The organism is Pantoea eucrina, from assembly GCF_001691555.1.
GTDB lineage: Bacteria > Pseudomonadota > Gammaproteobacteria > Enterobacterales > Enterobacteriaceae > Pantoea > Pantoea borealis.
This window is the reverse complement of record NZ_MAYN01000007.1, coordinates 57,672-113,876: the sequence shown is the minus strand read 5'-3', so window position 1 is coordinate 113,876 and position 56,205 is coordinate 57,672. Positions and strand designations below refer to the sequence as shown.

The window sequence follows — 56,205 nt, the reverse complement described above, 5'->3', positions numbered from 1 at the left end:
GCTGTCGATAAAGTGAATGCGATCGTCAGACAGGCCGTTTAAGCGCAGATTCTGCCTGGCTGCCTGCTGACTCAGCCAGGAGTCGCTGACGTGCCAGATTTCCCGGTCCTGCAGGCCACAGGTTAACGCCCCAAAGCTGTCGTTGAACACCAGCACCGGACCTTCCGGCAGCGTCTGCTGCAGCAGATATTCATCGGCGGCATCCCACGCCTGTAAAGGGCTCTCTTCACGCATCGGCGGAAAGCGCTCCAGCGTAAGGGTGCTATGGGTCAGTTCAAGTTGGCTCATGGAATCTCCGGCGTGGTACACTTTGCGCAATTTTCGCCCTGAAAAGGGGGGCGCAGTATACTGTCTTTCGTCAGGAATCCCAATGTCATTAATTTATCTGCAGGGTTACCCTGAAAATATCCTCGAACAGGTGCAAACGCTGATCGATCATCAGCGATTAGGCGCGTTCCTGCAGCAGCGCTATCCTGAAACGCATGACGTGGTCAGCGATCGCGCGCTGTATGACTACACGCAGGCGATAAAAAATCGCTATATGCGCAGCGCACCGCCGGTAAGCAAAATCCTCTGGGATAATAAAATCAAAGTGATGAAGCATGCGCTGGGGCTGCACACGGCGATTTCGCGCGTACAGGGCGGCAACCTGAAAGCCAAAGCGGAGATCCGTATCTCCACCTTTTTCCGTCTCGCCCCTGAGCCTTTCCTGCGCATGATTGTGGTGCACGAACTCGCCCACCTCAAAGAGAAAGAGCACAGCAAAGCGTTCTATCAGCTCTGCTGCCATATGGAGCCTGACTATCATCAGCTGGAGTTTGACGCGCGCCTGTGGATGACCGATCAGGCGATGCGCGGCAACGCGGCTTAAAGAAACTCCTGCGCTTTCTGGATCAGACTGGTTTTTGTCAGGGCGCCCATAAAACGACGCTCCTGCGGATTGTTCAGCACCGGCAGCCGCTCAAGCGTCACGCGTGAAAACGCCTCCCACCCTTCGCGCATGCTCTGCCCCTGAAAAATGCAGGGGAAGTTGTTATCCATGACGGTGCTGACCGGCGAATCCAGGGTGATCTCCTGCGCCAGTACCTTGCGCGAGATATCGTGAATAGAGACCACGCCCAGGAACTGCTCTGCCTGATTCAGTACGTAAACATAGCGTTCACGCTTCAGCGAGCTGACCGCCAGCGCCTGTCCGACCGACTCTTCGGGCTGCAGCGCTGCGCCAGGAATAATCAGCTGATCGACACGCATATGGTCAAAATCGTACCAGGCTTCAGAACGGCTCAGGTGGTGACTGACTACCGGATAAGTGCTGGCGGACTGCAGGCGATAGACCACCATCGAAGCCAGCACGGAAGCGATCATCAGCGGAAACAGCAGGCTGCTGTTAAGCGTCATCTCCAGCACCATCAGCATGGCCATCAGCGGAGCCTGACTCACCGCGGCCAGCACGGCGGCCATGCCTATTGCTGCATAAAGCAGCGTATCTCCCGTCGGCAGCTGCAGCGCCGCCGCACTCTGCGCCAGAATCACCCCGAGCAGTGCGCCGATCAGCAGCGAAGGGGTGAACAGTCCGCCTACGGCGTTTGAGCCTACGGAAAGCGTTGTGGCCAGCGTTTTGAGTAAAAGCAGCAGCAGTAATCCGGTGATGACGTAATGGCCCTCAATGATCTTTACGATCACTTCATACCCGTTACCGAGAATATCCGTAGAGATCAGCGCCAGTAACCCTACGGCTACCCCGCCCGCACCAAGCCGCAGCGGTAGCGATCGCACGCGGCTGAACAGTCGCCGGCTGCGACCAATCAGCGCGATCAACAGCCAGCCGGCAACGCCCGCCACCAGACCAATCAGTACCGTCACCAGCAGACTGGTCACATCCATCTGAAACAGCGTATCGGCAAGCGGATAAAGCGCATTGCGAAAACCCAGCGCCCACATGGTCATCACCGCGACCGCAGAGGACACAATCAGCGGGATCAGTCGCTGCAGGGCTGAAATACCAAAAGCAATTTCCGCAACAAAGATCGCCGAGGCAAGCGGTGCGTGGTACACCGAGGAGAGGCCTGCCGCCGCCGCCATCGCGACAATATCGCTGTTGCGCAGGTTAAGCGATGCCGGCAGCCAGCGCCCCAGCAGACTGCCGCTGAGCGCTGAGAGCTGTACCATCGGTCCCTCTTTACCGATTGAGGCACCGCTGCCAATACTGGCGATTGAAGAGAGTGCACGAAACAGAGAAGTACGCGTCGGCACGGCGTCCAGCCTGGCATTAATCACTTCCAGATAGTCCGTTTTTACCGTCTCCTGCTGCTCAATGGCGACGGCATAGCGCAGAAACCAGCCCGCCAGCACGCCGCCCGCCCCCACCAGCAGCGGCCAGAAGATCCACGGCCAGACGTGCATCGCCACGGTGATCTCATGGTCACTGTTAAACAGCAGCTGGTTAATCATGTCGATGATGCCGCGAAACGCCAGCGTCACCAGCGAGGCCATCAGCCCCACAGGAATGGCAATCAGCAGCGTGGTCCAGTTTAGTGCATGTTTGCTTCCGCTCACCCGGCTCTCCCGTTCGCAGGCTTTCAGACTTAAGGGCTCACTATATTGGAATGCGGATCGCAGGATCAAATGCTGCCGGATAGTTTCCTGCCGCAGCATGCTACCCTGCGGCTTTCTTTTATCAGGAGAGCAGGCCTGTGATTCGCTTTGCCATTGTTGGCACCAACTGGATTACCCGTCAGTTTATTGACGCCGCACATGCGAGCGGCAGATTCACGCTCAGCGCAGTGTACTCCCGCAGCCAGCAGCAGGCAGAGGCCTTTGCCGCTGATTACGCCTGCCCGCTGACATTTACCTCGTCTGAAGCGATGGCGGCGTGCCGCGATATCGACGCGGTTTATATTGCGAGCCCGAATGCACTGCATTGCGAACAGGCGCTGCTGTTCATGTCTCACGGCAAGCATGTGATCTGCGAGAAACCGCTGGCCTCCACGCTGCGTGAAGCCGACGCGATGATCGCCTGTGCACAGCAGCATCAGGTTGTGCTGTTTGAAGCATTCAAAACCGCCAGCCTGCCTAACTTTCATCAGCTGCAGCGCGCTCTGCCGCAGCTGGGCACGCTGCGCAAGGCGCTGTTCAGCTACTGTCAGTACTCTTCCCGTTATCCGCGCTATCTTGCGGGCGAAAACCCGAATACGTTTGACCCGCGCTGGTCCAATGGCTCAATTATGGATATTGGCTATTACTGCCTGGCCGCTGCCGTCACGCTATGGGGTGCCCCCTGCCGCGTAACGGCTGAAGCCACGCTGCTGCCCAGCGGCACAGATGCGCACGGGACGGTGATCCTCCACTATGGCGATTTTGATGTCACCCTGCTGCATTCCAAAGTCAGCAACTCCGCTATTCCGAGTGAAATTCAGGGGGAAGCGGGTTCGCTGCTTATTGAGAAGCTGGCGGAGTGTCAGCAGTTGCGGCTACTGCCACGCAGCGGTACCGGGCAGGATCTGACGCAGCCGCAGCACAGCAATACGATGCGCTATGAAGCCGAAGTGTTTGCCAGCCTGGTAGAAACGCAGCAGATCGCTCACCCTGCCCTCGCGATCTCCCGGCTGACAGCAGAACTGCTGACCACCATCCGCCAGCAAACCGGCGTGGTGTTTCCTGCCGATCGCCATGAAGTGTAAATATTGCTAAATATGTCTGGTCGTGCATTGCATCGTCCTGCGGCTGCGCTATTTTTTCCTAAGCAAAGGGGAGTAACTTGTCAGCTGATTGATCGTCATTACGATGTGTAGCGCATCCGGTCGTCAGGCAACCCGGAAGTGATTCTGTGTTGTAAGTGAGACCTTGCCGGAAGGCGAGGTGCGCTTGCAGCGTAATGAAAGCGGCTTACGTCTTCTGACGGAGCCGTTTTTTTTAACTTTCGCACAGGACACCATTATGCAATCGATAGGCACACCGTTACTCTGGGGCAGTTTTACCGTTGTTGTGCTGATTATGCTGGCGATCGATCTGCTGCTGCAGGGCCGGCGCGGCGCACAAACCATGTCGTTCAGACAGGCGGCTATCTGGTCACTGATCTGGGTGTCCGTTTCACTGCTGTTTGCTGCCGCTTTCTGGTGGTATCTCGATACGCACGCCGGCCGCGAGGTCGCCACTACGCAGACGCTCGCTTTTCTGACCGGGTACGTACTGGAAAAAGCGCTGGCGGTGGATAACGTCTTTGTCTGGCTGATGCTGTTCAGCTACTTTGCTATACCGCCCCAGCTGCAGCGGCGCGTACTGATCTACGGCGTACTGGGCGCTATTGTCTTGCGTACCATCATGATTTTCGCCGGCAGCTGGCTGGTCATGCAGTTCAGCTGGATCCTCTATATTTTTGGTGCCTTTCTGCTGTTCACCGGCATTAAGATGGCGCTTGCACGTGAGGATGACACGGCTGTAGGTGATAAACCGGTGGTACGCTGGCTGCGTCAGCATCTGCGCATGACCGATTCGCTGGAGGGTGAGAAGTTTTTTATTCGCCGTAACGGGGTACTGTTTGCCACCCCGCTGCTGCTGGTTCTGATCATGGTCGAGCTTAGCGATGTGATTTTTGCTGTTGACAGTATTCCGGCTATTTTTGCGGTGACCACCGATCCCTTTATTGTGCTGACCTCTAACCTGTTTGCCATCCTGGGCCTGCGCGCCATGTATTTCCTGCTGTCAAACGTGGCGGAGCGCTTCTCTATGCTGAAATATGGTCTGGCCGTGGTACTGGTGTTTATCGGTATTAAGATGCTGATCGTCGAGTTTTATCACATTCCGGTCGCTGTCTCACTCAGCGTGGTGGGCGTTATTCTCGGGGGAACGCTGCTGATTAATGCCTGGGTTAACCGTCGAAATGACCGCCGGCGGATCTCACCATAATCTTCTGCAGGGGCGTAAATCGCCCCTGCTTTATTTTGCCGCAGTGTAACTTTCCCTTTTTTATCCCTGTCACACTTCTTCTGTTTAGCAGATTAAAAAATCGATCCCGCACGCAAAGCCGGAATTATCGCTTTTCTCACCAGCACTTTTCCTTATACTCCGCCCGGCAAACCCTCTGGCGCGGAATAAACGCGCACCACACTCATGACCGATAGTAAAAGATCACGATATGCAAAATAACCTTTCCAGAGTGGCAGGCGTGCTGTTTAAAGGCAGCCTGGTCAAACAAATCATGATAGGCCTGGTGGCCGGCGTGGCGCTGGCGTGGCTGTCCCGCGATGCCGCGTTAGCCGCCGGCCTGCTGGGTGAACTCTTTGTCCGGGCACTGAAAGCCGTCGCGCCGCTGCTGGTTCTGGTGCTGGTTATCGCGTCCATTGCGAACCATCAGCAGGGACAGAAAACCAATATCCGTCCCATCATTATGCTTTATCTGCTCAGCACCCTGTTTGCCGCGATGGTCGCGGTGATTTTCAGCCACCTTTTTCCGCAGACGCTGTCACTCGTGGCCGGCGATACCACCATTACGCCACCTTCCGGTATCACTGAGGTGCTGCATGGCCTTCTGATGAGCATGGTGGCTAATCCGTTTGATGCGCTGATGAACGCGAACTACATCGGCATACTGGTCTGGGCGCTGGGTCTTGGCCTGGCGTTCCGTCACGCCAGTCCGGGTACCAAAGATTTCTTAAATGACGCTTCACACGCGGCAACCTGGGTTGTGCGCTGTGTGATCCGCTGCGCACCACTGGGTATCTTCGGCCTTGTTGCCTCTATTCTGGCCTCAACCGGCTTTGGCGCACTATGGGAATATGGCAGCCTACTGGTCCTGCTGATTGGCTGCATGCTGTTTATGGCGCTGATCGTAAATCCGCTGCTGGTGTATCAGAAAATCCGGCGTAATCCCTATCCACTGGTGTTTACCTGCATCCGCGAAAGCGGCGTGACGGCTTTCTTTACCCGCAGTTCAGCCGCCAATATCCCGGTTAACATGGCGCTGGCAAAACGGCTTAACCTTGATGAAGACACTTACTCCGTGTCCATTCCGCTGGGTGCAACTATCAGTATGGCGGGGGCGTCCATTACCATTACCGTTCTGACTCTGGCTGCAGTACATACGCTCGGTATCGATGTCGATGTCCCGACAGCCATTCTGCTGAGCCTGGTCGCCACGCTGTGCGCCTGCGGCGCCTCCGGCGTAGCGGGTGGGTCGCTGCTGTTGATCCCCGTGGCCTGTAATATGTTCGGCATCCCTAACGACCTGGCAATGCAGGTTGTGGCGGTTGGATTTATTATCGGCGTCCTGCAGGACTCAGCGGAAACGGCCCTTAACTCTTCAACCGATATTCTGTTTACTGCGGCTGTCTGCCAGGCAGAAGCGGAACGTCAGCCTGGCACCGCGACCTGACTCTCCTCTGCGGCGCACGATGTGCGCCGCACGCTTTCCGCCCTCGTGTTGCCTTCACTCACTTCTGCCGCACCCAACAAACTGCCGCCGTAAACTGGCAATGTTGCCATATCTGGAAAATACTAAGCGGTGGCGGTGCAGCGGTGACATACATAACGCGGCCTCTGCCTGTAATTGCAACTTGTTTGCCGGAAACCGGTTAATCAGGCCGAACAACGTAAAAATGACCCTATCTGCCTGTTCTGAACCAGCAGGCGAGGTCAGATAATCTGCAATAGTGTCAGCTCGTGTAAAGCTCCTTTTACTCCTGGCTGCAAAGGGTAAAACTCCACTACAACGGATATATTGCACTGTCTGAATTGGGAAGTATTTGTTACAGTTATCGCCCTTTTTTTACCTTTTGCGACAAGGCCATCCAAAAGTCGCTGATTTAACACTTATAGCCGCATGGATACGGACCTCTGCTCAGGTGGCATACCCAAAATGTATAACTCACCTCTGCCTGCGCTTTAGCCCCTGATGGGCTCGTTTAACAATGATGTTCGGGAAAGATTGATGGATATTTTGAAAGCACTGCTGCATGCCCTGTGGCAGCAGGATTATGAGATGCTCTCTGACCCCACTCTGGTGTGGGCAATCTATGGCCTGCTGTTCATGATTCTGTTCCTTGAAAATGGCTTGCTCCCTGCCGCCTTCCTGCCCGGTGATAGTCTGCTGATCCTTGTCGGCGTGCTGATTGCCAAAGGCACAATGACTTTCCCCCTGACGCTGCTGGTTCTGACCACAGGTGCCAGCCTCGGCTGCTGGGTAAGTTATATCCAGGGACGATGGCTGGGAAACACCCCAACCGTACAAAAATGGCTGTCACACCTGCCGGCACAATATCATCAGCGCGCCCACAGCCTGTTCCATCGTCACGGTCTCTCTGCCCTGCTGATTGGGCGCTTTATCGCGTTTGTGCGAACGCTGCTGCCCACGATTGCCGGATTATCTGGCCTGAGTAATGCGCGCTTTCAGTTCTTTAACTGGATGAGTGGCTTCCTGTGGGTGCTGATTCTAACCGTCCTCGGCTTTGCACTGGGCAAAACGCCGCTGTTTCGCCGTTACGAAGATGAGCTGATGTTTTTTCTGATGATGCTGCCGCTGGCGCTGCTGGTCATTGGCCTGATCGGCTCGCTGGTGGTGCTGTGGCGTAAGCGTCAGGCAGGACAAAACGGGAAAGCGCAGTAATGAAAACAGGACGTCTCTTTACCCGACCACTGCTGCCGTGGCTGTGCGGCGGCATACTGCTGCTGCTCGCGGCAGGTGCGGCTCCGCTACTCTGGCAGCATGAAACCGTGGTACAAATTCGCGTGGCCCATAGCGGGACCAACCTGCCGGATGGCTTTTATCTTTATCAGCAGCTATCCGCCCAGGGCGTGCGCATTAAAAGTATCACGCCAGCAGGAGATGCGCTGGTAATCCACTTTGAAGATGAAGAACAGAGCCTGGCAGCGCAGAAAGTATTACGCCGTTTATTACCACAAGGCTTTGTTGTGGCTGCAGATCCGCAGGCCTCACAGCAGCCGCACGATACCAATCCTCCGACCTACAGTTAATCCGATCGTCTGACCTGCCGTCAGACGATACTTTTTCTCTGCTATCTCTCCGTCTTTTTTGAATTTTTGCCCTGGCTGACTATGCTTAACGGTAGCACAAGCCGACGTAACGCCGGGATACGCTCCTGTCTGGCAGGCGACGGTTCATCAACAAGGGAAGGTGCGAACGTGATGAAACAACTTCTTCTGGGCGCCATGCTTGTCTCCTGCTCTGGCTCTCTGCTGGCGGCAGAGTCTCTGTGTCAGCAAAAAGAGCGCGATATCCGGCATGAGATTGCCATGGCAAAAGCGCACGATAATCAGCGCCGGGTCAACGGCCTGGAGCGTGCGCTGACAGAAGTTCGCGCCAGCTGCAGCGACCGGCAGCTGAAGTCAGCGCACTCAGAGCGTCTGAAGTCGCAGCAGAACAAGGTAGCCGAGCGCGAACAGGAACTGCAGAAAGCGCGTGCCGACAGGGACGACAAAGACAAAATTGAAAAACGTGAACGCAAGCTGGATGAGGCAAGGCAGGAGCTGAAAAAGCTTGCTGCAGAGCCTTACTAATCGGACGTAAATAATTAAAGTAATGGAGAACTCTCATGGCTAAAGACACCACATCTGAACATCTGCGCGCTGAGCTGAAAAATCTGGCCGACACCCTGGAAGAAGTATTAAGCAGCTCAACAGACAAATCACGCAGTGAACTGGATCGCCTGCGTCATAAAGCGCGCGGCGCACTGGAAAGCTCACGTGAGCGTCTGGGCGACTCCGGTGAGCGTATCGCCAAAACCACGCGCGAAGCCGCAGAGAAAGCGGAAGACTATGTGCGTGAAAATCCGTGGCACGGCGTTGGCGTTGGCGCAGCCGTGGGCGTGCTGATTGGCATTCTGATTTCGCGTCGTTGATATGAACGATTCTCAGCAAAGCCACGGCCCGGGCAAAGGGGTCTTTAACATCGGTCAGCGCGTGGTGACTACGCTGGTCAGTATGGTCGAGACGCGTGTCCGGCTGGCCGTTGTTGAGCTGGAAGAAGAGAAAGCCAATCTGATCCAGATGCTGATCATGATTGGCCTGACCATGCTGTTTACGGCATTTGGGCTGATGAGCCTGATGGTTCTGATCATCTGGGCGGTCGACGCGCAATACCGGCTGATGGCAATCGGAGTGACCACAGGCGTACTGTTTGTGCTTGCGCTGATTTTTGGCTTGTGGACGCTGCGCAAATCGCGTCAGTCGACGCTGCTGCGCCATACCCGTAAAGAGCTTGATTCCGATCGTAAATTACTGGAGGAGGACCGCTCATGAGCAGTCGCCATGAACGCGAAGCCCGCATTCATGAACTCCTTAATACGGTTCAGCAGCAGCGTCTCGATTTGAGCGCAGCGGGACGTGACTGGCTGGAAAATACAGCCCGTTACGATCGCGGCTGGCTGACGCTGGTGAGCTGTCGTCGCTATCTGGCAATAGGCAGCAGCGCGCTAGCTATCTGGTCAGTGCGCAGCCCTAACCGGCTGCTGCGCATCGCTAAACGCGGCTTCGGCCTGTGGAGCACCTGGCGTATGATCAAGTCATCCATGCCAGGGCGCTAACCGCTCTATAAAAAACCGGACCAGCAGGTCCGGTTTTTTTTCGTCAGAATTCCTGAACAACTTCGACAGTTTATCTTGCTTACAACCCTTTCGCACCGCGATTATTATCTCTCTCCATCAGCCCGGTGAACGTTTATCTGCGTTGCAGCGGGAAATTAACGGACAGGTTTTCAGCCTGCCACAAAATTACGCTGGAGTAGATGATGAAAAAATTCGAAGATGCAGGACTGTTAGCCGCGCGTGTACTGATGACTATTCTGTTTATTACGGCCGGCTGGGGCAAAATTACCGCTTATGCCGGCACCGAGCAGTATATGCAGGCAATGGGCGTGCCGGGCTTTATGCTGCCGCTGGTGATCCTGCTGGAACTGGGCGGCGGCCTGGCCATTCTGTTTGGTTTCCTGACGCGCTTTACCGCACTGTTTACCGCAGGCTTTACGCTGCTGACCGCGTTTCTGTTTCACAGCAACTTTGCAGAAGGCGTGAACCAGCTGATGTTTATGAAAAACCTCAGCATTGCCGGTGGTTTCCTGGTTCTGGGTCTGGTGGGACCGGGTGCCTGGAGTATTGACCGCCTGATCCGCCAGCGCATGGCACCGGCCGCCGCCCGTTAAGCGCGCAGGTCGCTTACAGCAGATATACTGAATACAGGGGCAGAGGATCATCCTCGCCCCTTTTTTCTATGGAGGGCATATGGGACAGCTGATTGAGGGTGTCTGGCACGACACCTGGTACGATACAACATCAACCGGAGGCCGTTTCAAACGGTCAGAATCAGCGTGGCGTAACTGGATCACGCCCGATGGCAGCGCCGGCCCTGACGGTAAGCCTGGCTTTGCGGCAGAGCGCGATCGCTACCACCTGTACGTTTCACTTGCCTGCCCGTGGGCGCATCGCACGCTGCTGATGCGTAAGCTTAAAGGGCTGGAAGAGATGATATCGGTTTCAGTGGTTCATCCGCTGATGCTGGAAAATGGCTGGACGTTTGATGACAGCTTCCCGGATGCCACCGGCGACACGCTGTATCAGCATGAGTTTCTCTACCAGCTCTATCTTCATGCCGACCCGCACTACAGCGGTCGTGTTACCGTGCCGGTGCTGTGGGATAAGCAGCAGCATACCATTGTCAGCAATGAGTCAGCCGACATTATCCGCATGCTTAACAGCGCATTTGATGCACAGGGCGCGCGGGCCGGCGACTACTATCCTGCCGATCTGCGCGATAAGATCGACGAACTCAACGGCTGGATCTACGATACGGTCAATAATGGCGTCTATAAGAGCGGTTTTGCTACCTCTCAGGCCGCTTACGATGAAGCCGTTACCGCTCTGTTTCATTCGCTGGCGCGGCTGGAGCAGATTCTGGGACAGCATCGCTATCTGACCGGCGATCGCCTGACTGAAGCCGATCTGCGCCTGTGGACAACGCTGGTGCGCTTTGATCCGGTTTACGTCACGCACTTCAAGTGCGACAGACACCGTATAAGTGACTATCGCAATCTGAATGGCTTTCTGCGCGATATTTACCAGATGCCCGGTATTGCAGAGACGGTGAACCTGCCGCAGATCCGTCATCACTATTACTGCAGCCATAAAACCATTAACCCAAACGGCGTGATTTCACTCGGTCCGGCATTTGACTGGGATGAACCGCATGGCCGCGGTTAATCGCGTGCAAAACGGGCGCCATTAATGGCGCCCCTGTAATTAACCGTAGGGGACGCATTCATGCGTCCCTGGCCGCAGAGAGCAACGCAGATACCTGCACTCGCGGCTCAGAAAACAAAAAGCCCCGCCGAAGCGGGGCTTTTCATTTGAAAGGTCGAAACTGACCGATAAGCCGGGTTCTGTCGTGGACAGTCATTCATCTAGGCCAGCAATCGCTCACTGGCTCAAGCAGCCTACCCGGGTTCAGTACGGGCCGTACCATGTGAACCCCTATTTGGCCTTGCTCCGGGTGGAGTTTACCGTGCCACGGACTGTTGCCAGCCGCGCGGTGCGCTCTTACCGCACCCTTTCACCCTTACCTGATCCCGTTTCCGGGCCATCGGCGGTTTGCTCTCTGTTGCACTGGTCGTAGGCTTGCGCCCCCCAGGCGTTACCTGGCACCCTGCCCTGTGGAGCCCGGACTTTCCTCCCCTCTGCCTGTCTCCCCCGAAAGGGACGACGACAAAGCGGCGACTGTCTGGTCAGCTTCGGCGCAGGATAATAGGCGATCTGGACGCATTTGTCACTCCTCTTGCTGCGCCAGCGCATATTTATACAGCGCATTTTTTTTCACGCCGTGAATTTCAGCGGTCAGCGCGGCAGCTTTCTTCAGCGGCAGCTCTGCCTGCAGCAGCGCCAGCGTCCGTAGCGCCTCAGCTGGCAGCGCCTCCTCGTCAGCCTTATGCCCCTCGACAATCAGCACCATCTCGCCCTTGCGCCGGTTCTCATCTTCCCGCACCCAGGCGAGCAGCTCTCCCACCGGCGCGCCATACAGTGACTCCCAGGTTTTGGTCAGCTCGCGCGCCAGCACCACATAGCGCGCCGCGCCCCATACCGTTTCCATATCCTGCAGCGTATCCAGCAGGCGATGCGTTGACTCATAAAACACCAGCGTACGCGGCTCTTCACTCAGCGCACGCAGTGCATCACAGCGTCCTTTGCTTTTCGCAGGCAGGAATCCTTCATAACAGAAGCGATCGGAGGGTAATCCCGCTGCGCTTAATGCGGCAATGGCCGCACAGGCGCCGGGCAGCGGCACAACGCGTACGCCCGCTTCGCGGCAGCGACGCACCAGATGATAGCCAGGATCGTTGATCAACGGCGTGCCGGCATCGGAAACCAGAGCTATACTCTGCCCCTCCTGCAGCTTCGCCAGCAGCACGTCAGCTTTCTGCTGTTCGTTATGATCGTGAAGTGCGAACAGCCGCGCATTGATGGCGAAATGTTGTAGCAACAGCCCGGTATGACGTGTATCTTCCGCTGCAACGAGATCGACGCCCGCCAGCACCGTCAGCGCACGCTGTGTGATATCACCCAGGTTACCGATCGGGGTAGGAACGATATAGAGCGTACTGGCAGAAATCTCTGCCCGATCGAGTTGTTTCATTGTCTCATCCGAATTGCCGATTTAATATTGAGCATCAAGAAAAAAACATCACTGGATACAGTATGCTTCCTTCAAAAGTCGTACGTCGTAAAGCAGGACGCTTTGTACCTGTTCTTCTCGCCGGGCTGATTCTGGCCGCCTGTAGCGGCCAGGGTCCGCAGCAAACCTCTAACGTCAATATTCAGGGCCCCGCAACCGGACGCTCTGACTATTATCTGCAGCAGGCACAGCAAAGCAGCGATGATAGCAAGACCGACTGGCAATTACTTGCCATCCGTGCCCTGTTGAAGGAAGGAAAGTATCCTCAGGCACAGACACAGCTTGGCCAGCTGCCGCAGCAGCTCTCTGATGTACAGCAGCAGGAGCTGCAGCTGCTGCGCGCACAGCTGCAGATTGCGCAGCAAAATTACAGTGGTGCTCAGCAGCAGCTAAGCCCGGTCAAAGTGGCCGCTCTCTCTTCCGATCAGCAGGTACGCTACTACGCGCTGCAGATTGCAGCGGCACAGAACCGGCCATCGCTGGCGCTGCTGCGCGCCTATATTGCGCAGGAGCCGCTCTTAAAGGGCGATGAACATCAGAGCAATATCGACGCAACCTGGCAGGCGCTGACCCAGCTGACGCAGGATCAGCTTAACAGCGTAGTTATCAATGCCGATGAAAATACGCTGCAGGGCTGGCTCGATCTGCTTAATACCTGGCATGCCAGCAGCCAGGATCCGCAGATGCTGAAAACGGCCATCAGCGACTGGCAGACCCGCTACCCGCAAAATCCGGCGGCAAAAACGCTGCCAACGCAGCTCAGCCAGGTTAAAAACTTCAGTCAGGCTTCCACCAGTACCATCGCCCTGCTGCTGCCGCTGAACGGTCAGGCGCAGGTATTTGCAGGCGCAATTCAGAAAGGCTTCAACGATGCCAGAAATGGCGTGCTGAACGCTGCCCCCGCGCAGAGCAGCACGCCGGAAAACGCCACTGCCCAGCCTGTGCCTGAAGCGACAACGGATACCGGGACGGCCAATAGCGTGGTCAGTCCTGCGGCCGCCAGCATGCCGCCGCAGGAGAGTGTGCAGCAGCAGCCTGCCGCACCGGCTTCACAGCCGGCAGCCAGCAGCGCACAGATTAAAGTGTACGATACCAGCAGCCAGCCGATCGCGCAGGTGATGCAGCAGGCGCAGCAGGATGGCGCCACGCTGGTGGTTGGCCCGCTGCTGAAAAATCATGTGGAAGAGGTGGCAAACAGCCAGACGCCGCTCAACGTCCTGGCGTTAAACGAGCCGGAACAGATCCAGAACCATCCGAATATCTGCTATTTTGCGCTTTCTCCTGAAGACGAAGCGCGCGATGCAGCGCACCATATCTATGAACAGGGCAAGCGCCAGCCGCTGCTGCTGCTGCCGCGCAGCAGCTATGGCGACCGGGTCGGAAAAGCGTTTGCAGAAGAGTGGCAGCAGCTGGGCGGCGCAACGGTACTGCAGCAGCGCTTTGGCGGCGTAGCGGAGCTTAAACAGGGCATTAACAGCGGAGCTGGTATCGCGCTGAGCGGTACGCCGCTGACGGTACAAATGGAGCAGCCGCAAAGCGTTGCCGTCGCAGGTCTGACGATTCCGGCGCCGCAGAGCGCCACGCCGGCACCGGCAGCTGAAAGCAGTGGCGGCAGCGTGGACGCAGTGTATATCATTGCCAGCCAGAATGAACTGCAGCTGATCAAACCGATGATCGCTATGCGTACCAGCAGCCGCAACAGCACGGCGCTTTATGCCAGCTCACGCAGCGCGCAGGCCGGTGCGGGTCCCGATTTCCGCCTGGAGATGGAAGGCCTGCAGTATAGCGATATTCCGCTGCTCTCCGGCGCAAATCCCGGCCTGATGCAGCAGGCAGCGAAAGCGTTCAACAATGACTATTCGCTGGTACGCCTCTATGCCATGGGCATCGATGCCTGGACGCTGGCAACGCAGTTTAACCAGATGCGGCAGGTATCGGGTTTTGCCATTGATGGCAATACCGGTAAGCTGAGCGCCGACACGGATTGTGTGATTAACAGGAAGCTGGCATGGAACCAGTATCGTCAGGGACAGGTCGTTCCGGTACAGTAAACCGCCAGCGTCTCGGCGCGGAGCATGAGCAGCAGGCGCGTCACTATCTGGAGCGCGCCGGGCTGAAGTGGGTCGCCAGTAACGTCCGCTTTCGCGGAGGCGAACTTGACCTGATTATGCGCGATGCCGACTGCTGGGTATTTGTGGAAGTGCGTTACCGGCGCGATGCGCGCTATGGCGGAGCAGCCGCCAGCGTGACGCGCCAGAAACAACAGAAGCTGCTGCGGGCAGCAGCGCTCTGGCTGCTGACGCGCGGCGGCAGTTTTGAGACGGTAAATTGCCGTTTTGACATCATTGCCATTACCGGGCGCGAACTGACGTGGCTGCCCGCTGCTTTTAATGCCGATGAATAGAACCAGGTGGTCTTGTGCAGGACAGAATTAAAGCATGTTTTACTGAAAGCATTCAGACGCAAATTGCCGCAGCCGAAGCGCTGCCGGATGCCATTTCCCGCGCCGCGATGACGCTGGTGCAGTCGCTGCTGAATGGCCATAAAATTCTCAGCTGTGGCAACGGTGCGTCTGCGGCCAATGCGCAGCACTTTGCGGCCAGCATGATTAACCGGTTTGAAACCGAACGTCCCAGCCTGCCAGCCCTGGCGCTAAGCGCGGATAACGTTATGCTCACCGCGATCGGTAACGATCGTCTGCATGATGAAATCTATGCCAAGCAGGTACGGGCGCTGGGTCAGGCGGGTGATGTCCTGCTGGCGATCTCAACCCGGGGTAATACCCGCGACATCGTTAAAGCAGTGGAAGCTGCAGTGACCCGCGATATGACCATCGTTGCGCTCACCGGGCATGATGGCGGCGAACTGGCTGGCCTGCTCGGCCCTCACGATGTGGAAATCCGCATTCCCTCTCATCACAGTGCGCGCATTCAGGAGATGCATATGCTGACGCTGAACTGCCTGTGCGACTTGATCGATAACACCCTCTTTCCCCACCAGGAATGACTGAAGGAGCTCACATGAAAGCATTGAACGCTATCGCCCTGCTGTTAACCGCTATGCTGCTGCAGGGCTGCGTGGCCGTAGTTGCCGGCGGCGCCGCCGTTGCCACTAAAACCGCCACCGACCCCCGCACCGTGGGTACACAGGTTGATGACGGCACGCTGGAGCTGCGCGTTTCTAATGCGCTGGCGAAAGACGAACAGATAAAAAATCAGGCGCGGGTCATTGTGACCGCTTATCAGGGCAAAGTGCTGCTGACCGGTCAGGCGCCGTCTGCCGATCTCGCCAGCCGTGCCAAACAGATCGCCATGGGCGTCGACGGGGCAACAGAAGTCTACAATGAGATCCGCACCGGAGAGAAGGTCAGCCTCGGCACCTCTTCTTCCGATACCTGGATCACCACCAAGATCCGCTCGCAGCTGCTGGGCAGCGATCAGGTCAAATCGTCTAACGTTAAAGTCACGACAGAAAACGGGGAAGTGTTCCTGCTGGGGCTGGTGACGCAGGAAGAAGCCACGGCGGCGGCAGATATCGCCAGCCGGGTCAGCGGCGTGAAGCACGTAACAACGGCCTTTACCATTCTGAAGTAATCTGCACCTTTTCTTTCAGGGCGGCGCTGGCCGCCCTTTTTTATGCCGGCAAATCAATGACCAGCGCACGCAGCGGCGTCTCTGCCTGCAGGATAAGCTGCTGCTCATCACGGATAAACGCGCCATCGCCGCACTGCAGCCGCTGCTGATTCGCGCTGCTGCTGCGCACATCCAGCGTACCGTGAATCGACTGCAGGTACGCGCGCGCGCCGCGCAGCTGCACACGCTGCTGCTCTCCCGGCGCTAACGTCACCTGATATACCCTGGCATCCTGCCGCAGTTGCAGACTCTGCTCTGCGCCATCTGGCGAAGCCAGCAGCAGCGGCGACCGGCCGTTCAGCGTCATCTGCTGCAGCAGCGGATTTTCCCGTTCCGGACAGGCGCTCAGCCAGAGCTGCAGGCGCGTCAGCGGCTGATCTTTGCTGATGTTTATCTCGCTGTAGCTTACGCCCTGTCGCGTTGACAGCAGCATCGCCTCACCTGCCCTTACGGTCAGGCGCTGTCCTTCACTGTCGCGATACTCCGCCTCGCCCTGCAGCACCAGATTTAACACATCAACCTGCGGATAGGTACGGGGCTGAAAAGCGGCACCCGGCGCCAGCACCTCCTGATTCAGCACGCGCAGCGCGGCGTATCCCATAAGTTCAGGATCGAAATAGTGGCCAAAAGAGAAGCTATAGCGCGCCTGCAACCAGCCAAAATCAGCCTGGCCACATGCGGACGCGCAGCGGGTTGTCATCATGCTATACCTCCGGTGCACTGCAGGAAACGCTCACTACAGGCTCAATCGGTTTATGGTAAAAGGCTGGACGGCGGAATGTTAGCCAGTTAATCTGCCCGGCATATTCAAATTTACTGACAGAGAATCAGTATGGCTAAAGAGCGTGCATTAACGTTAGAAGCGTTACGGGTGATGGATGCGATTGACCGGCGCGGCAGCTTTGCCGCCGCGGCAGATGAGCTGGGACGCGTCCCCTCTGCGCTGAGCTATACCATGCAGAAGCTGGAAGAGGAGCTGGATGTGGTGCTGTTTGATCGCTCCGGCCATCGCACCAAATTCACTAACGTTGGCCGGATGCTGCTGGAGCGCGGTCGCGTGCTGCTGGAGGCTGCAGATAAGCTGACCACCGACGCAGAAGCGCTGGCGCGCGGCTGGGAAACGCATCTCACTATCGTAGCGGAAGCGCTGATCCCCACTGACCTGCTGTTTCCGCTGGTCAGCAAGCTGTCAGAAAAAGCCAATACGCAGATATCTCTGATCACGGAAGTGCTGGCGGGCGCGTGGGAGCGGCTGGAGCAGGGCCGGGCCGATATCGTGATTGCGCCTGACCTGCACTTCCGCGCCTCCAGCGAGATCAACACCCGCAAGCTCTACACCATTATGAGCGTTTATGTCGCCAGTCCGGACCACCCTATTCATCAGGAGGCAGAGCCGCTTTCGGAAGTCACGCGTGTGAAATATCGCGGTATTGCCGTCGCTGATACGGCGCGTGAACGTCCGGTGCTGACGGTTCAGCTGCTGGATAAGCAGCAGCGTCTTACGGTCAGCAGCATGGATGATAAACGGCGGGCCCTGCTGGCGGGGCTTGGCGTCGCCACCATGCCTTATCCGATGGTGGAAAAAGATATTGCCGAGGGCCGGCTGCGCGTGGTCAGCGCTGAGTATACGCGCGAAGTGGATATCATTATGGCCTGGCGTCGCGACAGCATGGGTGAAGCCAAAGCCTGGTGCCTGCGCGAAATTCCAAAGCTGCTGGCAAAGCGCAATCAGGTCTAGTCAGGACGGCTCAGGCACTCTATCGCCACCGTTTTAAAATGGTCAAAGTCACGACACTCCCGCAGGCGCGGCATGGCGCGTTCGCGCAAAAACGTGACAAACAGATCGTACAGCGCCATCGCCTCTTCATATTCACGCTTGCTGATGGCGAGCAGAAAGATCACAAAGGCGGTCTCATCACCCCAGCTGACGCCATGCGGCGCAATCACGGTATAGACCGCGGTTTTCTGCGCCAGCAGGCCGAGCGCATGCGGCAACGCAATGCCGTCTCCCAGCAGGGTACTGACAATCGCTTCACGCTCGACCACGGACGGATAAAAGTCCGCTGCAACGAATCCCTGCCCCTGCAGACGATCACACAGCCGCTGAAAGAGCGCCTGCTGCGTCAGGGGCTGATCCAGCACCATAAAATGCTGCGCGGAAAAATATTTTTCCAGCATCCACGGCCGGGTGCGATCCACCAGAACCAGTTTGCCAAGCTGCTCCAGCTGAAACCCGGTCGGAAAGGGTGACATCACCACCACCGGCCGGTTCTTTTCATTCAGCCGCGCCGTAGAAATAACAAAATCTTCTTCTATCCGCTCGCGCAGCGCGTAGTCACGCTGCGTCAGCCGGGCAGCAACCACCAGCTGCGGATATTTGCGCAGCAGCAGCGCCTCAATCATCCGCAGCGTTGAGGTTCCGCTGTCGCACACCAGCAGCACGCGCGGGTGGCGCTGATAGCCAACGTTATAGTGCCGCTCCAGCCCCACGCCAATATGCAGCACCAGAAAGCCAATCTCATTTTCGCTCAGCGTATAAGGGGTATATTTGCTCCAGCTGCTGACGGCAGCCAGCGTGACATCCCACGCCAGCGGATAGTGCTGTTTGATGTTGCTCAGCAGCGGGTTAGGAATATGGATCTGATAGCGCACCCGGGTGATCATCGATTTGATATGGGTAAGCAGATCGGCACGCAGCTGCTCATCGTGCTGCAGCTGATAGGCATAATGGGTATTGATGTAACTCAGCAGCCAGCTCACCAGTGCGTCAGCATCATCTGCATTGATGGTGCTCGGCTCCAGCGCCTGGATCTGGCGCGCGGCGATGTTAACGCGCAGCCAGTTCTCCTCTGCCCGTGATAAAGCTTTGCCGGTGAGTGGTTGCAGCTGATGCACCAGCGCGTGCGCCGCCTCACGCACCTCTTCGCCCACCTCTTCTGCGCCCGGATCGCTGAGCGGAAAACCTTCGCTGATGCGGCGCACCGCTACCGCGCAGTAGATCAGCAGGTAGCGTTCTCCCTCATCGCTGAGACGGATAGCGTAACGGCTGAGGCAGTGCTGCAGCAGCGGTTGCAGCTGCGCCAGCATATCGCTGCGCAGCACTTCAATGCTCAGCAGCGGGCTGTCGGGCGTCTCCTGATCAATCTGCCACAGCAGATCGGTAAGGCAGGTGCGGATGGCCGTCTCGCTGCCAAACAATTTCATGCCGTAGCGGGGTTTGGTTTCGATATGCAGATGATAGCGACCCAGCCACTCCCGCACCTCCGCCATATCTCCCTGCAGCGTGGCGCGACTGACAAACCACTCTTCCGAGAGATCTTCCAGCCGCAGCGACCAGGCCGCGGTGAGAAACCGGCTGAGCAGATAGCGTACCCGCTCCTGTGAGGTGCGCGGCACCCGCAGCGGCGCGCTGCTTTGCTGCTGCAGCGAGTCAAAGCGTGCCGCGTCGCCGACCTGCAGCTGATAGCCGGCGCCGCGTGCCAGCACAAACTGTGCGCCGTGTTGCTCCAGCAGCGCGTTCAGCGCCGCAATATCGGTGCGCACCGTGCGCGTAGAGACCGAGAAACGCCGCGCCAGCTCATCCTGCGGCAGCGTTTCATGCTGCAGCGCAGCAAACAGCTGCGCCAGACGCTGATTAGGAAATCTCACAAAGCCTCACCCGTGACGAAGTTATTGCAGCAATGCCTTGCACGTTGCCAGAAGCTGACGCACATCGTCAATGCGCGTCTCGCCGCTCGCGCTGTCGATAATTGAACTGTAGACGTGCGGGATCACTTTGCTGACGCCAGCCTCCAGCGCAATCTGCACAATCTCTGCAAAATTATGCAGATCGATACCGCCGGTAGGCTCCAGCCAGAAATCGCGCCGGGCGCACGCCTCTGCCACCGCGCGATACTCCGCCACCGCGCTCAGACCGCCCATCGGAAAATATTTTACCGAGCTGCCGCCCATGTCCTGCAGCATGGCGATGGCACTGTCAATCGGTACGATCGCTTCCGCCGCCTGTGAGCTCAGCGGGCCGGTGGAGATCTTCACCTTGCCCGGCGTTCCGCTGGGGGAGACCAGACCATTTACCACCGTCTGCGACTGTCCCAGCCGCGCGCGGCTGGTGGCTACCCCGGTAAACACCTGATTCACGTGCTGCGGCTGCAGCACCGCCGCCAGCTCGCTCACCATAGCAGACTGACGCGGATCGCCGGCCCCCAGACCGATCGAAAGCGCATTATCGATCAGCGCAGCGTAGTCACGCATGTCAGCCAGCGCCGCGTCGTGGCTGGCGTAATTTTTGGACAGCACGCCAACCAGCACATGCCCTTCCGCCGCCTGCCAGATGTCGCGTGCGTTCTGCTTTGAGCCCGCCAGCACGTTGAGACAGAGACGATCCTGATAAAAGTCGGGGGTCAGCTTCATGCGTTGTTCCTTTCTGCCAGCAGCGCGTCGATACGGCTAAAGATAATCTGCAGCTGCGCTGCAGTGACGCTGCGCACGTCTGCTTCGATAATGCTTTCGTTCGCCTTATAGCCGCGAAAATAGATAGCGATGTCACCACTTTTCAGCGCCTGGACCAGATCGCCGGCTGACCAGCCGGTCAGCGCTTCATCGAAATGAATTTCTGTACGCGCGATGTCGCGCCCGGCGCTGTCCCACACCACCCGTGCGGTGACGCCTGGCAGCTGGTTAAGCTGGTCAATAAAGGGCGTCATGTGCTGAACCATCTCGCTGCCGCTCGTCTTTGGCTGCGACAGGTAGCGCTCAATAGCCTGCGTCAGACCCAGAATTCCCTCTTTGCCCACTTTCATCGCGCGTCCGATGCCGTTGCTCTGCCGTTTTACCCACTCAACATAGCGGCTGCGCCCTACCACCAGACCGCTGGATGGCCCCTCTATCGCCTTGGCACCACTGTAGATCACCAGGTCTGCCCCCATCTGGTAGTAGGCGCGCAGATCCTCTTCTGCGGCCGCATCCACAATCAGCGGGATGCCGTGCTGTTGCGCGACTTCTGCCGCCTGCGCCACGCTGAGATGGCTTTTTTGCACGCAGTGGTGCGATTTTACGTAAAGCAGCGCTGCCGTAGCCGGCGTGATCGCCGCCGCCAGCTGCGCGGCGGAACACTCGTTGCTGTAACCCGCTTCCACCAGCCGACCGCCGCCCAGCGCCACCATGGTGCCGACCGGCGCGCCGTAGTTCACGTTATGCCCTTTAGGCACGACGATCTCATGCGGGACCGTGAGCGGTGCCGCATGCAGGTTATCCAGCAGCCAGGCGTTATCTTTCACAATGACCCCGGCCACACACTGAGCAATTCCCGCTGAGGCGCAGGAGACCACGACGGCGCTCTCTGCCTGCAGCAATCCGGCAATATAGTCCCCGGTGTGATTCACCAGATCTTTCATCTCAAAATAGTGGTTCAGGCCATAGCTGACGCTGTCCACAACCTCAGGCGCCGGTGTCGAGACGCCCAGAATAGTCATGCGGCCTGACGCGTTGATGACCTGTTTCAGGCGATATTTTTCATACACTGAAGACATGATGACGCTTTCCCTCTTCGGTCAGATGCCACTGGCCTGCCACTGTCACAGCCACCGGCAAAAAATGGTGCTCTCCCGCCACCTGCTCACCTTCGGCATCGGTAAACGGACGGGTCTCCTGATTCACGCTGAAAATAGTCAGATCGGCATCGCTGCCCGGCGTCAGCGCGCCTTTACCGCTGAGGCGCAGCGCCGCCGCGGCCTGAGTCGTCACGCAGGCGATCACCTGCGGCAGCGTCATGCCCAGCGCAAGGAATTTAGACATCACGTGCGCGAGGCTGTGTACCGGCCCGTGCAGGCGATTGCGGCAGTAGATATCCGAGCTGATGGTATCGGGCAGAATGCCGCGGGCGATCGCCTGTCGCGCAACCGCGAAGCTGAAGCTGGCGCTGCCGTGCCCGATGTCGAGCGTTACGCCGCGCGCCAGCGCCTGACTGACCGCCGCCTTGAGTTCGCCCTGCGCGGAGAGGATGCGGTTCGGTTTGCCGTTAAAGCAGTGCGTGATGATATCGCCGGCGGTCAGCAGCTCAGCGATCTCCTCCAGCACCGGCGGATCATTGCCGATGTGTACCATAAGCGGCAGATCGCCGGCAGCGTGCTGGATCGCTTTGGCGCGGATCAGCGGTGCAATGCCGTTCTCCCCGACCACGCTGCTGCTCATGCGCGCTTTCAGACCGACAATAAACCCGGGATGGCGCGTGACCGCCTGCACCACCGCCGCTTCATCAATCTGTTGCATGTCCGCCAGTTCGTTCTGGGTAACTATTCCGGTGCGGGCAACGTTGATCAGCGCCCTGACGTCAGTGGTGGCGTGGCGCGTCAGCTGCCGGAAGTCATCAATCTGGTCGGCACCGGTGCTGCCGGCATCCACCACGGTGGTCACACCCTGTGCCACGCCGACAGCGTCCGCTTCATCGTGGTAGACAGGCGATTTTGCATAGCAGTGCACGTGACTGTCTATCCAGCCTGCGCTGACATACCAGCGCCCGGCCAGATCGCGCTCCTGCTGCGCAGTGCCCTCCACTTTGCCAACCGCGGCGATTTTGCCGTCCTGAAGGGCGATATCGACCAGCTGCTCATCGCACAGTCGTGCGCGACGCAGAATCAGATCAAACATGGTTACTCCTTACTGCGTGTGTTGCCAGGTGCGCATAAATGCGTGCCCTGCAGAACAATTCGTTTGTGTCCAGGGGCGCATGAATGCGCCTCATGCGGAACAATTCGTTTGCGGCCAGGGGCGCATGAATGCGCCCCCTACAGCACAATTTGTTTGCGGCTTGGGGCGCATAAATGCGCCCCCTACAGCCTTACCGTAGGGGCGCCATTCATGGCGCCCGCCTGTTACAGCGAAATCGGGAACATTGCGCCCAGTATCATGGCGCCAAGGATCGCGCCGCCGGTAATCGGCTTGTTCCACAGATAGAACAGCAGAGCACCCGCCAGCGAACCCAGGCCAATCGGAATGGAAGCGGCCATCGCTGACAGGATAATCAGCGGACCAAGAAAGCGCCCGGAGGCGTTGCCTGCACCCATCATGACATCGGCGCCGTAGGTGGAGTCGCTCTGGTTGATGGTGAATTTACGCGCCAGAATAATGACGTAACCAATCGCCACCCCAATCACCAGACCCGTTACCAGCGAAGCCGCAAAGTTCGCCACTGGAAACACAATACCGGCACCCAGCAGCAGCGCCGGTACACCCAGCCCGACGCCGGTCTGGATCGCCCCGCCGATGTCCAGAATACCAACCAGCGAGCCTTCAATGATGCGGGCAAACAGAAAGCTGGCACCAAACGCGGCGACCGCACCATACACGCCGGTTTCCATGCCGGCCCGCAGCATCGAGACAAATGCCACTTCGTTAAAGGCGCCGATACCGTAGAGGTAGTACATATGCGTACCGGCAAATACGCCGGATGAGAGCAGACCAACAAAAATCGGGAAGGACCAGTCGGCATACCAGAAGCCGCGGTTTTCATGTTCGTTCATGGATGGCTCCTTATTTGCCGCTCAGGCTGTTGTGGATCATGTCAAGCCAGCCTGGAACGCCGAGCTGGAACGATTGCAGCAGTTTCATATCAAACCCGCGGAAGAAACCGCTCAGCACAAACAGCAGTACAATGGCCGCCATCATGACTTTCGTCACCCGGTTCCAGCCGCTCTCCTCTACCCCTTTCCCGATCAGGATCCCCAGCACCAGCCCCGGCACGGCGTTACCCATAATCAGCTGCGCCAGGCCGCCAAAGATCGTGGCCCAGAAGCCCGACTTCCTGCCGGCATCGATGGCTGCCAGCCAGAAAATCACCGGCATGACGGTGTTAACCAGCAGGTTAGCTGCCGGTACCAGCACTTTAACTGCCGTCACCTGCAATGCAGCCGGTACGGCTGAGGCGGTGCTGTTCAGAAAGGCCACGACGATCATGCCGATGATGCCGCAGGCTATCGCCATGCGTTTCGGGTTATGCAGCGTCTCTGCTACGTTGCGGTTTTTTACCATCAGCGCCGCAGCGCCCCAGTTCGGCAGAATGCGGTGATCCACATCCTGCGTGAAGGAGCCAGCGGCCACCGAAGAGGCCCAGGCGTTGAAAAAGAAGCCGAGACCAAAAGAGAAGTGGGAAGCGGGATCGCCTTCGCACGAGTTAAGCTCGCCCAGGGTACGAAACGCGCCCATGCCCTGCGTGACCGGCGCGTGGAACATGCGCGCCGCGCCGGCTCCCACGCCGACGCCGACCAGCCCGCCGATAATTAACGACTTAAACAAAATGATGAGAAACATAGTGTTGTACCCTTTATTGTCATTGTTGCACCGGGCCAGCCTGCTTCCCTGGCGGGATAACGCTCAGACCCGTGCGGTCAGGGTGTCGCCGTAAATGTCACGCTGTCCATATCGATAACGGTGACGCTGACGCTGATTTCCAGTTCAACGCTGTAGTGATGCCGCTCGCGCGCCAGGAAAAAAAACAGAAATTTTTCCCGCCGGGTGCGCACCCTGGCATGCAGCACCCGCACATCCAGCGGCTCAATGCGCAGCAGCAGTTTCTGGCTGTTGCGCAATACCTGCTGCTGCACGCTGCTGAGCGCATCGGCAAAGGCTTTTGCTTTGGTATCGCCTTTTCCCTGCACGATAACCTGCGTCTCATAGTGCTGTTTCATACGTCAGCTGCCGTGCTTCTTGTTCCAGGCCTGTACCAGCCGTTCGCCCAGCTCCTCTTTGTCCATAAAACCAAAGCCCAGCACGGTCGCCCCTTCATTGATCGCCGTTACGCCCTCATCCACCGAGCGCATACCATGTTTTGCCCGGTAGCCATATTTGTTCTGCGCGGTAATGGCACCGGCGCCACCGCTGCCGCAGAAAGAGATGCCGAAGTCAGCGTTTTCCGCTTTCATCACATCACCCAGCTTCATATCGGCTGCCACGCCCGGCACCACCACCGCACGTCCGCCCGCTTTTTCAATTCCGGCAGCCACTTTCTGACCTTTACCCAGACGATCGCCAATCACTACTGTCACCATGTTCACTTCCTCTCTGTTTATGCGTCGTTACTTTTCGCGACTTCAATATGCACCGACAGCAGCCAGGCTTCTTCCACCGGCAGGTTGCCGAACAGATCGACAATCTGTTGCGCCAGCTGCAGGCTGTCAGGTGGAATATCATCAAACAGCTCCGCTTCTACCTCCGGCAGCGCCTCGCCGCTTAGCGAACGGCTGGCCATCGCCTGAACGTGCGAATTCAGCATCTGCTGCTGCACCGGTGTGGGACTAATCTGGTGCGCGGTATAGAGGATCGCGATTTGACCTAATATGCGATCCGCCAGCGCCTGAACGGTTTCCGCGTTCAGCGGGACAGCATCACTCCTCACCCTTCTACTCCTGTTTACGGCAGATAATTCGCGTTGAAAAACAAACTACGCGTTCCGCCCGGCCGTGTGGAGACGCACTTTTTCCACCCTGAAGCGGAAATGCGGCAACGCGCGGTGCGTGAGATCGCAGACAGCACATATCGCGCATGTCAGCGAGCGGTGTGCATCAGGCGTGAGGAAAAAGCGGCTGTTTACGGAGAAATGTGTACGTGAAAGGCAGCGAAGCGGGCCAGCACAGGGTCTGGCCCGGCGTATTAGCGGAATTTCTTATGGTTGGCGTTGCGGATCTCTTCCAGTTTTTTCGCTTCGGCTTTTGCCTCATCCAGCTTGCTGGCCTGAGCGAGCTTGTCGATCACATCAATCTGCGCAATCAGTGTGTCGAGACCGGCATGATAATCTTTGATCTGTGCACTGTCCGCTGGCTGCCCTTCCAGCTTATCTGGCGTGGACTTTTTGGCATCCTGCGCAGCCTGGCGCATTTTCCCGAGCGCAGTATGCATCTCCTGCGCATCATCCGTTTTCTTCACTACGCTCAGGTTCGCTTTCAGCGTATCCATATCCTGCTCAAGATCTGCCGCCAGCACGCTGGCAGAGGAGAACAGTAACGACAGAGACAACATTGCAATCAGATGCTTACGCATGATGTGTTCCTTTTAATTATTCTCAGGCAAAAAAAAGCAGCCTTGCCGGCTGCTTTCTGGAAGCGATGTCGTTATTGTCCGGCGATTTTCATCTCCGGTAGCAGCACCGATCCGCATTGTATATTGCTGCGGGTTTCAATGTCGTTACCGACCGTAACCATATTGCGCCACATCTCTTTAAGGTTTCCTGCAATTGTGACTTCGCTCACAGGATACTGAATTTCGCCGTTTTCAACCCAGAAGCCCGCCGCGCCGCGCGAGTAGTCGCCGGTCATGGCGCTGACGCTCTGCCCCATCAGTTCAGTCACAATCAGGCCGCGTCCCATCTGTTTGACGAGGTCATCAAAGCTGTGGCCCTGACCGGCGATACGCCAGTTATGGATGCCGCCCGCGTGACCGGTGCTCTGCAGGCCAAGCTTGCGCGCTGAATAGCTGGTCAGCAGCCAGTTCTGCAGCACACCCTCTTTGACAATATCGCGCGCTTCGGTGCGCACGCCTTCACTGTCAAACGGCGTTGAGGCGAGCCCTTTCAGCAGATGCGGCTGCTCCTGAATCGTCAGCCAGGATGGCAAAATTTGCTGACCCAGCGAGTCGAGCAGAAACGTGGATTTGCGGTAGACGCTGCTGCCGCTGATCATGCCTACCAGGTGACCAAACAAGCCGGTGGCGACCTCAGGTGCAAACAGCACCGGCGCTTTCATGGTCGGCAGCTTGCGTGGTGCAAGGCGAGCCAGTACGCGGCGGGCGCACTCGTTACCGACCCACTCTGCGCTCTGCAGATCGTCTATCGAGCGGCCGATGGTGTAGGCGTAATCACGCTCCATATCGCCATCCTGCTCAGCAATCACACAGCTCGACAGCGAGTGGCGGCTGGAGCAGTAGCTCTGCAGCATACCGTGGCTGTTGCCAAACACTTTGATGCCAACGTGGCTGTTAAAGCTGCCACCTTCCGTATTGGTGATGCGCTTATCCGCCTGCAGCGACGCCTGTTCGGCACGCGCAGCCAGCTCAATGGCGCGATCGGCATCGATCTCCCACGGATGGTAGAGATCAAGATCGGGCGCATCAAATGCCAGCAGTTCACGCTCTGCCGGTGCAGCGTAAGGATCGGGTGAGGTGTAGCGCGCAATATCGATCGCTGCCTGCACGGTGCTTTTAATGGCATCAGGACTGAGATCGGTCGATGAGGCGCTGCCTTTGCGGTTCTGATGATAGACGGTGATACCAAGCGCACCGTCGCTGTTGAATTCGACGTTTTCCACTTCGCCATAGCGCGTGCTGACGCCGATACCGGTGGTTTTTGTCACCGCCACTTCAGCACCATCGGTGTGAGCTTTAGCGAGTTCCAGCGCCTGGGCGACAGCCTGTTCCAGCGCTTTACGTTGTTCTGCAACCTGAGTAGATACGTTCATCGACCTGCCGTCTAATCTTAAGTATGAATCTGTTGAGTCTATCAGACTCAGAGAACAATTTCGCAGTCGCCCGATAAACTGGTAGGATTAGCCTCTTTTTTTAAGGAGCCAAGAGATGACCAGGCAGCCCGAAGACTGGCTCGATGATGTACCGGATAATCAGGAAGAAGAAGACGAAGAGATTATCTGGGTCAGCAAAAGTGAAATTAAACGTGACGCCGAAGAGTTAAAACGCCTCGGTGCCGAGCTGGTTGATCTGGGGAAAAACTCCCTGGATAAGATCCCGCTCGATGAGGATCTGCGCAATGCGATTGAGCTGGCGCAGCGTATTAAGAAAGAGGGTCGCCGTCGCCAGCTGCAGCTGATTGGTAAAATGCTGCGCCAGCGCGATGAAGATCCGATCCGTCAGGCGCTGGATAAGCTGAAAAACCGGCACAATCAGCAGGTGGCGCTGTTCCACAAGCTGGAGCATCTGCGCGATCGCCTGATCGATCAGGGTGACGACGCGATGACCGAGGTGATCACGCTCTATCCGCAGGCCGATCGGCAGCAGCTGCGTAGCATGATCCGCAACGCGCAGAAAGAGAAAGCGGCGAATAAAACGCCAAAAGCAGCCCGGCAGATCTTCCAGTATCTGCGCGAGCTGGCAGAAGCGTAAGAGGCGGCCTGCCGGCCGCACTCTCTCCGGAGGCGTCCTGCAGGACGCCACGGTCTTAGCGTCCCAGTCGCTCCAGCAGTTTTTGATGGATCCCGCCAAACCCGCCGTTACTCATCACCAGAATTGAGTCGCCTGGCTGCGCCTCTTTCGCAATCATCTCCGTCAGCGTATCGACGTCTGCGCTCCACTGCGCAGGCGGAATACAGGCGTCTGCCACATCGGAGACCTGCCACGGAATATGATGCGGCTGCAACAGAAAGACCTTATCTGCCCGGCCCAGCGACGGTGCCAGATCGTTTTTACTGACGCCCATTTTCATGGTGTTAGAGCGAGGCTCCAGTACCGCAAGGATACGTGCCCTGCCGCCCACTTTACTGCGCAGCGCGGCCAGCGTGGCGTGTATGGCCGTGGGATGGTGAGCAAAATCGTCATAGACCTTGATGCCGTTGACCTCACCGCGCAGCTCCAGGCGGCGGCGCGCGTTGATAAAGCTGCTGAGCGCTTCGCCCGCATCCGCCGGTTTCACGCCCACATGGCGCGCGGCAGCAATCGCCATCAGGCCGTTATGCATATTGTGTTCGCCGACCAGCCCCCAGTTCACCTCTGCCACCTTTTCCCCTTCCAGCCAGACTTCCCAGCGGGCAGCGTCCGGCGTCAGCTTTTTCGCCTGCCAGTGACCCTGTTCGCCTGTTGTCTCCTGCTCGCTCCAGCAGCCCATGGCCATGACCTGCTTCAGATTATGATCGTGTTCCGGCAGCAGGATTTTGCCCTGGCCGGGTATGATGCGAATCAGGTGATGGAACTGCTTCTGGATAGCGCGCAGGTCGTCGAAAATGTCTGCATGATCAAACTCAAGGTTATTGAGGATCAGCGTACGCGGGCAGTAGTGTACAAACTTGGAGCGCTTATCGAAGAAGGCGCTGTCATATTCATCCGCTTCAATGACAAAGAATGGACTTTTTCCTAATTTTGCCGATACGTCGAAGTTACCCGGCACCCCACCAATAATAAAGCCTGGCTCCAGGCCACACGCCTCAAGGATCCACGCTGCCATGCCGGCCGTAGTGGTTTTACCGTGCGTTCCGGCTACGGCCAGCACCCAGCGATCGCGCAGGACAAAATCGTGCAGCCACTGAGGGCCGGAGAGGTAGGGAATGTTACGTTCCAGCACCGCTTCAACACAGGGATTACCGCGCGTCATGGCATTACCGATGATCACCATATCTGGCACCGGGTCGAGCTGCGAAGCGTCATAAACCTCAGTTAATTCAATGCCTTGCTGCTCAAGCAGCGTACTCATCGGCGGGTAAACATTTGCGTCCGAGCCGGTTACCTGATGTCCCAGCGAACGCGCCAGCATAGCCAGGCCGCCCATAAAAGTGCCACAAATGCCGAGGATGTGAATGCGCATAAATAGATCCATTAACTGAAAGTCCGGCGCACAGTGTAACCCCGAGTCTGAAGGGAAGAAACGGATTAGGACTATGGTTTTTAAAGTTCAATCGGCTAAACTGCGTACGCATACGTTGGCAGTTTGTTACAGCTGCTGCCACTCCATCGTAGATTCAGGGAATGTGTTATGAAAACGTTAGGCGAATTCATCGTCGAGAAGCAACACGACTTTCCTCACGCCACAGGTGAACTGACGGCGCTGATTTCCTCCATCAAACTGGGCGCTAAAATCATTCACCGCGATATCAACAAAGCGGGTCTGGTCGATATTCTGGGTGCCAGCGGCGTGGAAAACGTGCAGGGCGAACAGCAGATGAAGCTGGACCTCTTCGCGAATGAAAAACTGAAAGCTGCCCTGAAAGCGCGTGGTGTGGTTGCCGGTATCGCCTCGGAAGAAGAGGATGAGTTTGTTATTTTTGAAGGTTCAGAAGATGGCAAATATGTGGTGCTGATGGATCCGCTGGATGGCTCATCCAACATCGACGTAAACGTTTCTGTCGGAACCATTTTCTCTATCTACCACCGCATCAGTGAACCCGGTACGCCGATCACGGAAGCGGACTTTATGCAGCCGGGGAATCAGCAGGTGGCCGCCGGTTATGTGGTATATGGTTCCTCAACCATGATGGTTTATACCACCGGCGTCGGCGTACACGCCTTTACCTATGATCCGTCGCTCGGCGTATTCTGCCTGAGTCATGAGCGCATGACCTACCCGGCAAAGGGTTACACCTATTCCATTAACGAAGGTAACTACATTCGCTTCCCGCAGGGCGTGAAGAAATACCTGAAGTTCTGCCAGGAAGAGGATATCGATACGCATCGTCCTTATACCTCGCGCTATATCGGTTCACTGGTGGCTGACTTTCACCGTAACCTGCTGAAAGGCGGGATTTACCTCTATCCAAGTACCGCCAGCCACCCTAACGGCAAGCTGCGCCTGCTGTATGAGTGCAACCCGATGGCGTTTCTCGCCGAACAGGCGGGCGGTAAAGCCAGCGACGGTAAAAACCGTATTCTTGACCTTCAGCCAGAGACGCTGCACCAGCGTTGCCCGTTCTTCTGTGGTAATGAAGCGATGGTTGATGATGTTGAGCGCTTTATCCGCGAATACCCGGATAACCACGGCGCCTGAGTCGCACTGATTAATAAAAAGACCCGCCGCTGAGCGGGTTTTTTTATTGTTTTCTCTTAGGCGGCTGTGATGCGGAACTGCGCCATTGAGGTCTGCAGCTGCTGCGACTGCGCTTCCAGCAGGCGGGTCGCGGCACCCGCCTGCTCCACCAGCGCCGCGTTCTGCTGCGCCGCTTCGTCCATCTGCGTCACCGCCATATTGACCTGCTCAATACCGCGGCTCTGCTCGTCAGACGCACCGGAAATCTCTTTCATCAGCGCCGTTACGCGTATCACTTCGCCAGCGATCTCATCCATGGTCGCCCCCGCGCGCGTCGCCATTTCACTGCCCTCTTTAACCCGCGTCTGCGACTCGCTGATTAACGTCCGGATCTCTTTGGCCGCGCTGGCGCTGCGCCCTGCCAGCGTGCGTACCTCACTGGCCACCACGGCAAAGCCCCGGCCCTGCTCGCCAGCACGCGCCGCTTCCACGGAGGCGTTAAGCGCCAGAATGTTAGTCTGGAATGCAATGCCGTCGATCACGCTGAGGATAGCCGCGATGCGATTGGAACTCTGCGTGATCTCCTGCATTTTCTCCATCACGTAGCACACCACTTCAGCACCGCGGCTGGCGGTGTCAGAGACGCTGCTGGCAAGCTGATTCGCCTGCTGCGCATTAACGGCATTGAGCCGCACGGTGGCGGTAAGCTCTTCCATGCTGGCCGCTGTCTGCTCCAGTGAAGCGGCGGACTCTTCGGTACGCTGTGACAGGTGCACCGTACCGGCCGCCAGCTCCCGGCTGCCGGTATCAATCTGCAGGCTCGCTTCGCGCACCTGGCTTACCGAGTGGCGCAGCGCGCGCTGCATAACAGCCAGCGCCTGATTCAGACGGCCAATCTCATTGTGACCGGCAGCCGGCAGCTGCTGCGACAGATCGCCTGCAGCCACCTGCTCCAGATGCCGGACGGCGCTCTCCAGCGGACGCAGCAGCGCCTGGCGCAGCAGCTGCCAGGCAAGACCGGTCAGCAGCAGGGTCAGTGCGACCGCAACGCCAATCAACATTTTCATCTGCCACTCATTGTGTGCCGCCTGCGCCAGCCGAGCGGCAGAGACCTCACCGGCATAGAGGCTGAATGCGTTAACCGCTCCGGCATAACGGGCAGCGAGCTGCGATACATTGCCTTCCAGTACCTGGTAATACTCGTCGGTATACTGCTTTTCCAGCGCAGCCATCATCGGGACGACCGCACCCTGCTGATACGCTTTATAGGCGGCGGCGATCGCCTCAGCCAGCGTTTTGCCGTGAGCCGTTACGGTACCGGCATCAATAAACGCCTGCAGATGCCGCTGCGAGCTGGCGACGTCTGCGGCGGCCTGCTTCGTAACTGCGGCTCCCTCATCCAGCAGGCCAATCTCAATTTTGCGTACCGCCAGCGCGGCGCCGGCGCGCGCGCGCATCAGATCGGCATTGCTCTGGTAAAGGCTATTCAGTTCAATTCCCTGAATGCGGTTGATGGCATTAAGCGACTGATTGCCGGCATTAATGGCGTAAATGCCCATGCCGCTGACGGCCAGCAGCAGCAGTGTCATGCAGATAAGCAACGAAAGTAAGGCGGTGCGAAGCGAGAGCTGAGCAATCATGATAATTTCCGTGTGCAGTAAAAAAGGGAGAATCCAGTGACCCTAAACGAAGAAATTATCGGCGGTGACGAGCTGAAACTTTACCGCTGCCTGACGATCAGGCGAATGATGATCACCCGTGCTGCGAATTTTCTTTACTGCAGCAGAGATAATTATGCATAAGCCGGTTGCGCCATTTTTTCTGATGGTTGATAAAGGAAAGCAGACAAACTGTTGCATGGCTCATTGTCAGCCTGCTGATTATTTATGGAGAAATCATGGCCCCCTACGCTTCCACGCTGGTTCTTATCTGCCTCGCCATACTGAGCTATTTTGTTCATAACAGCGCCGTGACGATCTCGATTCTGATCCTGCTGGCCATCAAGCTCACGCCGCTGGCGCAGTTTTTCCCTTACGTGGAGAAGCAGGGAATTCAGATGGGGATTATCATTCTGACCGTTGCCGTCATGGCGCCGCTGGCGAGTGGTACCCTGCCGGTAAGCGCACTGCTGAAATCATTTGCCAGCTGGCAATCCATTGTAGCGATTCTGGTCGGCGTGTTTGTCGCCTGGCTCGGCGGGCGCGGCGTCAGCTTTATGAGCATTCAGCCATCGGTGGTCGCCGGGTTGCTGATTGGCACTGTGATTGGCGTGGCGTTCTTTCGCGGCGTGCCGGTAGGACCGCTGATTGCGGCGGGCATTGTTTCGCTGTTTGTGTCGGCGAAGTAGCGGGCTTGGAGCATTCTGAAACGCCAAAAAGGGGGCATACTTTCAGAGTCAGTTGGCTATAATAGCCGTCACTCAACATACGACTAATGAAGGAAAGCCCGATGAGTCTGAACCAGGTGCCTGCAGGTAAAGATCTGCCAGAAGATATCTATGTAATTATTGAGATCCCGGCAAATGCCGATCCGATCAAATATGAAGTGGATAAAGAGTCTGGCGCCCTGTTTGTAGACCGCTTTATGTCTACCGCCATGTTCTATCCGTGCAACTACGGCTACATCAACAATACGCTGTCACTGGATGGTGACCCGGTTGACGTGCTGGTGCCAACCCCTTACCCGCTGGTGCCGGGTTCAGTGATCCGCTGCCGTCCGGTTGGCGTCCTGAAGATGACCGACGAGTCTGGCGAAGATGCTAAACTGGTTGCGGTACCGCATACCAAACTGAGCAAAGAGTACGATCACATCAACGATGTGAACGACCTGCCAGAGCTGCTGAAAGCGCAGATTACCCACTTCTTTGAGCACTACAAAGATCTGGAAAAAGGCAAATGGGTGAAGGTTGACGGCTGGGATAACGCAGAAGCGGCTAAAGCTGAAATCATCACCTCTTTCGAACGCGCGCAGCAGAAGTAATCTTAATCGGGTAAACCGGAAACGATGCGCGTTACCGATAAAAAAACACCGCCATAAAGGCGGTGTTTTTATTTATGCATCTGCTGCGTCATCACGTTGCAGCCAGTCGCCGCTTGCAATATGCGGTCGCCCCGCAACTGAACGCTGATACACGTACAGCCAGGCGCTGCCGTAAGGCGTCTGAATAAGCTGACGCTTATACTCACCATTCTTGCAGCGCAGCGCATCCAGCTCACCGAGCGTGCTGGCATCAATGCGGTATACCTCACCCAGGACGATTCCTTCGCCCTCTACCACACCCGGGTAAAGCCCCAGATTATAGAGGTCAAACCCCTTAATCTGGTGCTCACCGAGCCACTGCGCATTGGTCATCCAGTGACTATTTCCCTGCTTGCGCCGTAAACTGCCGTAGACAATTATTCGCATTGCTAGAACTCAAACTGATAGAGCAAATCCAGCGCCTGATCGAGACCAGACACGGCTTCCAGGTAGAGTTTGGGCATCAGGCGATAACGCAGGGTCAGGGTTGCCAGTGAGTCAAAGATACCTACGCCATATTTCACCTGCAGCCCCGGCAGCACATAGCCGCTGACCTGAACCTGCTGGCTGTCACCTACGCCGGTGGTATCAAGCGCAAGATTGCTGACGCCAAACGTCTCACCGATTTTACCCACAACCTGCCCACTTTGTGCAACCCCCAGACCCACCAGCGCAGAGGTTAATGCATTACTGTCGCCGTCGCTGTTCAGTCCCTGACCGCGTAACAGGTAAGAGAGCGCCTCCTGCTGCGACATCGCCGGATCGGAGAACACCTCCACTTTAGGCTCATCCGCCAGACCGGTGACGCGCAGACCCGCCGTGACATCATCTTCGGTGGCATCCGGGTTGCGGATCGCCTCCAGATTGACATACGGCTGATCCGGCGGGCCGGCAAACTGCAGCTCACCTTTGCGAACAATCAGATCCTGTCCATAGGCGTGGAAGCGGCCAGACGGAATATTGATCTGCCCGTTAAGGCCGAGCCCGGTTTTATCCTGCACCAGTTTCAGGTCACCACTGAGCCGCGCTTTCAGGCCAAATGCCGAGAGGCGCACATCATTGCCGACGTGGATCACCAGATTACTGTTAATCGGGATGGCCGCCGTTTTCGGCGCGATCGGCTTGAGATTCTCATCCAGCATCACTTCATCCGATGAGACGCCGGTGGCGCTCGCCGGCACCTCCTGCACGGTGATACGTGCCCACGGCACATCCACTTTACCGTCCAGGCTGAACGCAGCAGGGGTAGCCTCAAAGACCAGATCCGGTGAGACATCCATACGCACCATCGGCGGCACCGTAACGCGAATGCGGCTGCCCTGCGCCGTAACACGCGCACGCCAGTTATCCAGCTGGCTCCAGTCAGCGTTTCCGCCCAGAGTCAGGTTGCCCTGCTGCGTCTGTATCAGACCATTCAGCGTAGAGCTCATGCCGTTGAATATCATGTTCAGGTTTGCCGACGTCAGCGTCACCGGCATGAAGCTCGCCTGAGCGTTGACATCGCTCAGGCCGAGCTGGCCAAACACCTGCGGCCGCTGGAGCGTCCCCCCCAGCCGCAGGTTGCTGTTAAGCCTGCCCTGCACCTTCTCACCCTGCGACAGTGCCGGATTCAGCATCGCCAGGGAGATGTTGCTGATGCCGATATTGCCCGACAGCTGCCGCCGGTTCTGCGGATCGTTGATCTGCACGTTGCCGTTCAGCTGGCCATTGTTAGCAATCCGGATCAGCCAGTCGAGCTGCGCGCGTCCGTCACCCAGCGCCGCATTCAGGTTCAGCGTATCGAACGCTATCGGCAGCGCATTGCCCTGCACATCCTGCACCACTTTTACGCCGCTGCCTTTCAGCGCCACGGTGCCGGTTGGCAACGCGCCGTCCGCGCTCCAGTTAACGCGCACATCTCCGCTGAACAGACCGCTGAGCCGGGTGGCATCGGTCAGAAAGGGTTTTACCATCGCCAGATCGAAGCGGTTCAGTACAACGTGCGCCCGGCCGCTTGCGCCGGCTTCAATCGGTTCCGGTACACAGAGCTGCGCGTTCGGGTTCTGCCAGCAGTGCGGACCAATGGTTGCGCTCTGCTTGCTGTTGAGATAGTCAATCGCCATGGCGCGCGTCAGGCGCCACTCCCCGACCGGCGTATCAAACCGGGTATTATTCAGCGTGCCCTGCCAGCGACCAGCCTGGCGATCAAAGCTGCCGTTCAGCGCTAGCTGACCTGAAACCGGCTCACCCTGAACGTTGAGCTTCAGCTGATGCTGCTTCTCACTGCCGTCAGCGTTCAGCGTCAGCAGGTTGATTTTCAGTGCCGCCTGCTGCAGCTGTTCCACGCGCAGCTGCAGCTTGCCGGCAACCTGCTCACCCGATTTGATGTCGCTCTTCAGCGTGGCGCGGCGGATTAACAGCTGCTGCCAGCGCAGGCCGGTGGCGGTAAGATCGGCCAGCAGCTGCGGCGCCTGGAGCGTGCCGCGCGCGTTGATTGCGCCTTTGACGACGCCGCCGAGGCCCGGCAATGCGTTGTCGAGATGCGGGGCATCCACAATCGCATCCAGATTCAGCGTGTCACCCAGTTCGCCTTTCACATCCAGATAGTTGCGGCCCAGCGCCACATTCAGGCCCGGAATGTTCCACTGGTTATAGCTGTTACCGCTCAGGGAGCCTTTTGCGCGTACCGCATTCTGTTTCACGTTACCGTTAAGCTCCAGCTGCGGTACGCGCAGCTGCCAGCTGCCGCCGTAAAGGCTGCCGCGCGTGGTGATTTTGCCGTCCAGCTTCGCAGGCCAGTCAGGATACTGCTTCGCGGTGTTAATACCGGCCAGCGTCAGCTCGCTGCGCCAGCTGATCGCTTTACGCCAGTCCACCAGCGCAGAGAGATCGATATTGCCCTGCAGCGCGGCGACACGCAGTTTATCCAGCGTAAACTGCTGCTCGTTTCCGTTGCCATCCAGCGTAATCGTTGCCGGCGGGATCGCCTCGCCTTTTACCGCCGTACGCAGCGACATCACATAGTCGGTGGCTTTTCCTTTAAACTGATAATCGAAATTATCTGCCTGGTACTGCACCGGTCCGGTCAGCGGCCAGCGCAGCTGCGGGCTGGTCAGCGTCAGCGACAGCGGCAGTTCAGCCACGGCAGGTTGTGCTGTCGCCGCAAGCTGTGCACGCACCGGTCCGGAAAGATTCAGCCCCAGCTGCAGCTCGTCGCGCATCGCGCCGCCCAGCGTCATCTTCACTTTTTCACCCTTAACCGGATCGATATTCAGCGCGCCGTTCAGCGTGAAATTAACCGGCCAGTTGCCCGCCAGCTGCGCGTCACCGCGGGCGCTGACCTGGCCCTGCGGTGAATCAATATCAAACGTTTCCAGCTGCAGATGCGTCTCTGCCGTTTTGGCTTTCACCAGCAGGCGCGAGAGGGTGAGATCGGTATCTCCGGTAATGCGCAGCTGCTCGCCGAGCAGCGACTGAACGGTAATATCCAGCGGCAGACGGAAGTCAGGCAGCGCCGGCAGCAGCGGTTTGGCAAACAGCGCCTGCAGCGTTTCGCCCAGCGGTTTTTCATCCGGCTGCGGCTGCTGAACTTTCGGCTGAACAACCTCTTCATTCGCCACCTGAGCCGCTTTTGGCAGCGCAATCAGCAGGTTCTGGATACGGGTAGGATAGAGCGTCAGCGCCCGTTCCTGCCACTGCAGGCCGGTGCTGAAGTCGAGCAGTGAAATCGCCGTATCATCAACTTTAACGTTGATATTGTGCAGCGCGACGTTACGCAGCGTAATCGGGTACGGCGTACTGAGATTCGTACTGCCCGACTCCTCTGGCGGCGGTTCACTGGCCGGCGTCATTTTTTTGCTGTCGACCACGACACTGACATCCTGCAGCGCGAGGGCGTTAACGCAGACCGAGGAGTGCAGCAGGCAGTTCAGGTTCAGGGCGAGATGAAAGCGCCCTGCATCCACGCTGACGCCCGGCATCTCATACTTTACGTTGTTGAGTGTCAGATTGCGCCAGCCGCCATCGACCTTGCCAATTGACAGGCCGGGCACCCAGCGGTCAGCACCTTTCAGCAGCAGATGCAGACCCGGCGTGGTCCCCACCAGCAGCGCCACGCTGCCCAGCAGGATGACCAGAAAAATAATCAGGCCAATCAGGACCTTTTTCCACAGCTTCATAGTTCAGGCCCCAGTCCGACATAAAATTGCAATCCGTGCTCCTTGTCATCGCCAACAGGGCGGGCGATATCAAACTTAATGGGCCCGACCGGCGAAGACCAGCGCACGCCTACGCCTGCACCGGTCTTGAAGTTGCTCTGCTTAATATCATTAACCGCTTCACCGGAGTCGATAAATACCGCGCCCCACCACTTGCCGGAGACGTTGTACTGATACTCCAGCGATCCGGTGGCCAGTTTCGAGGCGCCGGTCAGCTTGCCCTCTTCGTCGCGCGGGGAAATGTTTTTGTATTTATAGCCGCGGATGCTGCGATCCCCGCCGGCAAAGAAGCGCAGGTCGGGCGGCACTTTTTCAAAATTATTGGTTTCAATCCAGCCCAGGTTGCCGCGTGCAACAAAGCGATGTTTATCCGCCAGCGTGCGGATCCAGACGTTTTGCGCCTGCAGGATCAGGAAGTCGACATCGGAGCCCCAGGTGGTATCAGAAACGTCAACCGAATAGCGCTGTGAGTCACCCCATGTGGGCATCAGTCCGCCGCGCGATCGCGTGCGGTTCAGGCTCACGCCCGGATAGAGCAGCATGGTGGTATTGGTCACGTTGCCCTGGGTAAAGTGATCGAGGCTCCAGCGCAGGTTAACGGCTTTCTGCCAGCCGGAGCTGCTGTCCCAGTTACGCGACATGGCCAGCGTTGTGGTATCTGATTTCGTATCGTTAAGATCGGTGCGCTTCAGGCCGCCGGAAAAGGTGTAGTACTGCTCCAGCGGGCTTTTCAGCAGCGGCACTTTATAGCTGAGATCGAGCTGCTGCTCCGGGGCGGAGACATAGGCGCTGGCCGCAAGACTGTGGCCGCGATCGTTAACCCAGGGCTTGCGCCAGGTGCCTTTCAGGCGCGGACCGACGTCAGTGGAGTAGCCTACGCCAGTTTCAATGGTATTTTCCACGCGCGGCGAGAGTGCGGCGCTGAGCGGCAGCACTTTGGTTTTACGCCCTTTATCAAACTCCGGTGCCACGACAACCGAGTTAAACCAGCCGGTGGCAGAAAGGCGGCGGTTCAGCTCAGCCAGCTCGCGTGAGCTGTAGGGATCGCCTTTTTTAAACGGTACCAGATTATGGAGATAGGCCTCATCTATCTGCGAGCCTTCGAAGCTGACGTCGCCAAAGCGATAGCGCGGACCGCTGTCGTAATCAATGTCCCAGAAAGCCAGCCGCCGCTCAACGGAGACACCAAGCTGACTCTTTTTAAAATCGCCATCAAAATAGCCGTTACGCAGTGCCAGGTTAGAGAACCCGCTTTTAAATTTATCGTAGGTGCCGTGGTTCAGCTGCGATCCCACTTTTGGTCTGCCCTGCTTTACCCACGCCTGGTAGTCCGGATCCTCTTTCGCTTCACCCTCGATCACAATAGTGCTGCCGCCAATTTTTACCGGCTCGCCGGCTGTGACGTGAGCAATCAGAACCGGACGACCGCCCTGTGGCGGGGGCGGACGCGATTCAAAGTCAATCTGCGGTTCATAATAACCGAGCGCGTGCAGTCCCTCTTTAATGGCATTTGAGACCCGCGCCTGAAAGCGTCCGTCGCTGGAGACTTCATCGCTGCCAATGGTGGACAGGCGCGCCCTGACATTTTTTTCTAAATCCCCGGTCAGGCCCTCTACCTGCAGTCGCACTTTCGCTGCCTCAACGGCAGGCGCAGCAAGCAGCAGGCTGGCCAAACAATAAACATGAAATCGCGGCACGCGTACTCCTGTTATCAATGCCTGCCCCCCTTCCGCAGGGGCGTTAATCAGTCAGGCAGGGTTTCACTTCCCCCATTTACCCATCAGCATAGCCATCTTTTAGGGCAAACGGCTACGTTAAACCCACGACTAAGCCAAATTGGTGACTATTGTCGGTAATTGGTGGCGGTGATACAACCGGGATGCTGTGCTTCTGTGCGCCGCTGCTCTGCTGCCGGATAAATCTGATGTCACCGATCGTACCTCTGGCGGCATGACAGGCGCTGCTGCTATAATCACCGACCAGCAGGCCTCGCCTGCGTTCAATTCTGCCCCGACGTTACTCTCCATTGTCGAACTGGCGCAGACATTTTTGGCACGGATAGCCCTGTCAGACTGGTGTGTACCGGACGTACCCCTCTTCGCGCTGCCCAGGCCAAAAATGACAAGTGATTAACTCAACGGACCTTTTATGCTAGATAGCCTGCTTGTCATACTTTTACTGATCGTTATCAGTTCCTTTTTTTCTCTTTCAGAGATCTCGCTGGCGGCTGCCCGCAAGATCAAACTTAAACTGCTGGCTGACGAAGGCAACATCAACGCGCAGCGCGTGCTGAAGATGCAGGAACAGCCCGGTATGTTCTTCACCGTGGTGCAGATTGGCCTGAACGCAGTAGCGATTCTGGGCGGTATCGTGGGTGACGCCGCGTTTTCCCCTGCTTTCAGCAGCCTGTTCAACCGCTTTGTGGAGCCTGAACTGGCAGAAAAACTCAGTTTCATCTGCTCCTTTACCATCGTAACCAGTCTTTTTATCCTGTTTGCTGACCTGACGCCCAAACGTGTTGGCATGATCGCCCCGGAAGCGGTCGCGCTGCGCATCATTAATCCGATGCGTTTCTGCCTGCTGGTCATGCGGCCGCTGGTCTGGCTGTTCAACGGCCTCGCCAACGTCTTTTTCCGTATTTTCAAACTGCCAATGGTGCGCAAAGACGATATTACCTCTGACGATATTTATGCGGTGGTAGAGGCGGGTGCGCTGGCCGGTGTCCTGCGCAAGCAGGAGCATGAGCTGATTGAAAATGTGTTTGAACTGGAGTCACGCACCGTTCCCTCTTCAATGACCTCGCGCGAGAACATCGTCTGGTTCGATCTGCATGAAGATGAGCTAAGCCTGAAAACCAAAATCGCACAGCATCCGCACTCAAAGTTTCTGGTATGTGACGGAGATATCGATCATATCGTTGGCTACGTTGACTCCAAAGAGCTGCTGCTGCGCGTGCTGGGTAATCAGAGCATGGCGCTCAACAGCGGCGTTCAGATCCGCTCGGCGCTGATTGTGCCCGACACGCTGACGCTTTCTGAAGCGCTGGAGAGTTTTAAAACTGCCGGCGAAGACTTTGCCGTGATCATGAATGAGTATGCGCTGGTGGTGGGTATCATCACGCTGAATGACGTTATGACCACGCTGATGGGCGACCTGGTGGGCCAGGGGCTGGAAGAGCAGATTGTCGCACGCGACGAAAATTCCTGGCTGGTCGAGGGCGGCACGCCGATTGATGACGTCATGCGCGTGCTTGATATTGATGAATTCCCGCAGTCCGGCAATTATGAAACCATCGGCGGCTTTATGATGTACATGCTGCGCAAAATACCGAAACGTACCGACTTCGTGAAGTTTTCCGGCTATAAGTTTGAGGTGGTGGATATCGACAGTTACCGTATCGACCAGCTGCTGGTCACGCGTATTGATGAACGCCCGCCGGCGCTGAGCGTAAAAACCAGTGATGATGAAAATCCGTCACTGTCTTCATAAAGAGAGGTTCTGGTTCGGACAGAGCTGATTCAGAACGAAAGTAGCAGAAACATCAAGGGCGCCCGCGGCGCCCTTTTTACTGCCTGATTTTAACGCTTAGTTGTACTCAGCCTGCAGCCGCAGCACCTGGCGATTAATTTCTGACATCACGCTAAGGTGCTGTTTATCTTTAACGCGTGGCAAAATGACTTTGCCTTTATCAAACTCAAACGCGCCGACATCCTTGATATACAACCTTCCTTTAAATAGCGTTTTGACATATTTCGCAATTTGCAGCGGATTATATCGCTGGAAGATCTTCATGCTGTTTAACTCCTGAACAGATGTAATACGCTTCGCCGTTGCCAAATGGGTATACGAACTCATGAAGCGCAAATGAGGCCTAAATATAGAACAGGATTTTTGATCCGGGTTCCGGAAACATGAATTTTTTACTGAATTGACACATCATTACAGACAACTCTGTCATTCAGCTCACAAAATCCAGTATAAACCTTTGTTGGTTACAGATTTGTGGCACAGGTTGCAAAGCTGCCAGGTTTTTACGACAGGCGCATCATCCGCGCTTACCATGACAATAATATGACTCACTGGTCCGATCACTAAGGAGTATTCTATGCGTCTGGCCCCCTCTCTGCTTGCGATCGCGCTGCTATTGCCTGGTCTGGCTGCTGCCCACGTCTTTAAAACCGGCGAGCGCGTGCCGCCGGTGGGTATTCCCGATCGGGGCGAGCTGATGTATCAGCAGGATAAATTCAGCTATCAGCCGTGGAACAGCGCTCAGCTAAGCGGCAAAGTGCGGGTGATCCTGCATCTCGCCGGACGGCTTTCAGCCAAAGAGCAAAATGCAGCGCTGATTGAAGCGATTAAGGCGGCACAATTACCGCACGATCGCTATCAGACCACCACGCTGGTCGATACCGACGATGCTATTCCGGGAACCGGTATGTTTGTACGCAACAGCATTGAAAGTAATAAAGCGCAGTTCCCGTGGTCGCAGTTCATTATCGACAGTAACGGCAGCGCGCGAAAAGCGTGGCAGCTGGAAAAAGGAGGCTCGGCTGTGGTGGTGCTGGATCAAACGGCACATGTCCGTTTCGCGAAAGAGGGCGCACTGACGCAGGATGAGGTTAAACAGGTGATGACGCTGCTTCACTCTCTGCTGCAGCCGTAAAGAACGGGAGGCGTATGCCTCCCGGTGCCTTAAAACAGCGAAACGCGGAAGCCGGGATTCAGAAAGGATTCGCGCGGTGTATAGTCAAGCGTACGTCCCTGCCAGTCATGCACATGGGCACCTGCCGCCAGGGCGACCGCATGGCCTGCACCGGTATCCCAGATATTGGTAGGCCCGAAGCGCGGATAGAGCTGTGCTTTACCTTCAGCCACCAGACAAAATTTCAGTGATGAGCCGATAGCCGTAGTCTGGTGTTCACCCAGATGCGCCAGGTACTCCTTCAGCTCCGGATCGTTATCAGCGTGTGAGCGGCTGACCACGACCAGCGGTGGCCGGGCATCCACCACGTGGATGCGGGTGGTCTGCCCCCCCTCCTCTTTCCACGCTTTACCCTCTGCCGCTGAATAGAGCACGCCCAGCGCCGGTGCATAAACGACCCCCATCACCGGCTTACCCTGCTCGATCAGGGCAATGTTGACGGTAAATTCACCGTTACGCTTGATAAACTCTTTGGTGCCATCCAGCGGATCAACCAGCCAGTAACGCTGCCACTGCTGACGGATCGCCCACGCTGGCGGATCCTCTTCAGACAGCACCGGCAGATCGGGCGAGATCGTCTTCAGGCCCTGCATGATCACATCATGTGCGGCCAGATCCGCCGCGGTAACGGGTGAATCATCCGCTTTACTGGTCACGTTCATCGGCTGCGCGCCGTCGTAGACCTGCATAATTGCATCGCCTGCGTCACGCGCCAGCTGGCAAATTTTCTCTAACATGCTTCACCTCATTTTCGCAGAAATGCACGTTCCGACCCGGACTGTTGCTCTTCAAAGTCTGGCAGGTAAAGCCCCGCCTGTCTGTTGTCCGGCATCGTGTTCAATAATAGATCGTAATATCAATACCATAGATTGCAAAGGGTAACTATGGCGCATTGCTGAATCGCCTGCGGTAGCGGGAAAAAAGCAAAACCCCGATATCTATCACAAATTGAACTGATAATTTGTCATGGTTTTACATTATTTTGAGAGGCCTATTTGGTAAACAAGGAGAGAGCCGTGTTCAGACTGAACATGTCGTTACTGGCGCTGTGTCTGGCAGCCGCTACCGCCCAGGCGGCTACTGTGGATTTGCGTATTCTGGAAACCACCGATCTGCACAGCAACATGATGGATTTTGATTACTACAAAGATAAATCCACAGAGAAGTTTGGCCTGGTACGTACCGCCACGCTGATTCAGCAGGCGCGCGCCGAGCGCAAAAACAGCGTGCTGGTCGATAATGGCGATATCATTCAGGGCAGCCCGCTTGGCGACTATATGGCGGCAAAAGGGCTGCAGCCAGGCGAGGTGCATCCGGTTTATAAGGCGCTGAACACGCTGGATTACGCGGTCGGCAACCTGGGCAACCACGAGTTCAACTACGGCCTTCCTTATCTGCAGCGCGCGCTGGCAGGTGCACGCTTTCCCTATGTGAATGCCAATATCATTGATGAAGCCAGCGGTAAGCCGCTGTTTACGCCCTATCTGATTAAAGAGACCACGGTTACCGATCGCAGCGGCGCTCAGCACACATTGAAAATCGGCTATATCGGCTTTGTACCCCCGCAAATTATGGTATGGGACCGTAATAATCTGCAGGGCAAAGTACGGGTTGAGGACATTACTGAAACAGCAAAGCGTTATGTACCGGAAATGCGCGCAAAAGGGGCTGACGTTATTGTTGCGATTCCCCACTCCGGCTTGAGCAGCGAGCCGTATCATGCGATGGCGGAAAACTCCGTGTGGTATCTGAGCCAGGTGCCGGGTATTAACGCAATCATGTTCGGTCATGCGCATGCGGTATTCCCCTCAAAAGAGTTTGCTGCGATCAAAGGCGCTGATATTGCTCAGGGGACGCTGAACGGCATACCCGCCGTGATGCCAGGAATGTGGGGCGATCATCTTGGCGTGGTCGATCTGGTGCTGAGCAACGATCGGGGATCGTGGCGGGTGACACAGGGTACTGCCGCTGCGCGTCCGATTTATGACACAGCGGCGAAGCGATCGCTGGCGGCAGAGGATCCCGCGCTGGTTGCGGTACTGGCAGACGATCATCGCGCCACGCGCGAGTTTGTCGCTAAACCGATCGGCAAAGCAGCAGATGTGATGTACAGCTATCTGGCGCTGGTGCAGGACGATCCCACCGTGCAGATTGTGAATAACGCGCAGCGTGCCTATACCGAACGCTTTATTCAGGGCGATCCCGATCTGGGACGCCTGCCGGTGCTGTCGGCAGCAGCTCCGTTTAAAGCAGGCGGCCGCAAAAACGATCCTGCAAGCTACGTGGAGGTTGAGAAAGGTGAGCTGACGTTTCGCAACGCCGCCGATCTTTACCTCTATCCGAATACGCTGGTTGTGATGAAAGTGAGCGGCGCTCAGGTAAAAGAGTGGCTGGAGTGTTCAGCTGCGCAGTTCAATCAGATTGACCCGCACAGCAGCAAACCGCAGTCGCTGATTAACTGGGATTTTCGCACCTACAATTTTGATGTGATAGATGGCGTGAATTATCAGATTGATGTGACGCAGCCAGCCCGCTACGACAGCGAATGTGCCCTGATCAATCAAAACGCCTCGCGTATCCGTGAGCTCACGTGGCAGGGCAAGCCGGTTGATCCCGCAGCAACCTTTCTTGTGGCAACCAATAATTATCGCGCCTGGGGCGGTAAGTTTGCCGGCACCGGCGACCGGTTTGTCGCCTTTGCCTCGCCGGATGAGAATCGCGCCGTAGTGGCAGCCTATATCAGCAGCCAGAGTCAGCAACAGGGTGCCGTACAGCCGCAGGCGGACCATAACTGGCGCTTAGCGCCCATTAAGAGTGAGACGCCGCTGGATATTCGTTTTGAGACAGCGCCGGGCAGTAAAGCCACGCAATTTATAAATCAATACGCTGACTATCCGATGAAGCCGGTGGGCACAGACGAGACGGGCTTTGCCGTGTGGCAGGTGAACTTACAGCACCCCTGACCCTGCGCCCGCACGCACGCAACCAGGGCGCCATTAATGGCGCTCCTGCATTGGCCCGCCCACAGGGGGCGCATTAATGCGCCCCTGCCGTGTTTGTGCGTCCCTGGTTCCAGCCCCCGCACGCAACAAGGGCGCCATTAATGCCGCCCCTACACCGGCCCGCCCACAGGGGGCGCATTAATGCGCCCCTGCCGTGTTTGTGCGTCCCTGGTTCCAGCCACCGCATGCAACCAGGGCGCCATTAATGGCGCCCGTACACCGGCCCGCCCGTAGGGGGCGCATTTATGCGCCCCTGGCGCATTTATGCGCCCCGGGTTCCAGCCCCCGCACGCAACAAGGGCGCCATTAATGGCGCCCCTGCATTCAATCCCGCACGTAACCAGGGCGCCATTAATGGCGCCCCTGCATCGACTCGTAGGGGGCGCATTTATGCGCCCCTGGCGGCGAAGCTATTACAGAATTTCCAGCAGCTCAACTTCAAAAACCAGGGTGCTGAATGGCGGAATTGAGGCGCCGGCACCGCGCTCACCGTAGGCGAGGTTGTGCGGGATGGTCAGCTCCCATTTTGAGCCAACCGGCATCAGCGTCAGCGCTTCGATCCAGCCTGCGATAACGCCGGTAACCGGAAACTCTGCTGGCTCGCCGCGGGCAACGGAGCTGTCGAACACGCTGCCGTCGATCAGCTTACCGGTATAGTGCACGCGCACGCGATCCTGACGTGACGGGATCGGGCCATCGCCCTGTTTGATCACGCTAAACTGCAGACCTGATTCCGTTGTGCTGACGCCTTCGCGCTGGGCATTCTGCTCAAGGAACTGCTGACCCTGGGCGGCCATCGCTTCGGTGCGCTCGCGGCGCACGCCTTCTGCACGCTCGTGGACTTCGCGCAGCGCACGGTGTACCACATCAACCGGAACCGCCGGTGAGTTCCCTTCCAGCGCGTCGCGCAGACCCGCCAGCAGCGCTTCAGGCTGCAGACCCTGCAGTCCAGACTCCTGCAGCTGCTGGCCAACCTGTAAACCGATACCGTAACTTGCTTGTGATTCGACGCTGTCAAATGAAGGGGTCGTCATCTTGATTCCTTAATCCCGGATAAAAGTGAACCGGCAGCATAGCAGCGCACGCGGCTGGCGTAAAATCTCACGCGGTGCGGGATGACATTTGACGACGAAACAGAAACAATACGCAGGTCAAATTTTTCAATGCTGGCGGGCACTTCCTGCTGTCATTGCCCATACTGTAAAACAAGAGAGATAACATGGGCCAGATTGCCCCGCGACGTCGCCGGACGCGCACAACGCGAACGCTGAAACCCTGGCTGCAACGCTGGCTGCCAGCCAGACTGCATAAAACCGCTGGCGAGGAGGATCCACCTATGGCCACAGATACCCCGTCCCGCATGCCTGCTGCCCTGCAGCGCATCTGGCACCTGCTGGATGATGTACGCTGGATGGACCCCCTGCCGCCGCTTCATCGCCGGGGCATCGTTATCGCCCTGCTGATTGTCCTGCTGGCGTTTCTCTGGCCAACCAGCAACGGAAAATATCCGGTAGAGCGTTCGGTTGAGAGCCAGCCGAAAGAGGTGCCCATGCAGGCGGAGCTTTCTGATAACCAGAACAGCGCTTCTGCGCCGCAAAACAGCCAACCGGCTATTGATGCGCAGGGCACCTGGCGCAGCTACAGCGTAGCCTCGGGCCAGACGCTGGCACAGCTGTTCCGTGACAATAATCTGCCGGTTAATGATGTATTTGCGATGGCGCGTGTGGAGGGGGAAGGCTCGCCGCTGAGCTCGCTGCAGAGCGGTCAGCAGGTGAAAATTCGCCAGAATGGCGATGGTGTGATAACCGGGCTTACCGTTGACGGCAGCAATGGTCCGGTGCTGTTTACCCGTCAGCCCGACGGCAGCTTTATCCGCGCTCAGTAAACGCCGCAAACAAAAACGCCGGCACAAGGCCGGCGTTTTCGCATCACTGCATAAAATTATGCAGCAACTACATTCACAACCAGTTTAGCGAAAACTTCGCTATGAACCTGGAAGTCAACTTCATGCTCACCGGTGGTGCGCAGAACGCCGTTCGGCAGGCGAACTTCGCTCTTAGACACCTCAACACCTGCTGCAGAAACTGCATCAGCGATGTCGCGGGTACCGATAGAACCGAACAGTTTACCTTCGTCGCCTGCTTTAGACGCGATGGTAACGGTGCCCAGGCCGCTGATTTTCTCAGCACGTGCGTTGGCAGCTGCCAGAACGTCAGCCAGTTTGGCTTCCAGTTCAGCACGACGAGTTTCAAAGAACTCAACGTTTTTCTTGGTAGCAGGAACAGCTTTGCCCTGTGGTACCAGGAAGTTACGAGCGTAGCCCGCTTTAACGTTAACCTGATCACCCAGGCTGCCGAGGTTTGCTACTTTATCAAGCAGAATAACTTGCATTACCTTATCCTCTTAAAGTCGTTAATGGACAGTTGCCGATTACTGATGACGATCAGTGTACGGCAGCAGAGACAGGTAACGCGCGCGCTTGATAGCACGAGCCAGCTGACGCTGGTATTTAGCACGAGTACCGGTGATACGGCTTGGAACAATCTTGCCGCTTTCAGTGATGTAGTTTTTCAGCGTTGCGATATCTTTATAATCGATCTCTTGAACGCCTTCCGCGGTGAAACGGCAGAACTTGCGACGACGGAAATAACGTGCCATTTGGCTAGTCTCCAGAATCTATCAATTCAATCTGCTCGGCATGTAACACAAGTTTGCTCTGGCCATTGCGTGCCTGATGGCAGCTAATAAAACCTGTAAGCGTGAGTTGCGTGCCGACCGTTATATGTTGAGTAATCGCCTGATGGGCGCTGCCGCTGATAATCACCGGCATCTGACACCAGGCCTGCCGGTGAAACCCGGCCTCCTCCTGCACAGAACGATGCTCAAGCATGAACTGGCAGTGTGGGATCCCTGACGGACTGACGTTTCGAACTGGCGTCTTGCACACCGTGCCAGACAGACGCAGCTGATTTGCCGTCATCGGGAATTACTCTTCAGAATCCCCAGCATCTGACTCTTCTGCCGATTCGTTAGCGAAATCTTCACGGCGCTCACGACGCTCGTCTTTCGCTTTAACCATCGGAGAAGCTTCAGTTACCGCGTGCTTAACGCGCATAACCATGCTGCGGATAACGGCGTCGTTGAAGCGGAAGTTAGTTTCCAGCTCGTCGATCACTTCCTGCGGCGCTTCTACGTTCAGCAGAACATAGTGAGCTTTGTGCAGTTTGTTGATCGGGTAAGCCAGCTGACGGCGGCCCCAGTCTTCCAGACGGTGGATCGTGCCCTGTGCACCAGTGATAGCACCAGTGTAACGCTCGATCATGCCCGGAACCTGTTCGCTCTGGTCAGGATGGACCATAAATACGATTTCGTAATGACGCATCGATAGCTCCTTACGGATTATTCAGCCTCCTGTCAGGGTCAGCTGCGGCCCATGGAAGCAAGGAACGTTATAGGTTGCATATCATTGTTAAATGACACACACCTCTGAATGCAGCTGAAAAATTGACGCGTAATCATACTGGCGTCAGGCACCAAACACAAGCAGGCATTTCGCCAATTTGCTGCAGCCGTGCCAGCTGAACCGCCCTTTTGTGCTACGCAGGCAATTTCAGCGCGCAACCCCGCTGTGTACAGCCTCACGAAGCAACAGCCGGGCAGCCGCTCAGAGATGACGCGTAAAAAAATTCACCACGGCGGTAAGCGCAGCGGGCGTGATTTTATGCCCGATCTGCGGCTCAGACAGGAACGTAAGCTGCCCATCCTGCTGCGCAGCGCGCAGCGCATCGGCCAGACGCTGCGTTTCAGCAAAGGGCACTACCTCATCCGCTTCGCCATGCCAGAGCAGCAGCGGCCGGCTGGCAAGCCGGTCCAGCTGCGTGGCAGGATCGTAAGCGGTCAGCGGTGCCAGACGCGCGGCAAGCCTCTGCTGCTGCGCAGGCGTCTGCGCCACCAGCGGCGGGAACAGCTGCTCGCTGAGTTGCCGGAAATAGCCGGATCCCATCAGGCAGCCGACGCTTTGAATGTGCGGATAGCGCGCCATGGCCCCCAGCGCCGTCATCCCCCCCATTGAGGCCCCCGCCACGGCAAAACGCTGCCCGGCGATCCAGCTGTTGCCACGCAGCGCAGCCTCCAGCTGCGGCAGCTCATCAATATTTTGTCGCAGAATCTCCCAGAAGCGCGTCATCCGCAGCGCGCTGTCACCCTGATAACGCGCTCCGTGCATCTCTGCATCGGGCATGATGACGCGAAATCCTGCCTGCGCCAGCGCCACAGCAAAGTAACTGTACACTTCCTTTGATGAGGTAAAGCCATGGTAAAACAGAACGACGGGCAGCGGGGTCTGCCGCTGACCAGCGGGTGCGGCATGAATACACTCAATTCCTGCCAGAGACTCTGTTGTCAGTTCAATCACGGTAACGCTCCTGAATAGCGTGCATCTGATAGCGAGTGTACCTGTTCTCTGCTGACACGTTAGCAGATTAACGTCGCTGCTTATTCGCCCTAAACCTTTGCCGGCTTCTGCCGTTGATCGTTCTCCCCCATTTTAAAAACAGGTATTTTATGAAGCGTCTTTCTCTCAGCGTCCTGAGTCTTGGCGTCAGGCTGTCTGTATTGACGTCTTTCAGCGTCGCCATTGTGCTGTTTGTCCTGACATTCACCCTGAGTCACAACGCCGCCCGTCAGCTGGAACAGCTCGCTACCGATGATATGACGAATCAGGTGCAGGGCATCCGTGAAATGGCCACACTGTTTAACGCTACGCTCTCTGAAGAGGTAGAAAACTACACCCGACTATTCCAGAGCTTTTTACCTAAACGTTTCAGCCGTGACGAGAGCACCCGCATTCAGACAGGCGAGCTGAGCACACCTGTGCTGCGTGCCGGTCTGAAAACACTCAATCTTGACCAGCTTGCCGTGGATGACTTCCTTGAGCGCACCGGCGCGGTGACTACCATCTTTGTGCGCGACGGTGATGATTACGTACGCATCGCGACATCACTGAAAAAAGAGGATGGCAGCCGCGCCATCGGCACCCGGCTGGATCGCAGCAGCGCTGCCTGGCGCAGCGTGCAGCAGGGCACCACATGGCGCGGGATGGCTACGCTGTTTGGCCATCACTATATCACCCAGTATGAGCCGGTGCGTGATGAGAGCGGCAGCGTCATTGCGATTTTATTTGTCGGCGTAAAAATCGATACACAGTATGCGCTGATGCGCGACAAAGTGCTGGCACGCCATCTCGGTGACAGCGGCAGCTTCTTTGTGCTGAACGGTACACCGGGCAGCAAACAGGGCACCTACCTGTTTGACCGCCACGCTGAGGGCCAGCAGCCACGCTGGAGCAAAACGGTACAGCAGCAGCTGCTGACCCAGCCCGCCGGGCTGCTCAGCTTTGAGGACGCCGGTGAAACCCGGCTGCTGGCGTGGCAGCAGCTGCCGGGCTGGGACTGGGTCATTGCCGGTGAGGTCAGCCGTGCCGCGTTGCTGGCTCCGGTTACGCAGAGTCGCAATCTGTTTATGGCTATCGGCCTGGCGCTGGTACTGCTGTTTGCTGCCGGCTTTGTGTTTTACTGTCGTCGCGCCCTTACCCGCCCGCTGCAGCAGGTGATCCATCTGGCTGAGGAGTATGCAGCCGGTAATCTGCAGGCGCATCTTGATTCAGCGCGACGCGATGAGGTCGGTCAGCTGGTTGCTGCCATTAACGGCATTGGCGACGGGCTGGAAAAAGTGGTGCGCCAGGTGCGGGGTGCGGCTCAGGAGATCAGTGACGGCACCGATACTATTGCAGCCGGCAGCGCCACCATCAGCGAGCAGATTGGCCGTCAGGCGAGCAGCGTGGAAGAGACCTCCGCCAGCATGGAGCAGTTTGGTGCCACGGTCGCGCAGACCGCCGCTAACGTACGCCAGGCGATGGCATTGATGAGTGAGGCTGCCGGTACCGTCAGTCAGGGCGGCGCCACTGTGGCGCGCTCAGCGGAAACCATGGCGGAAATCAGGGTCGCGTCGCAGAGCATTGCCGATATTACGCATGTGATTGAGTCCATCGCCTTCCAGACGAATATCCTGGCGCTGAACGCAGCCGTAGAAGCCGCGCGCGCGGGCGAACATGGCCGCGGATTTGCCGTCGTCGCCGCCGAAGTGCGGGCGCTGGCGCAGCGCAGCGCCAGCGCAGCAAAAGAGATCGATACGCTGATCGCCCGATCCATTGAGCGGGTTGCTGCGGGCCACGCGCTCTCTGAGCAGACGCGCGACAATATGAGCCATATCGTGACGCATTTTGAGCAGGTCAAAACGCTGATGAATGAGATCAATATTGCAGCCCAGGAACAGGCAGCGGGTATCGGTCAGGTTAACCTGGCCATGAACCATATCGGCCAGGCGACGCATCAGAGCAGCGATATGGTGATGCAGTCCGAGAGCACCGCCCGGCATCTGAGCGAGAAAGGGCATCACCTTACGGCACTGGTCAGCCTGTTCCGGCTTAATAACTGATGATTGCGGGAAGATGGCTTACACTTTAGCTATCTTCCCTGCACGTCCGGAGCCATCATGTCCCGTTTGTTACTGCTGCTGTGTCTGGTGCTGTGTGGTTGTTCAACGCTGCAGTCGACCCCGCAGGCCCCCCCACCACCCGCCTCGCATCCTCAGGAGATTTCGCGTGCACAGAGCGCCGGGCTGCCGAAGCTGGGCAACATCAGCGCATCGACGCGTGGTTCACCGGATGATGCACAGCGCGCGATTGCCGCACGTGCCAGCCAGGCGGGGGCCGTCTATTATCAGATTGTGATGCTGGATGAAACCAGCTTCCCTGGCTTGTGGTATGCCACTGCCATTCTCTACGGCGCGCCTTCAGACAGCACCGGCACGCCGTAGCAGACGCGCGCTCAGCGTATCATCCGGATCACGCGCGCCGCGTCTGCCAGACGCAAGCGCGCACCACGCATCGGCCAGCGGCGGTTCTGCTACTTTCAGCAGTATCGCCGCACTCGCCAGCCAGAACAGTTCCTGCGCTATGTCTCGCGCCTGCGCTTCATGCGGATGACGCAGCTGCAGACGTAGCTGACGCCAGCGGCGGTCAACATGACGATCAGCGCCCTTCACCGCGTCAAACTCCTGCTGCAGCAGCGCATGGCTTGCAGGGTAGCGCTGCATTACCCGCAGGATATCCAGACACATAACATTGCCCGACCCTTCCCAGATGCTGTTAACCGGCATCTCGCGATAGAGCCGCGGCAGTTCACTCTGTTCACAGTAGCCAATACCGCCCAGCACCTCCATGCACTCTGCCACAAACGGCATCCCGGCCCGGCAGATGGCAAACTTCGCCACCGGTGTAAACAGCCGGGCATAGAGCCGCTCCGTCTCACTGGCGGGCGCTGACCACGCGCGGGCCAGCCGCAGCAGTAACGCAGTCTGCGCCTCCAGCTGCAGCGCCTGACGCGCCAGCTGAAGACGCATCAGCGGCTGTTCACTGAGCTGCTTGCCCATCACCTGCCGCTGCTGCGCATGATGCAGCGCCACCGACAGCGCGCGGCGCATCAGGCCGTGGCTGCCGAGCGCGCAGTCGAAGCGTGTCATGCCGCCCATGCGTAACAGCAGCCGGACGCCTTCGCCCTCTTCGCCCATCAGCCAGCCGGTGGCGTCCTGAAACTCCACTTCAGCGCTGGCATTCGAGCGGTTGCCCAGCTTCTCCTTCAGCTGCTCAATACGCAGCGCATTACGCGTGCCGTCGGGCAGCAGTCGCGGCAGAAAAAAACAGCTCAGGCCGCGTGAGGTGTGGGCCAGAATCAAATGCGCATCACTTTGCGGTACAGAGAAAAACCATTTGTGACCGGTAATGCGCCAGGGTTCGCCTGGCGCACGTATGCCGAGGGGTTCAGCGCGCGTGGTATTACTCAGCACGTCAGTACCGCCCTGTTTTTCAGTCATCCCCATGCCAATCAGCAGGCCGCGCTTCTGACCGCCGGGAAGATGATGGGCATCGTAGCGGTCGCTCAGCAGGCCAGCGCGCCAGTCGGCGTAGGGGGCAGGCAGATGCGCTTGCAGCAAAGGCAGCGCGGCGTGCGTCATGGTGACCGGACAGAGTGAGCCCGCCTCCGCCTGTGCGTGCAGGATAAAGCGTGCCGCGCGCGCTACCATGGCATGAGCGGGCGCATCGGGCTGCCAGCTGAGGTTATGTAAACGGCTGGCGCAGACGCCCTGCATCAGCAGATGCCAGGCGGGATGAAACCGCACCTCGTCAATACGTTCACCGCGCGCATCATAGTGCTGCAGTACCGGCGGTTCACTGTTGGCCAGCCGGCCCAGCTCCAGCGATTCAGCGCTGCCAAGCTGCAGACCAACCGACGCCAGCCACGCCTGGTCCCAGGCCGCGCCTTCGCGCATGACGGCGTCGCAGAGCGCGCTGTCGCGGGTGAACAAATTGCTGTTGCAGAGAGGATGAGGCTGGTTGAATACGTGATGTGTGGAATGGAACATGGCGCCTCCTGATGATAACGCATCACAGCGACGAGGCTGCCAGGCAGAGTAACCAGCTGGCAGCCTGCTCTGTCTGAATTATTCAGGAGAGCCGTACAGGAGGGGAAAGCGCTTGTTTATAATTTGCGGCGCCGATCACGCCAGGCGCTGGCGAACTGCCTCAAAGAGGCAAACGCCGGTCGCCACAGAGACGTTCAGCGAAGAGACGCTGCCTGCCATCGGGATGCTAATCAGTTCATCGCAGTGCTCGCGGGTCAGGCGGCGCATACCTTCGCCCTCAGCTCCCATGACCAGCGCCAGCGGACCGGTCATTTTGCTCTGATAAACGGTATGATCGGCTTCACCGGCGGTGCCAACGATCCAGATGTTGTATTCCTGAAGCAGTCGCATGGTGCGCGCCAGGTTAGTGACACGAATCAGCGGAACGTTTTCCGCAGCGCCGCTGGCGACTTTTTTCGCCGTGGCGTTAAGCGGTGCGGCACGATCTTTCGGCACGATGACCGCGTGAACACCCGCCGCATCAGCACTGCGCAGGCAGGCGCCCAGGTTGTGTGGATCGGTTACGCCGTCGAGGATCAGCAGAAACGGTTTTTCCAGCGACTGCAGCAGATCGGGCAGATCGCCCTCCTGATAATTTTTACCCGGTTTGATGCGGGCCACGATGCCCTGGTGCACGCCGCCCTCTACCTGCGCATCGAGCCACTGACGGTTAGCCAGCTGGATTACAATACCCTGAGCTTCCAGTGCGGCAATCAGCGGCTGCAGGCGGCGATCGTCGCGCCCTTTGAGAATGAAAACTTCCTGAAAACGCTGGGGGTCGCGCTCCAGCAGCGCCTGCACGGCATGAATGCCAAAAACTATTTCGCTCATTATTTTGCTCAAGATTGGGTTAGAACAGCGATCGCTGAGATCCGGGTTCAGGATGCGCGCGGCGGCGCATCCTGTACAGCGTGCAAATCGTACCCGGATTGCCCGTCAGGACAATCCGGTGACAATCAGGCTGCGCTGCTTTATTTCTTTGATGCCCGCTTAGCCTTCGTGGCGGCGGCGATTTTACGGGTTTTTTCAGAGACTTTTTTGTCTTTTTTCTCACTTTTCTGCGCAGCAGCCGGTTTCTTTTCACCACGGAAAGCAGCATCCGGTTCAAAGTTACCTTTTTTACCCGCGTCGCGACGGCGCTTTGTAGCCGGCTTGCCGCCGCGCTTCTCGCGTTCCCGCGCGGTTTTGCCTTCGCCACGCGGCACGCGCTTGCTGGAGATCAGGGCAAAATCGATTTTACGCTCATCCATGTGCACCGCCTCCACGCGCACTTCCACCGCATCACCCAGACGATAGGTGCGTCCGCCTGATTCACCGATCAGACGCTGCCCGACGGCATCAAAGCGATAGTAGTCGTTATCCAGCGTAGAGACATGCACGAGGCCATCAATGAACAGGTCGCTCAGACGCACAAAGAAGCCGAAGCCGGTCACGCTGGAGATCACGCCGCTGAACACGTTGCCAACCTGATCCTGCATGAAGTCGCACTTCAGCCAGTCAGCAACATCGCGTGTCGCTTCATCAGCGCGGCGCTCGGTCAATGAGCAGTGCTGACCCAGCTGCAGCATCTGCTGCATATCATAGTGATAGCCGCCGGTTGCCGTAGTGATCCCGTTTTCCATGCCCTGCTCTTTTGCCAGCAGATATTTAATCGCGCGGTGCAGCAGCAGATCGGGGTAGCGGCGGATAGGCGATGTAAAGTGGGCGTAAGAAGCCAGTGCCAGACCAAAGTGCCCGCGGTTTTCCGGATCGTACACCGCCTGTTTCATGGAGCGCAGCAGCATGGTCTGCAGCATCTCAG

The 56,205-nt window shown here is 57.4% G+C and carries 58 protein-coding genes and 1 other RNA gene (2 of these 59 running past the window's edge); 27 read left to right on the top strand and 32 right to left on the bottom strand.

The window, feature by feature from the left end; genetic code table 11:
- On the bottom strand, positions 1–288 hold the 5' end (the start) of the coding sequence (gene rlmG / locus BBA90_RS04675; RefSeq protein WP_065648141.1) for a 23S rRNA (guanine(1835)-N(2))-methyltransferase RlmG. It extends 831 nt beyond the left edge of the window; the window shows 288 of its 1,119 coding nt (coding positions 1–288); the start codon lies at positions 286–288; its stop codon lies beyond the left edge, outside the window.
- An 82-nt stretch (positions 289–370) separates the two neighbouring features.
- Here rlmG and BBA90_RS04670 point away from each other — a divergent pair, with 82 nt between their 5' ends.
- On the top strand, positions 371–871 hold the full coding sequence (locus BBA90_RS04670) for a M48 metallopeptidase family protein (protein ID WP_065648140.1): 501 nt from the start codon (positions 371–373) through the stop codon (positions 869–871).
- On the opposite strand, the gene BBA90_RS04665 is transcribed toward BBA90_RS04670, so the two are convergent.
- Complete coding sequence (locus tag BBA90_RS04665) at positions 868–2,556, bottom strand: chloride channel protein (RefSeq protein ID WP_065648139.1); 1,689 nt, start codon at positions 2,554–2,556, stop codon at positions 868–870. The genes BBA90_RS04670 and BBA90_RS04665 overlap by 4 nt on opposite strands.
- 137 nt (positions 2,557–2,693) lie before the next feature.
- Between BBA90_RS04665 and BBA90_RS04660 the strand changes: the two genes are divergently transcribed.
- The 11 genes from BBA90_RS04660 to BBA90_RS04610 all read left to right on the top strand — a co-directional run bounded on the left by BBA90_RS04660 (position 2,694) and on the right by BBA90_RS04610 (position 11,204).
- Positions 2,694–3,680: a Gfo/Idh/MocA family protein gene (locus BBA90_RS04660; protein WP_065648138.1), complete on the top strand. Its 987-nt coding sequence runs from the start codon at positions 2,694–2,696 to the stop codon at positions 3,678–3,680.
- Between the two features lie 256 nt (positions 3,681–3,936).
- A complete protein-coding gene (locus tag BBA90_RS04655; RefSeq protein ID WP_065648360.1) occupies positions 3,937–4,905 on the top strand; it encodes a TerC family protein in 969 nt (322 codons plus the stop codon).
- Between the two features lie 229 nt (positions 4,906–5,134).
- Entirely contained in the window at positions 5,135–6,370 is a 1,236-nt protein-coding gene (gene sstT, locus BBA90_RS04650; protein ID WP_065648137.1) for a serine/threonine transporter SstT, read from the top strand.
- 555 nt (positions 6,371–6,925) lie between these two features.
- A complete protein-coding gene (locus tag BBA90_RS04645) occupies positions 6,926–7,600 on the top strand; it encodes a DedA family protein (protein WP_065648136.1) in 675 nt (224 codons plus the stop codon).
- The gene (gene mzrA, locus BBA90_RS04640) at positions 7,600–7,968 is read left to right on the top strand and encodes an EnvZ/OmpR regulon moderator MzrA (RefSeq protein ID WP_065648135.1); all 369 of its coding nucleotides are present in this window, start codon (positions 7,600–7,602) and stop codon (positions 7,966–7,968) included. Before BBA90_RS04645 ends, mzrA begins: the two co-directional genes overlap by 1 nt.
- A 171-nt stretch (positions 7,969–8,139) precedes the next feature.
- Positions 8,140–8,511 (top strand): DUF1090 domain-containing protein, encoded by a 372-nt coding sequence (locus tag BBA90_RS04635; protein WP_065648134.1) that lies wholly within the window; start codon positions 8,140–8,142, stop codon positions 8,509–8,511.
- A gap of 35 nt (positions 8,512–8,546) precedes the next feature.
- Positions 8,547–8,852: a DUF883 family protein gene (locus BBA90_RS04630; protein WP_065648133.1), complete on the top strand. Its 306-nt coding sequence runs from the start codon at positions 8,547–8,549 to the stop codon at positions 8,850–8,852.
- A gap of 1 nt (position 8,853) precedes the next feature.
- Positions 8,854–9,252 (top strand): phage holin family protein, encoded by a 399-nt coding sequence (locus tag BBA90_RS04625; protein WP_065648132.1) that lies wholly within the window; start codon positions 8,854–8,856, stop codon positions 9,250–9,252.
- Complete coding sequence (locus BBA90_RS04620; protein ID WP_065648131.1) at positions 9,249–9,536, top strand: YqjK-like family protein; 288 nt, start codon at positions 9,249–9,251, stop codon at positions 9,534–9,536. Before BBA90_RS04625 ends, BBA90_RS04620 begins: the two co-directional genes overlap by 4 nt.
- A gap of 203 nt (positions 9,537–9,739) precedes the next feature.
- Entirely contained in the window at positions 9,740–10,150 is a 411-nt protein-coding gene (locus BBA90_RS04615; RefSeq protein WP_039380520.1) for a DoxX family protein, read from the top strand.
- Positions 10,151–10,229: 79 nt separating this feature from the next.
- Positions 10,230–11,204 (top strand): glutathione S-transferase family protein, encoded by a 975-nt coding sequence (locus tag BBA90_RS04610; RefSeq protein ID WP_065648130.1) that lies wholly within the window; start codon positions 10,230–10,232, stop codon positions 11,202–11,204.
- Between the two features lie 152 nt (positions 11,205–11,356).
- On the opposite strand, the gene rnpB is transcribed toward BBA90_RS04610, so the two are convergent.
- An RNA gene (gene rnpB / locus BBA90_RS04605) (RNase P RNA component class A) lies at positions 11,357–11,733 on the bottom strand.
- 33 nt (positions 11,734–11,766) lie between these two features.
- On the bottom strand, positions 11,767–12,630 hold the full coding sequence (rsmI, locus tag BBA90_RS04600) for a 16S rRNA (cytidine(1402)-2'-O)-methyltransferase (RefSeq protein WP_065648129.1): 864 nt from the start codon (positions 12,628–12,630) through the stop codon (positions 11,767–11,769).
- A gap of 62 nt (positions 12,631–12,692) precedes the next feature.
- Between rsmI and BBA90_RS04595 the strand changes: the two genes are divergently transcribed.
- Genes BBA90_RS04595 through dolP form a run of 4 tightly spaced genes read left to right on the top strand, consistent with a single transcriptional unit; the run spans position 12,693 to position 16,262 of the window.
- Positions 12,693–14,720 carry a penicillin-binding protein activator gene (locus BBA90_RS04595; RefSeq protein WP_065648128.1) on the top strand — a complete coding sequence of 676 codons (2,028 nt, stop codon included), beginning with the start codon at positions 12,693–12,695 and terminating at the stop codon, positions 14,718–14,720.
- Complete coding sequence (locus BBA90_RS04590; RefSeq protein WP_065648127.1) at positions 14,678–15,073, top strand: YraN family protein; 396 nt, start codon at positions 14,678–14,680, stop codon at positions 15,071–15,073. The genes BBA90_RS04595 and BBA90_RS04590 overlap by 43 nt, the downstream gene beginning before the upstream one ends.
- A 14-nt stretch (positions 15,074–15,087) precedes the next feature.
- Entirely contained in the window at positions 15,088–15,675 is a 588-nt protein-coding gene (diaA, locus tag BBA90_RS04585; RefSeq protein ID WP_039380533.1) for a DnaA initiator-associating protein DiaA, read from the top strand.
- Between the two features lie 14 nt (positions 15,676–15,689).
- Positions 15,690–16,262 (top strand): division/outer membrane stress-associated lipid-binding lipoprotein, encoded by a 573-nt coding sequence (dolP, locus tag BBA90_RS04580; protein WP_065648126.1) that lies wholly within the window; start codon positions 15,690–15,692, stop codon positions 16,260–16,262.
- Positions 16,263–16,302: 40 nt separating this feature from the next.
- On the opposite strand, the gene BBA90_RS04575 is transcribed toward dolP, so the two are convergent.
- Positions 16,303–17,004 (bottom strand): pirin family protein, encoded by a 702-nt coding sequence (locus BBA90_RS04575; RefSeq protein ID WP_065648125.1) that lies wholly within the window; start codon positions 17,002–17,004, stop codon positions 16,303–16,305.
- Between the two features lie 129 nt (positions 17,005–17,133).
- Here BBA90_RS04575 and BBA90_RS04570 point away from each other — a divergent pair, with 129 nt between their 5' ends.
- Complete coding sequence (locus tag BBA90_RS04570; RefSeq protein ID WP_065648124.1) at positions 17,134–18,039, top strand: LysR family transcriptional regulator; 906 nt, start codon at positions 17,134–17,136, stop codon at positions 18,037–18,039.
- Here the strand turns inward: BBA90_RS04570 and BBA90_RS04565 are convergent.
- The 11 genes from BBA90_RS04565 to pmbA all read right to left on the bottom strand — a co-directional run bounded on the left by BBA90_RS04565 (position 18,036) and on the right by pmbA (position 27,742).
- Entirely contained in the window at positions 18,036–19,949 is a 1,914-nt protein-coding gene (locus BBA90_RS04565) for a BglG family transcription antiterminator (RefSeq protein WP_065648123.1), read from the bottom strand. The two genes, BBA90_RS04570 and BBA90_RS04565, sit on opposite strands and share 4 nt — an antisense overlap.
- 21 nt (positions 19,950–19,970) lie before the next feature.
- Positions 19,971–20,711: a 2-dehydro-3-deoxy-phosphogluconate aldolase gene (gene dagF, locus BBA90_RS04560; RefSeq protein ID WP_065648122.1), complete on the bottom strand. Its 741-nt coding sequence runs from the start codon at positions 20,709–20,711 to the stop codon at positions 19,971–19,973.
- Positions 20,708–21,829 (bottom strand): DgaE family pyridoxal phosphate-dependent ammonia lyase, encoded by a 1,122-nt coding sequence (locus BBA90_RS04555; RefSeq protein WP_065648121.1) that lies wholly within the window; start codon positions 21,827–21,829, stop codon positions 20,708–20,710. The genes dagF and BBA90_RS04555 overlap by 4 nt, the downstream gene beginning before the upstream one ends.
- Positions 21,813–22,946 carry an amidohydrolase/deacetylase family metallohydrolase gene (locus BBA90_RS04550; protein ID WP_065648120.1) on the bottom strand — a complete coding sequence of 378 codons (1,134 nt, stop codon included), beginning with the start codon at positions 22,944–22,946 and terminating at the stop codon, positions 21,813–21,815. The genes BBA90_RS04555 and BBA90_RS04550 overlap by 17 nt, the downstream gene beginning before the upstream one ends.
- Before the next feature lie 224 nt (positions 22,947–23,170).
- Positions 23,171–23,818 (bottom strand): DUF4310 family protein, encoded by a 648-nt coding sequence (locus tag BBA90_RS04545; RefSeq protein ID WP_065648119.1) that lies wholly within the window; start codon positions 23,816–23,818, stop codon positions 23,171–23,173.
- 10 nt (positions 23,819–23,828) lie between these two features.
- Entirely contained in the window at positions 23,829–24,605 is a 777-nt protein-coding gene (locus BBA90_RS04540) for a DUF4311 domain-containing protein (protein ID WP_065648118.1), read from the bottom strand.
- A 77-nt stretch (positions 24,606–24,682) separates the two neighbouring features.
- Positions 24,683–24,982, bottom strand: a complete 300-nt coding sequence (locus tag BBA90_RS04535) for a DUF4312 family protein (RefSeq protein ID WP_065648117.1) — start codon at positions 24,980–24,982, stop codon at positions 24,683–24,685.
- 3 nt (positions 24,983–24,985) lie between these two features.
- A complete protein-coding gene (locus tag BBA90_RS04530; protein ID WP_039380562.1) occupies positions 24,986–25,342 on the bottom strand; it encodes an SFCGS family glycine-rich protein in 357 nt (118 codons plus the stop codon).
- Positions 25,343–25,359: 17 nt separating this feature from the next.
- Positions 25,360–25,689, bottom strand: coding sequence for a glycine dehydrogenase (locus tag BBA90_RS04525; RefSeq protein WP_065648116.1), 330 nt, complete (start codon positions 25,687–25,689; stop codon positions 25,360–25,362).
- Positions 25,690–25,943: 254 nt separating this feature from the next.
- Positions 25,944–26,330 carry a cytochrome b562 gene (cybC, locus tag BBA90_RS04520; RefSeq protein ID WP_065648115.1) on the bottom strand — a complete coding sequence of 129 codons (387 nt, stop codon included), beginning with the start codon at positions 26,328–26,330 and terminating at the stop codon, positions 25,944–25,946.
- Positions 26,331–26,401: 71 nt separating this feature from the next.
- Positions 26,402–27,742, bottom strand: a complete 1,341-nt coding sequence (pmbA, locus tag BBA90_RS04515; protein ID WP_065648114.1) for a metalloprotease PmbA — start codon at positions 27,740–27,742, stop codon at positions 26,402–26,404.
- 115 nt (positions 27,743–27,857) lie between these two features.
- Here pmbA and yjgA point away from each other — a divergent pair, with 115 nt between their 5' ends.
- A complete protein-coding gene (yjgA, locus tag BBA90_RS04510; RefSeq protein WP_065648113.1) occupies positions 27,858–28,400 on the top strand; it encodes a ribosome biogenesis factor YjgA in 543 nt (180 codons plus the stop codon).
- A 55-nt stretch (positions 28,401–28,455) separates the two neighbouring features.
- On the opposite strand, the gene mpl is transcribed toward yjgA, so the two are convergent.
- On the bottom strand, positions 28,456–29,811 hold the full coding sequence (gene mpl / locus BBA90_RS04505; protein ID WP_065648112.1) for a UDP-N-acetylmuramate:L-alanyl-gamma-D-glutamyl-meso-diaminopimelate ligase: 1,356 nt from the start codon (positions 29,809–29,811) through the stop codon (positions 28,456–28,458).
- A 168-nt stretch (positions 29,812–29,979) separates the two neighbouring features.
- Between mpl and fbp the strand changes: the two genes are divergently transcribed.
- Positions 29,980–30,987 (top strand): class 1 fructose-bisphosphatase, encoded by a 1,008-nt coding sequence (gene fbp, locus BBA90_RS04500; RefSeq protein WP_039380574.1) that lies wholly within the window; start codon positions 29,980–29,982, stop codon positions 30,985–30,987.
- Between the two features lie 56 nt (positions 30,988–31,043).
- On the opposite strand, the gene BBA90_RS04495 is transcribed toward fbp, so the two are convergent.
- Positions 31,044–32,603, bottom strand: coding sequence for a methyl-accepting chemotaxis protein (locus BBA90_RS04495; RefSeq protein ID WP_065648359.1), 1,560 nt, complete (start codon positions 32,601–32,603; stop codon positions 31,044–31,046).
- 260 nt (positions 32,604–32,863) lie between these two features.
- Between BBA90_RS04495 and BBA90_RS04490 the strand changes: the two genes are divergently transcribed.
- Complete coding sequence (locus BBA90_RS04490; protein WP_065648111.1) at positions 32,864–33,313, top strand: DUF441 domain-containing protein; 450 nt, start codon at positions 32,864–32,866, stop codon at positions 33,311–33,313.
- A 101-nt stretch (positions 33,314–33,414) separates the two neighbouring features.
- Complete coding sequence (gene ppa / locus BBA90_RS04485; protein WP_065648110.1) at positions 33,415–33,945, top strand: inorganic diphosphatase; 531 nt, start codon at positions 33,415–33,417, stop codon at positions 33,943–33,945.
- A 72-nt stretch (positions 33,946–34,017) separates the two neighbouring features.
- Here ppa and BBA90_RS04480 read toward each other — a convergent pair whose 3' ends face one another.
- From BBA90_RS04480 to tamA, 3 genes are read right to left on the bottom strand one after another with little or no spacing between them, the layout of a single operon-like run.
- On the bottom strand, positions 34,018–34,371 hold the full coding sequence (locus BBA90_RS04480; protein ID WP_065648109.1) for a gamma-glutamylcyclotransferase family protein: 354 nt from the start codon (positions 34,369–34,371) through the stop codon (positions 34,018–34,020).
- A 2-nt stretch (positions 34,372–34,373) separates the two neighbouring features.
- Positions 34,374–38,141, bottom strand: coding sequence for an autotransporter assembly complex protein TamB (gene tamB / locus BBA90_RS04475; protein WP_065648108.1), 3,768 nt, complete (start codon positions 38,139–38,141; stop codon positions 34,374–34,376).
- On the bottom strand, positions 38,138–39,877 hold the full coding sequence (gene tamA / locus BBA90_RS04470; protein ID WP_065648107.1) for an autotransporter assembly complex protein TamA: 1,740 nt from the start codon (positions 39,875–39,877) through the stop codon (positions 38,138–38,140). Before tamA ends, tamB begins: the two co-directional genes overlap by 4 nt.
- A gap of 451 nt (positions 39,878–40,328) precedes the next feature.
- Between tamA and BBA90_RS04460 the strand changes: the two genes are divergently transcribed.
- A complete protein-coding gene (locus BBA90_RS04460; RefSeq protein ID WP_065648105.1) occupies positions 40,329–41,669 on the top strand; it encodes a hemolysin family protein in 1,341 nt (446 codons plus the stop codon).
- A gap of 96 nt (positions 41,670–41,765) precedes the next feature.
- Here the strand turns inward: BBA90_RS04460 and BBA90_RS04455 are convergent, their stop codons facing one another.
- The gene (locus BBA90_RS04455; protein WP_039380586.1) at positions 41,766–41,972 is read right to left on the bottom strand and encodes a DUF1107 domain-containing protein; all 207 of its coding nucleotides are present in this window, start codon (positions 41,970–41,972) and stop codon (positions 41,766–41,768) included.
- A 313-nt stretch (positions 41,973–42,285) separates the two neighbouring features.
- On the opposite strand from BBA90_RS04455, the gene BBA90_RS04450 reads away from it, so the two are divergent.
- Positions 42,286–42,843, top strand: coding sequence for a YtfJ family protein (locus BBA90_RS04450; protein ID WP_065648104.1), 558 nt, complete (start codon positions 42,286–42,288; stop codon positions 42,841–42,843).
- A 29-nt stretch (positions 42,844–42,872) separates the two neighbouring features.
- Here BBA90_RS04450 and cysQ read toward each other — a convergent pair whose 3' ends face one another.
- Positions 42,873–43,619 (bottom strand): 3'(2'),5'-bisphosphate nucleotidase CysQ, encoded by a 747-nt coding sequence (gene cysQ / locus BBA90_RS04445; protein ID WP_065648103.1) that lies wholly within the window; start codon positions 43,617–43,619, stop codon positions 42,873–42,875.
- Between the two features lie 294 nt (positions 43,620–43,913).
- Here cysQ and BBA90_RS04440 point away from each other — a divergent pair, with 294 nt between their 5' ends.
- Complete coding sequence (locus BBA90_RS04440; protein ID WP_430914165.1) at positions 43,914–45,845, top strand: bifunctional 2',3'-cyclic-nucleotide 2'-phosphodiesterase/3'-nucleotidase; 1,932 nt, start codon at positions 43,914–43,916, stop codon at positions 45,843–45,845.
- Between the two features lie 452 nt (positions 45,846–46,297).
- Here the strand turns inward: BBA90_RS04440 and fklB are convergent, their stop codons facing one another.
- Positions 46,298–46,918: an FKBP-type peptidyl-prolyl cis-trans isomerase gene (fklB, locus tag BBA90_RS04435; RefSeq protein WP_039380595.1), complete on the bottom strand. Its 621-nt coding sequence runs from the start codon at positions 46,916–46,918 to the stop codon at positions 46,298–46,300.
- Between the two features lie 185 nt (positions 46,919–47,103).
- Here fklB and BBA90_RS04430 point away from each other — a divergent pair, with 185 nt between their 5' ends.
- Entirely contained in the window at positions 47,104–47,769 is a 666-nt protein-coding gene (locus BBA90_RS04430) for an OapA family protein (protein WP_167350661.1), read from the top strand.
- Positions 47,770–47,825: 56 nt separating this feature from the next.
- On the opposite strand, the gene rplI is transcribed toward BBA90_RS04430, so the two are convergent.
- The 5 genes from rplI to yjfP all read right to left on the bottom strand — a co-directional run bounded on the left by rplI (position 47,826) and on the right by yjfP (position 50,298).
- Positions 47,826–48,275, bottom strand: coding sequence for a 50S ribosomal protein L9 (gene rplI / locus BBA90_RS04425; protein WP_065648101.1), 450 nt, complete (start codon positions 48,273–48,275; stop codon positions 47,826–47,828).
- Positions 48,276–48,314: 39 nt separating this feature from the next.
- Positions 48,315–48,542 carry a 30S ribosomal protein S18 gene (gene rpsR / locus BBA90_RS04420; protein WP_000135199.1) on the bottom strand — a complete coding sequence of 76 codons (228 nt, stop codon included), beginning with the start codon at positions 48,540–48,542 and terminating at the stop codon, positions 48,315–48,317.
- Positions 48,543–48,546: 4 nt separating this feature from the next.
- Positions 48,547–48,864, bottom strand: coding sequence for a primosomal replication protein N (gene priB, locus BBA90_RS04415; RefSeq protein ID WP_039380601.1), 318 nt, complete (start codon positions 48,862–48,864; stop codon positions 48,547–48,549).
- A 6-nt stretch (positions 48,865–48,870) separates the two neighbouring features.
- A complete protein-coding gene (gene rpsF / locus BBA90_RS04410; protein ID WP_039380603.1) occupies positions 48,871–49,266 on the bottom strand; it encodes a 30S ribosomal protein S6 in 396 nt (131 codons plus the stop codon).
- A gap of 282 nt (positions 49,267–49,548) precedes the next feature.
- Positions 49,549–50,298: an esterase gene (gene yjfP, locus BBA90_RS04405; RefSeq protein WP_065648100.1), complete on the bottom strand. Its 750-nt coding sequence runs from the start codon at positions 50,296–50,298 to the stop codon at positions 49,549–49,551.
- Positions 50,299–50,447: 149 nt separating this feature from the next.
- Between yjfP and BBA90_RS04400 the strand changes: the two genes are divergently transcribed.
- Positions 50,448–52,379, top strand: coding sequence for a methyl-accepting chemotaxis protein (locus tag BBA90_RS04400; protein ID WP_065648099.1), 1,932 nt, complete (start codon positions 50,448–50,450; stop codon positions 52,377–52,379).
- 54 nt (positions 52,380–52,433) lie between these two features.
- Positions 52,434–52,760, top strand: coding sequence for a biofilm peroxide resistance protein BsmA (bsmA, locus tag BBA90_RS04395; protein ID WP_139074172.1), 327 nt, complete (start codon positions 52,434–52,436; stop codon positions 52,758–52,760).
- On the opposite strand, the gene BBA90_RS04390 is transcribed toward bsmA, so the two are convergent.
- The 3 genes from BBA90_RS04390 to rnr form a co-directional block, all read right to left on the bottom strand.
- Positions 52,737–54,365 (bottom strand): isovaleryl-CoA dehydrogenase, encoded by a 1,629-nt coding sequence (locus BBA90_RS04390; protein ID WP_065648097.1) that lies wholly within the window; start codon positions 54,363–54,365, stop codon positions 52,737–52,739. The genes bsmA and BBA90_RS04390 overlap by 24 nt on opposite strands.
- A 135-nt stretch (positions 54,366–54,500) precedes the next feature.
- Positions 54,501–55,235, bottom strand: coding sequence for a 23S rRNA (guanosine(2251)-2'-O)-methyltransferase RlmB (rlmB, locus tag BBA90_RS04385; RefSeq protein WP_065648096.1), 735 nt, complete (start codon positions 55,233–55,235; stop codon positions 54,501–54,503).
- Positions 55,236–55,375: 140 nt separating this feature from the next.
- Positions 55,376–56,205: the 3' portion of a ribonuclease R gene (gene rnr / locus BBA90_RS04380; protein ID WP_065648095.1), read on the bottom strand. The gene runs 1,594 nt beyond the window's last position; the window shows 830 of its 2,424 coding nt (coding positions 1,595–2,424); the start codon falls outside the window, past its right edge; it ends in the stop codon at positions 55,376–55,378.

Bases quoted from the DNA above. Each gene is read 5' to 3' on its own strand.
- BBA90_RS04670 (WP_065648140.1), top strand. From the start codon at position 371: ATGTCATTAATTTATCTGCAGGGTTACCCTGAAAATATCCTCGAACAG.
- BBA90_RS04655 (WP_065648360.1), top strand. From the start codon at position 3,937: ATGCAATCGATAGGCACACCGTTACTCTGGGGCAGTTTTACCGTTGTT.
- sstT (WP_065648137.1), top strand. From the start codon at position 5,135: ATGCAAAATAACCTTTCCAGAGTGGCAGGCGTGCTGTTTAAAGGCAGC.
- BBA90_RS04645 (WP_065648136.1), top strand. From the start codon at position 6,926: ATGGATATTTTGAAAGCACTGCTGCATGCCCTGTGGCAGCAGGATTAT.
- mzrA (WP_065648135.1), top strand. From the start codon at position 7,600: ATGAAAACAGGACGTCTCTTTACCCGACCACTGCTGCCGTGGCTGTGC.
- BBA90_RS04635 (WP_065648134.1), top strand. From the start codon at position 8,140: ATGAAACAACTTCTTCTGGGCGCCATGCTTGTCTCCTGCTCTGGCTCT.
- BBA90_RS04630 (WP_065648133.1), top strand. From the start codon at position 8,547: ATGGCTAAAGACACCACATCTGAACATCTGCGCGCTGAGCTGAAAAAT.
- BBA90_RS04625 (WP_065648132.1), top strand. From the start codon at position 8,854: ATGAACGATTCTCAGCAAAGCCACGGCCCGGGCAAAGGGGTCTTTAAC.
- BBA90_RS04620 (WP_065648131.1), top strand. From the start codon at position 9,249: ATGAGCAGTCGCCATGAACGCGAAGCCCGCATTCATGAACTCCTTAAT.
- BBA90_RS04615 (WP_039380520.1), top strand. From the start codon at position 9,740: ATGAAAAAATTCGAAGATGCAGGACTGTTAGCCGCGCGTGTACTGATG.
- BBA90_RS04610 (WP_065648130.1), top strand. From the start codon at position 10,230: ATGGGACAGCTGATTGAGGGTGTCTGGCACGACACCTGGTACGATACA.
- rsmI (WP_065648129.1), bottom strand. From the start codon at position 12,630: ATGAAACAACTCGATCGGGCAGAGATTTCTGCCAGTACGCTCTATATC.
- BBA90_RS04595 (WP_065648128.1), top strand. From the start codon at position 12,693: ATGCTTCCTTCAAAAGTCGTACGTCGTAAAGCAGGACGCTTTGTACCT.
- BBA90_RS04590 (WP_065648127.1), top strand. From the start codon at position 14,678: ATGGAACCAGTATCGTCAGGGACAGGTCGTTCCGGTACAGTAAACCGC.
- dolP (WP_065648126.1), top strand. From the start codon at position 15,690: ATGAAAGCATTGAACGCTATCGCCCTGCTGTTAACCGCTATGCTGCTG.
- BBA90_RS04575 (WP_065648125.1), bottom strand. From the start codon at position 17,004: ATGATGACAACCCGCTGCGCGTCCGCATGTGGCCAGGCTGATTTTGGC.
- BBA90_RS04570 (WP_065648124.1), top strand. From the start codon at position 17,134: ATGGCTAAAGAGCGTGCATTAACGTTAGAAGCGTTACGGGTGATGGAT.
- dagF (WP_065648122.1), bottom strand. From the start codon at position 20,711: ATGAAGCTGACCCCCGACTTTTATCAGGATCGTCTCTGTCTCAACGTG.
- BBA90_RS04555 (WP_065648121.1), bottom strand. From the start codon at position 21,829: ATGTCTTCAGTGTATGAAAAATATCGCCTGAAACAGGTCATCAACGCG.
- BBA90_RS04550 (WP_065648120.1), bottom strand. From the start codon at position 22,946: ATGTTTGATCTGATTCTGCGTCGCGCACGACTGTGCGATGAGCAGCTG.
- BBA90_RS04545 (WP_065648119.1), bottom strand. From the start codon at position 23,818: ATGAACGAACATGAAAACCGCGGCTTCTGGTATGCCGACTGGTCCTTC.
- BBA90_RS04540 (WP_065648118.1), bottom strand. From the start codon at position 24,605: ATGTTTCTCATCATTTTGTTTAAGTCGTTAATTATCGGCGGGCTGGTC.
- BBA90_RS04535 (WP_065648117.1), bottom strand. From the start codon at position 24,982: ATGAAACAGCACTATGAGACGCAGGTTATCGTGCAGGGAAAAGGCGAT.
- BBA90_RS04530 (WP_039380562.1), bottom strand. From the start codon at position 25,342: ATGGTGACAGTAGTGATTGGCGATCGTCTGGGTAAAGGTCAGAAAGTG.
- cybC (WP_065648115.1), bottom strand. From the start codon at position 26,330: ATGCGTAAGCATCTGATTGCAATGTTGTCTCTGTCGTTACTGTTCTCC.
- pmbA (WP_065648114.1), bottom strand. From the start codon at position 27,742: ATGAACGTATCTACTCAGGTTGCAGAACAACGTAAAGCGCTGGAACAG.
- yjgA (WP_065648113.1), top strand. From the start codon at position 27,858: ATGACCAGGCAGCCCGAAGACTGGCTCGATGATGTACCGGATAATCAG.
- mpl (WP_065648112.1), bottom strand. From the start codon at position 29,811: ATGCGCATTCACATCCTCGGCATTTGTGGCACTTTTATGGGCGGCCTG.
- fbp (WP_039380574.1), top strand. From the start codon at position 29,980: ATGAAAACGTTAGGCGAATTCATCGTCGAGAAGCAACACGACTTTCCT.
- BBA90_RS04490 (WP_065648111.1), top strand. From the start codon at position 32,864: ATGGCCCCCTACGCTTCCACGCTGGTTCTTATCTGCCTCGCCATACTG.
- ppa (WP_065648110.1), top strand. From the start codon at position 33,415: ATGAGTCTGAACCAGGTGCCTGCAGGTAAAGATCTGCCAGAAGATATC.
- BBA90_RS04480 (WP_065648109.1), bottom strand. From the start codon at position 34,371: ATGCGAATAATTGTCTACGGCAGTTTACGGCGCAAGCAGGGAAATAGT.
- tamB (WP_065648108.1), bottom strand. From the start codon at position 38,141: ATGAAGCTGTGGAAAAAGGTCCTGATTGGCCTGATTATTTTTCTGGTC.
- BBA90_RS04460 (WP_065648105.1), top strand. From the start codon at position 40,329: ATGCTAGATAGCCTGCTTGTCATACTTTTACTGATCGTTATCAGTTCC.
- BBA90_RS04455 (WP_039380586.1), bottom strand. From the start codon at position 41,972: ATGAAGATCTTCCAGCGATATAATCCGCTGCAAATTGCGAAATATGTC.
- BBA90_RS04450 (WP_065648104.1), top strand. From the start codon at position 42,286: ATGCGTCTGGCCCCCTCTCTGCTTGCGATCGCGCTGCTATTGCCTGGT.
- cysQ (WP_065648103.1), bottom strand. From the start codon at position 43,619: ATGTTAGAGAAAATTTGCCAGCTGGCGCGTGACGCAGGCGATGCAATT.
- BBA90_RS04440 (WP_430914165.1), top strand. From the start codon at position 43,914: ATGTCGTTACTGGCGCTGTGTCTGGCAGCCGCTACCGCCCAGGCGGCT.
- fklB (WP_039380595.1), bottom strand. From the start codon at position 46,918: ATGACGACCCCTTCATTTGACAGCGTCGAATCACAAGCAAGTTACGGT.
- BBA90_RS04430 (WP_167350661.1), top strand. From the start codon at position 47,104: ATGGGCCAGATTGCCCCGCGACGTCGCCGGACGCGCACAACGCGAACG.
- rplI (WP_065648101.1), bottom strand. From the start codon at position 48,275: ATGCAAGTTATTCTGCTTGATAAAGTAGCAAACCTCGGCAGCCTGGGT.
- rpsR (WP_000135199.1), bottom strand. From the start codon at position 48,542: ATGGCACGTTATTTCCGTCGTCGCAAGTTCTGCCGTTTCACCGCGGAA.
- priB (WP_039380601.1), bottom strand. From the start codon at position 48,864: ATGACGGCAAATCAGCTGCGTCTGTCTGGCACGGTGTGCAAGACGCCA.
- rpsF (WP_039380603.1), bottom strand. From the start codon at position 49,266: ATGCGTCATTACGAAATCGTATTTATGGTCCATCCTGACCAGAGCGAA.
- BBA90_RS04400 (WP_065648099.1), top strand. From the start codon at position 50,448: ATGAAGCGTCTTTCTCTCAGCGTCCTGAGTCTTGGCGTCAGGCTGTCT.
- BBA90_RS04390 (WP_065648097.1), bottom strand. From the start codon at position 54,365: ATGTTCCATTCCACACATCACGTATTCAACCAGCCTCATCCTCTCTGC.
- rlmB (WP_065648096.1), bottom strand. From the start codon at position 55,235: ATGAGCGAAATAGTTTTTGGCATTCATGCCGTGCAGGCGCTGCTGGAG.